Origin of the sequence: Natrialba hulunbeirensis JCM 10989, from assembly GCF_000337575.1 — an archaeon.
GTDB classification, from domain to species: domain Archaea; phylum Halobacteriota; class Halobacteria; order Halobacteriales; family Natrialbaceae; genus Natrialba; species Natrialba hulunbeirensis.
Genome location: NZ_AOIM01000038.1, coordinates 113951 through 159578 on the forward strand (window position 1 = coordinate 113951; position 45628 = coordinate 159578).

Consider the following 45628-nt stretch of genomic DNA (forward strand, 5'->3'; position numbering starts at 1 on the left):
CCGCAGGTGTCCAGTCACTTAGGCGCTTGCCTGCCAGTTTCTGATCCGATCCGCGCTGACGCCGTCGACGTCATCGGCGATCGAGTCGGGATCGGCCTCGGTCAGGTCGTCGAGGCTCTCGATACCCGCTGCAGCCAGCTTTTCAACTGTTTTCGCGCCGACGCCGTCCAGTGACTCGAGATCGGAGCCGCTCTCGCTCTCGCGGGCCTGGAACTCCTGGTAGTTACAGATCGGACAGCCAAGTTCCCACGGCTCGTCGCCGCTGTGGATCACGAGTTCGGGCAGGTCGTGCTCGCCGCAGTACTCCTCGGTGACCTCGATTTCGCCCCGTCGCGGGAGCGGCAGCGAGTACTCACAGTCGGGGTAACGCGTACAGCCGACGAGACGGGAGCCGCTCTGGAGGGTCTTGACCGCAAGCTCTCCCCCGTGCTCTTCGCCACACTCGGGACAGTCACCGAGCACTGGCCCCTCGCCAGCGTCTTCGGCCTTACACAGTGGACACCCGTGGACGAACGTCTGCCGACCGGCGAGCATCTTGACCTCGTTCAGGTCGTGTTTCTCACACTCCTCGTCGAGGATGAGCGGCTTCCCCGTCGAGGGCAGCGGCAGCGTGTTCTCACAGTCGGGATAGCCGTCACAGCCGATGAAGTACGAGCCGTGGCGGCTCCGGCGGACGAGCAGGTCTTCACCACACTCCGGACACGGCCCCAGCCGTTTGTCGTCCTTGAGCGACTTTCGAAGGTGGTCGCCGATCTCGTCGCGCGAGTCCGCGAGATTCGCGAAGATTTCCGCGAGCATCTCGCGGGACTCGTCGGTCACGTCCTCGAGTCCGGCCTCGCCCGAGGCGATGGCGTCCATGTCCTGTTCGAGCTGGGCCGTCATATCCTCCGAGACGACGCGGTCGGCGTAGTTCTCGGCGGCCTCGACGACGGCCATCGCGAGCTTGGTCGGCCGCGGCGGATCGCTCTCGATGTAGCCACGGTCGTAGAGCTTCTGAATCGTCTCGTGACGGGTCGACTTCGTCCCGATACCCATGTCCTCCATGGTCTCGATGAGCCGCGACTGACCGTACCGCCGGGGTGGCTGGGTCTGCTTGTCCTCGAGTTCGACGTCCGTGATCGTGAGCTCCTCGCCCTCCGAGACGTCGGGGACGTAGTTCTCGGTCGTGCTGAAGTACGGGTAGACGTCGTGGTAGCCGGCTTTGTCGAGGCGCTTGCCGTTTGCCTTGAGTCGGTGGTCTGCAACCTCGGCGACGACCTTGAGGTGCTCCCAGATGGCGGCCTCGGCGACCGTCGCGTAGAACCGACGGACGACGAGTTCGAAGACCTCCCACTCGTCGTCGCTCACGTCGCCGCGGGAGGGAATCTCGCCGGTCGGGTGAATTGGCGGGTGGTCCGTCGTCTCCTCGTCGCCCTCGGTCGGTTCGATTTCGTCGGCCTCGAGGAGCGATTCGGCGGACTCGCCGAGCGTCGGATGCCCGACGAAGTCGTCGAGTAGTTCCTCGGGATCGAGATCGTCCGGGTAGACGGTGTTGTCCGTTCGCGGGTACGTGATGTAGCCCGCGGTGTAGAGGTCCTCCGCGATGGACATGGCGCGCTTTGCGGAGTAGCCGAGCGCACTGGCCGCGCGGATGAACTGGGTCGTGTTGAACGGCGCGGGCGGCGAGTCAGTTCGGGTGCGGCGGTTGACGTCGACGACGGTCGCCGTGTCGCGCTGGGAGAGCGTCTCGAAGACGTCCTCGGCGACGGCTTCTTCCCAGACGCGCTCGGCCTCGTTGCCGTCCTCGTCGCGGTAGAAGTACTGGGCCTCGAATGCCTCGCTCTCTCGCGGTTCGTCACCGCTCGACGTTTCCGAGGCGCGTTGCGCCTCGCTACCTTTAGCGACGTCGGCAACCAGCTCCCAGTAGTCCTCCGGATCGAACGCCTCGATCTCGCGCTCGCGATCAACCATCAGCTTGAGCGTCGGCGACTGCACACGGCCGACCGAGATGAAGTCGTTTCCAAGCTGGCCAGCAGAAAGCGAGAGGAAGCGGGTAAGCGCGGCCCCCCAGACGAGGTCGATGATCTGGCGCGCCTCGCCCGCCGCGGCCAGATCGAAGTCGAGTTCGTCAGGCTCGGCGAACGCGTCCTGCACCTCGTTCTCCGTAATCGAGGAGAACCGAACGCGTCGGATCGGCACCTCTTCGTCGACCTCACGGACGATATCGTAGGCCTCCTTCCCGATGAGTTCGCCCTCGCGGTCGTAGTCTGTCGCGATGGTGACGCGGGTCGCCTTCCGCGAGAGGATACGAAGCGTGGCGACGATGTTCTCCTTCGTCGCCGTCTTCTCGATGCTCGCGTCGATGAGTTCGACGGGTTCGACGTCCCGCCAGTCCGAATACTCGGACGGGAAGTCGACGCCGACGACGTGGCCCGAGAGGCCCACGCAGCGCTTGCCGCCCCACTCGTAGACGTTGACGCCGTTTTCGCGGCTCGAATCGTACGTTCCGCCAGAGAGGATATCCGCAATCCGCCGCGCGGCGTTGTCCTTCTCCGTGATAATCAGCTCCACCGCCGATCACTCCCTCGATCAGGCGCGGTGTACTCGAGTCCAGCTGGCCGAGTCTCGGTCATACTCGCTGGCTACGACTGAGGATTTGATAACGCTTTCGCCAAAATCGGCAGACTGCGCGGGTGTGCGTGCGATACGCGGGCGATGCGCTCGCGTGCGCGTAGGTTGGTCGCGTGGCGTGCATTGCGTAGCGTGCGTTTCCCACACGCGTCGCCATCAACTCGAGTGGTTCGTGTCCGCGTCCCTGCCGACGGTCTCCGTGCTGCCATCCCTGTCCGCCGCACCGGCCGGCGGAGTGCCCGGGAGGGAAAACGGATCGGCGTCGTCGGGGTCGTGGGACTCGTCGTCTTTGTCCGAGATGTACAGCACGAGTCCGAGGAGTCCTGTGAGGAACACGAATCCGGCCCACTTGGCAGGTCCGTGCAGTCCCGACCGCTTGCCATCCCAGTAGACGAGGGCTGCGAGCGACCCGAAGAGGATCGTATACAAGAGCGCCAAGAGTGCCAGAATTATCCATAGCATACTATGCTGTAACCAACCAATTGTTAAATATACTACTGGTATTCGGATCCATCGATGGGCAAGCGACAGTACGCGCTCGACATGGAGGGGCAACTACGGGGAACCCAGGTGACCAGTTCGTGATCACTGGGAACAGTTTAGTTCGAGAACACTAACGGTGAGTACATGGACGAGTCGATCGGCCAGCGAGGGGCAATCGCGTTTCTCATCGAACGGGTGGCTATTCCCTTGCTAATCGTCTTCGGAGCGTTTTTGCTGGGTGCAAGAACGACCGACGTGCTGTTCGAATCGGCCGAGATGATGGGCGAGTTCCTGTTGGTCCTTCTCTTCGGGGCCGTGTACTACGTTCTGGCGCTGCCGTTGTACTGGGCCGTATTCCTTCGAGAATGAGACGAAAACGAGACGGAGAGCGAACTGGATTCGCTACTGGTGCTACTGCTACTACTGCTACCGTTACTGCTGGTGCAGATGCCAGCGATCGATAAACAGGCTCACGTCACCACCATCAGCCGCTCCCACACCGTCACCTTCGAACCGAACCGGCTGACGCTCGCCCGACACCGTCGGCACGTAGAACTCACCCGACTCCAGATCCGCCGGCACCAGCGGCGTCCACGCGCCCTCGTCGATCGGGCCGCCGACACGCAAGCGCAGCGCGCCACTCTCGACGACGACTTCGGCTTCCTTGATCCCGCGATAGGTTTCGTACTCGCCCGCGAGGGACTCGAGTACCTGCCGGCGAGCGAAGAACGGCACCTCGTTGGGGTCCTCGCCGACCAGCGCGGCGAAGACGGCCTGGCTGAGTTCGGTGAGGCCGTATCCCGGCGAGGCGTTGGCGAGCAGGGCGACCCCGAGGTCCTGCTCGGGTGCGAAGCCGACGGCGGCCGTCGAGACGGCGATCGACCCGCCGTGGCCGATGAGGTCGTGCCCGCAGACCTCGCGGGTGCGCCAGCCGTAGCCGTACGGACCGGACGGGGTGTCGGCGTACGCGCCGTAACACTGCGAGAGAGTGTCCTCGCCGAGCAGGCGCTCGCCCGTGTCGGCGACGCCGCCGTTCAGGTGCAGTCGGAGGTACGATGCGAGGTCGGTGACGGGGGCGAGCAGGCCGCCGGCGGCCGCGCTCTGTTCTCGGATCGGGAGCGCTGCGGGTTCGAGGTCGGCGTCCTCGTCCTCATCTCCTGGGAAGTACGGCGTCATCCGATCCTCGAAACTGGTGAACGTCTCCTCGGCGTAGGTCGAGCGCTCCATCGCGAGCGGCTCGAGTATCTCCCCTTCGACGTAGTCGGTGAACGACTCACCGCTGACGGCTTCGACGACTTCGCCAGCGAGCGTGTAGCCAGAGTTGCAGTATTGCCAGTGCTCGCCTGGTTCGCCCGCGACTTCGTCTCGTGCACCTTCGATGTGGGCGTAGACATCGTCCATCGAACCGAGCGGGACGTTCGACTCGCCGACCTCCATCTGGCGCGCGATCAGGGCCTCGCTGGCCGCGAGCGACGGATAGCCGGAGGTGTGGCTCAGCAGGTGGTGGAGCGTCACGTCGTCGGGAATGTCGATGTCCAGGTAATCGGTCGCGGCATCGTCGTACTCGAGTTCCCCCGCGTCGACGAGCTGTGCAACAGCGAGTGCGGCAAAGGACTTCGAGACCGAGCCGATGCCGTAGACGGTGTCGGCAGTGGCAGGATCGTTGGCGGCGAGGTCACGCGAGCCGTAGCCCTGCGCATAGAGCAACTCGTCGCCGTCCGTGACGGCGAGACTTAGTCCGGGGAGTTCGTCCTCGCGGAGACGGTCGCGGAGGAACGAGTCGATTCGGTCGATGGTCGCCGCATCCAGTGTGTCGGCAGCGGTCATGGTGGCCACCTCCCAGCCGGTGGCTATCAATATTCAGGTACCCCACAGGACGCACCGGTATCAGTACTCGACTCGATTTTCTGGCACCCGAGCCGGCAACTCCACACGGGAAGCGAGCCCTTTTCACCGCCCCGGCTGAGACACGGACAAGAGCGATACGTGTCAGCGACGGAATCGGAGGACGAGCGAAAGCGGGTGGACATGACGACGGGAGCGATCCCGCCGAAGCTGTTGCACCTGGCGTGGCCGCTCGTCCTCGGGAATCTCCTGCAGACAGTCTACAATCTCGCGGATATGTTCTGGGTCGGTCAGATCGGTGACGGTGGCGTCTCGGTCGCTGCGGTCTCGCTCATGTTCCCGCTCTCGTGGATGTTCGTTTCGACGGCGATGGGGATCACGGCGGCGACCATCGCGCTCGTCTCCCAGTACGTCGGCTCGGATGACGATCGGATGGCAGACCGTGTCGTCGGCCAGACGATCCTGTTGACGCTCACCGTCTCGACAGTCCTCGCGGCGATCGGGCTCTACTTCCGGCGACCGCTGCTCACCCTCATCGGTGCGCGCGACGAGGTGTTCGTCGCGGCGCTCGCGTACATCGAGATTATATTCCTCACACTGCCGCTGACCTTCCTGTTCTTCGCGTTTCGCTCCTCGCTGCAGGGTGCAGGAGACACGAAGACCGCAATGTGGCTCGTCTTCGTCTCGGCCGGGATCAACGTCGTGATCGACCCGTTCTTCATCCTCGGCTGGGGACCGTTCCCCGAGATGGGGACCCGCGGTGCGGCTATCGCGACGTTCATTTCGCGTGCGTTCGCCGCCGCTGTGGGTGTCATTATTCTGCTTGACGGCCGGTTCGGCGTTCGGCTCAGGCTCGGTGACCTCCGCCCGGATCTCAGCGTCCAGCGAAAACTCGTCGACATCGGCTATCCGTCGACGATCGACGGCTGGGCGCGCAGTTTCGCCTCGGTCGCGATGGCCGGCTTCGTCGCCCGCTTCGGTGCGAATCCGACGGCCGCCTACGGGATCGGCGTTCGACTCATGTCCGTCACCTGGGCCGTCGCGGGCGCAGTTGGCAACGCGACGGCGACCGGCGTCGGCCAGAACCTCGGCGCGCAGACGCCGGAGCGGGCTGCGACAGTCACACGAGTCGCAACCGCGGGCACGATGGCGTTCATCTTTGCCGTGGCAGGCGTTCTGTTCGTCTTCCCAGCACAGGCGATGGGTATCTTCGTCGACAACCCGGCCGTGATCGCAGAAGGCGTGCTCTTCTTACGAATTATGGCTCCCTTCTGGGCGCTGTTCGCCGGCGTGATGGTTATCCAGGGGGCGTTCCGCGGTGCGGGCAACACCCGCGAGGCGATGGTGCTCTCGTTCCTCTCGCGGTGGATCTTCCGGCTTCCCGTCGCACTCGTGCTCGCGTTCGCCTGGACGCTGACGATCCCTGGCCTCGGCATCACCATCGCCGCCCTCGACTGGGGCATTGCGGGAATCTGGTGGGCCTACTCGATCGGCATGGTCCTCTCGTTCGTCGTCGCCGTCGGCTGGTTCCGGCTGGGAACGTGGAAGCAAGATGTCATCGGCAAGGGACGGGAATCAGATGCAGCGTTCGACGCCGACTCACGCGGTGAGACGGACACAGATCCCGAGTACACCGACGACTGAGGTGGGCGACGCAACGAGTTCTGCGACACGACCAGCGCAATACCGAAGGCAGAACACACAACGCAAACTCGGAACGTAAACTCGGACTATAAACACAGACCGCAAACTCGGGCCACAAACTCAACCCACTGGCAACCACTTCTCGACCGTCGGGCTGAACTCGCCGATCATCTGCGCATCTTCGTCCGTAAATGCATCCGTCACGATCAGCGCCGCCAGATAGACACTCACCACGACGATCGGCAAGAGCACCACGATGAGCAGATCGGACTCGAGTAGCACCACGATCGGAACCCCTGCAATCGTCGCGGGAACGCCGGCGCCGACGATTTTAGCGAAGTCGCGGGTGAACAGGTGAATCCCGTCGAGATAGTAGATTTCGGCGATCGTGAGGCCGCCGACGAGGAAGAGAGCGGTCGCGGAGCCGATCGCGGCGCCCTCGATGCCGAAGATGGGGACGAGCGCCATCGAGACGAGGAAGTTCGCGCCGAAGAGGACGAGCGTGTTCGCGAAGACGATTCGCGAGTAACCCATGCCCTGCAGGAGCGAGCCGTCGGGGCCGCCGACGGTGACGTTGAACAGGAACGCACCACAGAGGAGGACGACGACGAGGTTCGCTTCGGCGTACTGTGGCGTGTAGAGCACTGCGAGGTAGGAACTCGCGCCGAGCGAGAGGACGATTGCGATCGGCAGCGTGATGCCGGCGATCCAGCGGGCGGCGACACGGAACCGTTGCTCGACGAGGGCGGTGTCCTCGCGCGTTTCGGCGATGAGGGGCTTGAACACGGGCGACAGCGAGTTGAAGATGATCATTAGCCCGGAGCCGAGCATGTAGCCGACGCGGTAGATGCCGACATCGTCGGAGTCGAGGAAGAAGCCGAGGACGAAGTAGTCGACGTGGCCCATCAGGACGAAGACGACGCTGGTCATTGCGAGCGGGAGTGAGTAGGTGAGCAGCGGCCACGAGGCGACGAGTTCAGTGTCGACGGTGAGCAAGTCCCAGGCCTTGTAGGTGAACAGTGCCGCGCCGACGGTGATGGCGACGAAGAGGCCGATCACGTAGCCAGCGATGAGTCCGAGCAGTCCGAAGCCGGCGAGCAACAGCGCGGCCGTGATGCCGAAGCGGACGATCGGGCGGACCAGATCGCGCATGACGACGCGGTACTGGAGCTTCTTGATGCTGTAGTAGGAGGTGAGCAAGACGTTGTAGATCGCGAGCATCGGAATGGTGACTGACAGGAACAACAGCGCGATCCGCATCGACGGCTCCTGAAAGAGGTCGCCGATGTACCCCGATCCGGCCGCGAGTGCGAACGCGACGAGCGCGGAGGTGACGAGCACCGTTGCGGTCACCTGTACGATGACACCCTTGGCCTTGCCGCGCTCGCCCTCGTCCAGATACTGCGGGACGAAGTAGTCGATCGCAAGCGGCAGTCCGAGGTTCGCAAAGACCTGCATGAAGAGGATGACGGAGGTCGCGAGGACGAACAGTCCGTAGACGGAGGGCGTCACGTACCGCGTCATCAGCATGACGATCGCGAAACCGAACGCGCCGTTCACGACGTTCCCGATGAACGTGATGCTGCCCTGTTTCGCGAGCGTCGAGACGCCTTCATCGCGTGTCGGCTCGGTCTCGGTGTCGGTGTTAGTCATGGCCACGTGAGTTACCGTGGGTCTCGCACGAGACAGTCACCAGCAGGCCGCGCCGGTAGTCTGGCGACGTATAGGTCAACCTCACAGCCCCGTCGCCGGCTCGAGTTCGTAGTCAGCTACCTCGGCTGCTTGCTCGCCAAAGTGCGGGAACTCGACTTCGAACGACCACTCCTCGCCCGAGGTGACGTCCTCATCGACGTGTTCGATGACCGTCTCGAGTTCCTCGCCCTCCGCGTCGAGGAACGTCGCCCGAATCTCGACGTAGTTCAGCGTCCGGTCGCCGACGTTCCTGACGACGGCCCAGACGAACACGCGTTCGTCCTCGGTGCCCGGATCGTCCCGCACCAGGTCGTCCCAGACGATTTCGATATCGCCGGGATCGGTGATATCCTCGCCGTTATCCTCGAAGAACTCCAGACAGCCGGCTATGCCGACTGAGGCGACCGCGCTCGCAGCCGCGAGGACCGACCGGCGATGCATCTGCAGAGTGTAGACGAGGCTGAGTCTTCAGGGTTCGGGTAGGTGTCTCTTGTGCAACACCACTTCCCAAGAAGCGACTACCCGCTCGTAAGCCATCCCAGGTCGGAAGCTACACCATACTCGAAAGCGGACGGATTTTACACGTCCGGTGCCAACCCCCACCATCGTATGGAGTGTCGCCACTGCGCCTCGCCGCTCGAGAAACCCGGCGACTTCTGTCTAATCTGCCGGGAACAAAACACCGAGGCCGTCGTTCTCGAGGTTGCACGCGACCGGGTGACGCTCACAATGCTTGGCTCGGCGGACGATCCAGCACACACCAACTCGAGTTCGGGTTCGAGCTTGGGTTCGAGTCCGACTCCTGACAGCGAGCAGGATCAGGTACTCGGCGAAACGACGATCACGACCACGCCGGAAGACGGCGAGAACGAACCCGTCGAGTTGCGGAACTTCGCCGGGCTCGTTGGCGACGAAATCCGCCGCAAGCGCCCTGAGGAGGTCTACGCCGGCGGGGAGCGAGAGGTGATCCGTGCAATCCGAGCGGACGTTCATCACGACTTCTATCGCGTCGCGGACGAAGATCCAATCGAGGCCGTCCGCAAGCGACGCGGGACGCGCGCGCTCGACGTGGTCGAAACGCCGCCCGCAGAGAAGATCGGTGGCAGCCACTCGACGCTGATCGGCGGTCGCACCGGAATGCGCGCGATCCAGACCGTTGCCGGCCATCCCCACGTCAAGAAGGTCATTCCCGGTCCGATTGATGCCGGCGGCAAGGGCTCACAGTCGGGGCTTCGCGCGAAAGTCACCCGCGCCGACAACGGCGGCAACGTTCGCATGCTTCTACGGGACGGCTCGAGTGTCCAGGAGAATCGCGTCGTGACGACCGCCCGCGACCGAGAGATGGGTGAACGGATTCGAGCGGATCTGAACGACGTGCTTGCAGAAAGCGAGTTCCAGTAGCGTTCTAGCGCCGTCCAGTCCCGTTCGGCTTTGGTCCAGCGTTGTTTTTTCCAGGTGCGGCCGGGACAGGGCGTGAATTCGTAACAAATACTGTCACCAGCTGATGGAAGTGACACGCGCTGCTGCTTGTCCGTTCTTTATCCGGCCGGCTGTAATGAGATGTAATTAGCCATGTTCGAGCGCGCCGACGCGATCCTGGCAGCGATTCCGCTGCTCGCGGTGAGTGGACTCGCGCTTCGATCGCTCCTTGCCGCTACGGGCGTGGGAACGGGACTTTTCGCGGCACCGCTGGCAGCAGCAGGACCGTTCGCAGCGCTCGCGGTCGTCTTTCGGGAGCTACTCACCGGGCCTGTAGCAACACACGCAGCAGACGAATCCGACGAGTGAGCCGCGACAGCGACTGATTCTGTCACGACGAAAGCGACGGCGACGGGTGGGATGAACTGCCGCGCAGTGAGAATACCAACTCAACAGGTTTAAGAATCTACTGCGGATAGACAGCAGTACTATGGCCGATAAAGGACGAGTCGGCAGCGCGGGCCGCTTTGGCGCACGCTACGGCCGCGTTGCACGACGACGCGTTAGCGAGATCGAAGACGATATGCAGAACGCACAGGTAGACGGCGACGACGTTACTCGCGTCGGAACCGGCATCTGGAAGAACGAGGAAACCGGCGAAGTCTTCACCGGCGGTGCCTACCGCCCAGAGACCCCGGCCGGCCGCACGGTCCGACGCTCGATCCGCGCTGCGCTCGCCGAAGACGACGAGTAATCCGTCTAGCGAGGACGGCACTGAGAATCGAACGGACACACGACTGCGACGACACCCACTAACCCCACAACTCACTATGAGCTACAAGTGCTCCCGCTGCAAACGCGACGTGCAGCTCGACGAGTACGGCGGCGTCCGCTGTCCCTACTGCGGTCACCGCGTACTCCTGAAAGAACGCAGCCGCGACGTGAAGGAAGTCGACGTCAACTGACGGTTCGACGGCCAATCGTCGAGTGGCAACCGCTGTCCACCCGACTCACGAGCGCCGCTCTCGAAACCCGCAGCCGACACTGACCCGACGAGACGCGAGGACGAGACCAGCCTGTTTCACTTCTGTGCCAGCGTCCAGCCTCCAGCGTCTCGCCGTTCGAGACCGTGTCGCGACTGTTGCACTACTAACGCAAACACAGACAGCTGTATGAACACCCACGAAACCACACTCGAGTTCGAGTACGACCAGCCGTCGCGAGCGCGGATCGTTGCCGAGAGCGTCGCCCGCGAGATCGGCGAAATCGACGACGAGCGATCGCAGACGACGATCGAGCGCGAGGGAGCGGTCGTCACACTTCGAATCGAAGCGGCCGACGTGATCGCGCTTCGTGCGGCGGTGAACACCTGGCTGTCGCTGCTTGGGGTTGCAGAGCAGACGGCGGCGATCGGTGCGGCTGCTGTCGAGGGCTATAGTAGCCACTGAAAGTCAGTACACACCTGATCGCCAGACTGATCGATGATCAGTGTGTAAACCGTTTCAGTTGTTGCTATAACGGCCGATCCGATTGGCGATGTCCAGCGGCTCGACGTTCGCTACTCGGTGTTCAGGGTCCACTATTTTACCGGAACTCGTCGAACGTCACCTGTCTGTATGAGCTCCGACACCGATCGCGGCCAGCAGGTACTGCTCTCGGGAGGAACGATCGGATTCGGTTTCGGAGCCGTCGTCGACGTCGTGATCTTCCACCTCGTGTTCCAGACACATCATCTGTTCTCCGGCTTCTACGACCCCTACAGCTACGACGGCCTGCGGACGAACGTCATGTTCGATGGGCTATTCATCGCCGCGATGCTCGGCGTGATGGGGCTCGGATTTGCCTTCTTCTGGCGAACTGTCAACGGTGTCGACCAGCGGTTCTCGGCCCGGTACTTCCTCGGATCGATCATCGTCGGCATGGGCATCTTCAACGTCCTCGATGGGATTTTCAGCCACTACGTGCTCGATCTGCACAACGTCGTCCACGGCACCGAAGCGTGGAACCTCCCCTGGCTGGTCGTCAGCGTCGTCCTGCTCGCGGTCGGACTGCTCGTTCTCCGAAGCGCGGGCGGGTACCGCGCCACGTCCGGGCAGTAACTGCGCTCACAACTCCGGCAGCGACGCCGACAACACCACGCGCTCCGACCCAAACGCCGTCTCGTACCCCTCGTGGAGCGCCACCTGCGGCGGCACGTCGAGGGAGACCGCGAGTTCGTCCGCGGACTCGAGTACCACCTCCTCGAACTCCACCCTGTAATGGTGACCGCGGTCGGGGTCGATCGTTTCCTGCGTCTCGATGTCGGCGCTGTACTGTCCGTCCCCGTCAGAAACCGACTCAACGCTTATGCCAGCGAACGGGACGGGATACCGGTTGTATCGCGTTCGCACGCCGATTGCGAGTTGGATGTCTGCGGCTGCCCCCGAATCGGCCTGCGCCCCATCCGAGTCGTCGACACGATCGAGCGTCACGACGATATCGTCACCAGTTGCTGAGTAGGCGACCGCGTCTGCGGACGTAGACGTGGGCGTGGACGTGGACGTGGACAGCGACACAGGCTCCGGTGCGTGCCCCATAGACTCGAGTGCCCCGCGCTCACCCCGCCCCTCACCCTCGTCGAGGAGGGTGCGCTCGAGTGCGTCGATGGCCGCGGGATCGTACTCGAACTCGAGTGTGGTCGTCACCGGCTGGTCGAGTCGGTCTGCGAACTCGTCGGCGAGGGCTGCTGTCGGCGGGTCGATGCGAACTGTGGCCTCGTACGTGCCCTCGCCGGGGAGCGAGACGTTGTCGCCGTAGTGAAAGCCCATTCGTTGGGAGAGCATCGGCCAGAGGGTTCGCTGGTCGACTGTGTCGGTGTCGGCGTCAGTGTCGGTGTCGGCGTCGGTATCAGTGCCAGCGTCGCTCCCAGCAGTAGCAATTCGTGTCGTCACCGTCGTCGGCACCGCCACCCCCGACTCGGCGTCTCGCACCGCTGCCATCAGGTGCAGCGTGTGGTGTGACCGCAGGTCCGCTCGGGCACGCTCCGTACCCGCCACGGTCCAGAACGAGTGCGGGCGCATCGCCGAGAGAGTGAACTCGAGTCCCGACTCAGTCTCGGAGCCGTACTCGAGCATGGCGTCGATCTTCGGTGGGACGTAGATACCCGCTGGCGGGTCGACGACCAGTTCGCGCCAGGCATCCTCGCGTCGGAGCGTCTCGAAATCGAGACAGCCGGCGGTGAGCGCGGTCGGGAGCACCGAGAGCGTCCCGACGAGCGCACCGCCTGCGGCGAGTGCGTCACGGCGTCGCATTGGTGGATTCTCACCGTGGCTCCCGGTAGTTCTGCAGGCTGCACCAGCAACCCCCACACCGCGGCCGAACGCAAAGCTTGGCTTTATCAGTGCGGAGGGCGACGGTCGAGACATGCAAGGAAATCTGCCGCCGGAAGCACAGGAGAAAATCGAGCAGCTACAGGACCTTCAGGAGACCGCACAGCAGGTCGCCGTCCAGAAACAGGAGACCGAGTCGAGCCTCACCGAGGCCCAGACGGCCCAGAAGGAACTCGAGGACATCGACGAGGAGACGACCATGTACCGACAGGTCGGCGACCTTCTCGTTGAGACGGACTACGACACGGCCGAGGACGACCTCGACGAGCAGGTCGACTCGCTCGAACTCCGCCTCGAGACCCTCGAGAAGCAAGAAGAACGCGTCCAGGACCAGTTCGAGGGTCTGCAGGAGGAACTCGAGGAACTGCTCGGTGGCGCAGGCGGCGGCATGGGCGGCCCGGCCGGCCCAGGCGGCCCAGGTGCAGGCGGCGCATAATCGGCGATGTCGACCAGCGACTCGACCGACGAGCGAGCGGATGAGCCAACTGACGAGGAGGTCGTCCAGACGGCCGCCGAGGCCGCCGAGGGACTGATCTTCTCGCGATACAAGCAGTCTGCCGTGCGCGATATGGACGTCACGGTGTCGTTCGAGGACGGCGTCCTCGAGGTCGACGTCTATCTCAACGCGCCGGAACAGGACGACGGCACGGACCCGGACGAGGTCGCCGACGAAGCCGCGCGAACGGCGCGCGAGGCGGTCGACGACCTGTTCGGCGAGTAGCCGCCCGCGCTCGTTTTCTCCGCACCCACAGATTCGCCAACCAGTGCCGACAGTGGCCAGTAGTGAGCGACCAGCGACACCGCCACCCGAGGAGGGGGTCCCAGCCCCAACCCCAGCGAATCTACCAGCCCCGATCCGGCGCGATCACTTCGACCGGATGCGGCACCGTTCGATCCAGCAGCGTCTCGAGTTGGTCGCCACACGACGTCCCCGACGCGACGACCAGGTCAGTGCTGGCCGGCTCGAGTTCCGACGCCAGCCGATCGCCGACGTCCATACTGACCTCGTAGTACTCGCGCTTGTAGCCGAAGGAGCCCGCCATGCCACAGCACTCGACCGTCGAGGTTCGCGGGGCGTAGCCACAGCGTTCGAGCACGGCGACCGTCGGAGCTTCGAGGTCGAGCGTGCGTTGCTGGCAGTGAGAGTGGTAGGCGATCGGCTGGCCGTCGTCCCCGTTCTCGGTCCCGATTCTCTCCCCGCCACCGCCAGCCGTCGACAGCGCCGCCGGATTCGCACCGTTCTCGAGTAGTCCGAAGATGAACTCACAGATCTCGTAGCTATTGTCCCGCAGTCGTTCGAACGACCGTTCGGGGAGGAACCGTTCGTACTCGCGCTGGAACGCCGCGAGGTCGGAGGGTTCGATGACCACGACATCGCGACCGGCGTCCAGGTCCTCGGCGAGGGCGGCGTAGACCTTACTCGCCTGCGCGTCCGCCGTGGTGACCATCCCCTGGGAAAGCGGTGCGCGGCCGCTCTCGGGGAGGTCGGGAACCGAGACGGGAACACCGAGAGCTTCGAGCGTCCGCACGGCCGCCTTCCCGCGGTCGGTGTCGACGTAGTTGGTGTAGACGTCGGGGTAGAGGACGACCTCGCGGTCGAGCGCGTCTGTGGGTTCGTCGTGAGCCGCCCGACGACCGGCCGCTGCCCGCCGTTTCGACTCCTGTTCACCGCCGCGGGCGTCGAACCAGTCGACGAGTGGCTGCCGTTCGAACGAGGGCAACTCCCGGCGCTGGTCGATACCCAGCGTCCGCTCGAGCAGCGAGCGCACTGGTGCCGTCTCGCCGAGCCAGTTCGAGACCGGTGCCGTCGCACTACCGAGCTTTGCGACGGTACCAATGTTGCCGAAGAAGCGTTTGCCGAGGTCGAGTCCGCCGGATTCCTCGTCCGGCGTGAGTCCGTCGACGAGGAAGTCGTAGGCCTCCGGCTCCGCATCGCGGTTGACGCGGTCCCTGACGACGGTGTTGATCCACGGGATGTCGATCTTCACCGGGCAGGCGTCGACACAGCGCGTACAGCCGGTACAGAGGTCGTTGAACTCGGCGGCGGAGTCCTGGCCGTGAACGCCGGCCTCCCAGCCCGTCGCGATGCCGCCGGAGTAGGTTTCCCCGCCGAAGCCGTGACCGCCGACGGCCTGGAAGTTCGCACACGAGTTCGAACACGCGCCACAGCGGATGCAGTACAGCGTCTCCCGAAGCTGGTCGTCCGCGCGCATCTCGGTGCGGCCGTTGTCGAGCAGCACGAGGTGGAACTCGCGGTCGGTGGAGCCGTTTGTCTCGGCGTCCGTGTTCGCGCCGATCGGCTCGTCCGGCTCGTCGAAGGTGAGCGTCGGCGACTCCGTCGGCGGCGAGAGCATCGTCACGTACTGGGAGATTTCCTGCCCCGTCGCGCTCTTCGCGATCAGGTCGACGAACGGCTCGAGGTCCCGAATCGACGGGATGAGCTTCTCGACGCCGGCGATTGCGACGTGCGTATCTGGCGTCACGGCGCACTTGCGGGCGTTGCCCTCGTTCGTGACGAGCGTGATCGTCCCGCTCTCAGCGACGACGAAGTTCGCGCCCGTAATCCCCACGTCTGCCTCGCGGATGCGCTCGCCGAGGTGGTCGCGAGCGAATCGGGTGAGTTCTTCTGCGGTCTCGAACTCCTCGTCGGGGTCAAACTGCTCCGTGAAGAGTTCGGCAATCTCCTCACGCGTCAGGTGCATCGCCGGGCCGACGATGTGCGAGGGCGTGTCGTCTGCAACCTGGAGGACCCACTCGCCGAGGTCGGTTTCGGTGACCTCGATCCCCTCGGACTCGAGTGCATCGTTGAGGTCGAGTTCCTCGGTGGTCATGGACTTGGATTTGACGACGGACGGGCGGCCGCTGGCGCTCTCGGCTGCGGTGCTGGTCGCGGCCCGGTCGTCGACCACGTCGGCCACGTAGGCGTTCGCGTCGGCCGCGTCCTCCGCGACGTAGACCGTCCCGCCGTTGGCTTCGACCGCCTCGCGAACGGTCTCGATGAGGGCTGGGAGGCGGTCGATGGCGTCCTCCTTGATTGCGCGCGCCTCCGATCGCAGCGCCTCGAGATCGTCAGTTTCGTCGAACACCTCGTGGCGCTGGAGGTTGGAAACGCTCGTGTGGGCGTGGATCGCATCGCCCTCCGTCTCGAGTAGCTGTCGAAGATGGGCGGCGGTCTCGGCGCGCGAGTTGGATGGTGTGTGGCTGGCGGTGCCCCCACCCCCACCCCCTTCCGACTGGCCGGATGCGTGGCTTCGCTCTGCCATCTTACCGGTCCTCCAGCACGACGACGGTTACTTCACCGGGACCGTGGACGCCGTGAACGAGGTCGCCCATGTCGGCGGTCGCGCTCCGGCCCGTGGCGAAGACGATGCTGTCGCCGCCCGCCGCGAACCGATCCGCGAGGCGGTCGAACCCGCCCGTGAGGTCGGGGACGATGTCGCTCGCCGCGACGACGGCGATGTGGTGTTCCGGATAGACGCTGATCGGTTCGTCGCCGGCCGCTCGGGATTCGATTGCGACGGTGCCGTACTCCGCAATCGCAAAGGTCGCCGGCGTGATCCCGGTCTGTGCGTCGGCGAGAGTAGCAGCCGTCGGCTCGGTCGTGACGGACTCCGGAATGGAGACGCCCTCGAACGGGAGTTTCACACCGATAGCCGGCTCCGTGAGCAGCGCCGCGAGTCGCTCGCTCGCGTCGGCCGCGGACACACGCTCCAGGCTGACCTCGAGTTCCTCGAGTGCGTGTTCCAACTGGCCGACAGCGTCAGTGTCGGTGTCGGTTGACATTAGCACTCACATTCGGGCGCGCGCCCAATAGCGTGGCGGTCGTGCCAATCGACGGGACAAACGTTGGATCGGGTTCAACAGTCTGGTCGCTCACACAACCGTGTCGGACGGGACAACGGGGGGACCGGTTGCAGAGTGTATGGAGAGAAAAATCAGTATAGAGAACGCTCAGTATCGAGACGAGCCGCGAGTGAGACAGTGTCGACTCGATTGTGACGGCGGAGAGCGCCGATGCAGTGCAGTGGTATTCAGTTCGCTTCGCAGATATCTCGGAAGTTCTCGAAGATCACGTCGCCTTCCTCGGTGTGGGCGACTTCGGGGTGCCACTGGACGCCGTAGAGGTCGCGGTCGGTGTCGCTCATGGCTTCGATGCCGCAGACGTCACTTGTCGCGGTTCGCTCGAATCCGTCGGGGAGTTCGACGACTTCGTCTGCATGGCTCGCCCAGACGCGCGTTTCGGGGTGGAGACTACCGGTGAGCGGATCGTCCTCGTCGGTCAGTTCGACCGTTACGTCCGCGTAGCCGCCGTACTCGCCGCTGTCGACGCGGCCGCCAAGTTCCTCGGCGATGAGTTGCATGCCGAGACAGATTCCGAGGACGGGAACGTCGGCCTCGAGGTACGCCGGGGACTGCCCGATCCGGTCCATGTCCGGGCCACCCGAGAGGACGACGCCGTCTGCGTCGACCTCCTCGGGCGGCGTGTCGTTGTCGATCAACTCGGCCTCCACGCCGAGGTCGCGAAGCGCTCGGTGTTCTAGGTGCGTGAACTGTCCGTGGTTGTCCACCACGACGATCTTCGTCATTGCCGGTATCTAGCCAACGAACCGGTAAAAACGGACCGGAAGCGATTCTCGGTGGGCCGCTCGTCGTTCACCCTGCTGCCCGACACAGGTCTCCGGTCTCGTTCGACACACGTCACCCGTATCGTCCGACACGGGGACAGGACTTCGGCCTCGCCGACACTCGTCTCCGGTACGTTTATACTCTCATCACCGAACGGTAGGAATATGGCAGTCGATCTCTCCGAGTTTAACCATCCGTCCTGGATCACCGCGGTCGGCACCGGCATCGGCTATCTGTTGATCCTCGCGGTGTTGACCGTGGCGCTGTTCATCGTGCCGTGGCTCATCTTCGCCGCGCTGTAATCGACACAACACGTTCTTTCGGTTCGATTCTGACGAGTCGGCATCCGTTTTCGCAACCCTACAACGCTATCTCACGCACAGACCCGTGTCACGATAGCGTTGGGACTCGAGTAGGAGTGGTCGATTACTGAAGTGCCGCTCTGCGGTCAGAAAGAACCGAACGCCGATCGCATCGAACCGGACAACTGCGGACGACCGATCGAACGAGGCGCGTCGATCAGGCGAACGTCTTCGAGACCTCTTCGGTCTCGTCGGATTCGGCCTGCACTTTTTCCCACGCGCCGAGGAAGTCTTCCATCTGAATCTCGGTGCGCTCGTCGCGGATAGCGAACATCCCGGCTTCGGTACAGATCGCCTTGACGTCAGCACCGGAGGCCTCCTCGGCCTCGGCGGCCAGTTCGGCAAAGTCGACGTCGTCGGCGACGTTCATGCCGCGAGTGTGAATCTCGAAGATGATCTCGCGACCCTCCTGGTTCGGCTTTGGAACCTCGATGAGACGGTCGAAGCGACCGGGGCGAAGAATCGCACGGTCTAACATGTCGAAGCGGTTGGTAGCGGCGATGATGCGGATCTCGCCGCGGTCTTCGAAGCCGTCCATTTCGCTCAGGAGTTGCATCATCGTCCGCTGGACCTCGGCGTCGCCGGAGGTCTTCGACTCCGTCCGCTTGGCCGCGATGGCGTCAATTTCGTCGATGAAGATGACGGCTGGCTCGTGCTCGCGGGCGACCTTGAACAGATCACGAACCAGCTTCGCACCCTCACCGATGAACTTGTGGACCAGTTCGGAGCCGGCCATCTTGATGAAGGTGGCGTTGGTCTGGTTGGCGACGGCCTTCGCGAGCATCGTCTTCCCCGTGCCCGGCGGACCGTACAGCAGAACCCCACTCGGCGGGTCGATGCCGACATCGTCGAACATCTCTGGCTTCTCGAGTGGCATCTCGACGGTCTCGCGAACCTCTTGCATCTGCTCTTCGAGGCCGCCGATGTCCTCGTAGCTGACCTCAGGACTCTCGGTGACTTCCATCACGCGGGCCCGGACGTCCGTCTCGCTAGAGAGCGTCTTGACGATAGAGAGAGAGTTGTTGACGGCGACCCGGGCGTCGGGTTCGATCTCCTCGCGCATCTCGTCGGTGACTTCGGTCAGCGCTTCCTGGTTGTTCCCGTGCTGTTTGATGATGACGCCCTCGTCGGTCATTTCCTGGACGGTGGCGACGAACAGCGGGGACTGCTTTAGCTTCTTGTTCTCGTGCGTGAGCCGCTCGAGCTTCTGCTGGTACTTGTTGTTCTCGGCGTTCGCATCGAGGAGCTTGTCTCGCATCTCCTCGTTTTGCGACTCGAGGATCTCCAGCTTGTCCTCGAGCGCCTGAATTTTCTCCTGTTGGGACGCCTCGTCCTCGTCATATGGGAGGTCGACGTCGTCCACAGTGTCAGTCATCACCCGACCTTTGGGTGTTGGCTCATAAGAGGCTTCGGGTCAACCACCCAGCCTGCAACCGCCGGAACCGACAGAGTCACCCGTTTGCGCCCGGCCTGAAGCAATTCGACTAACGTCTAAATCAGCCGCTCGCCACTCGATAGTCCGTTCTGGTTGACTGTCACGAAAACAGTGACTGTCCTTCATATAACCATCATGCATTATACGAAACAGAAAATATTATCACCTCGTATTTGCTAAGGGGTATACGATGAGCGCGTCAGAAACATTTCGACAGGAGTCCGAACAGGAACGAGGTAGTTGGGATGACGTCCGAGAGCTCCCACCAAGCGCGAAGCTAGTCGCGAAGGTACTCGAGTACAACGATACGATGACACAGCAACAGATTGCAGACGAGACGCTGCTGCCGGCGCGGACGGTTCGGTACGCACTGAACCGCCTCGACGAGGAGAACGTCGTCGACTCGCGGTTTTCGTTCTCGGACGCTCGCAAGCGTCTCTACAGTCTCGATATCGACGCCTAAGGTCGCGGATTCAGAGCCACTCTCGACAGCGGTCGTGCGAAGATTCGGGCACGGGAATTGGGGAAACGACTGTTCTCTCGCTGCGCTTCTCTAGAGTGGCATCTCTGCGGACCGGTCACAGCGGACCGATCAGCCAAGACTACTTTCGCTCCGGTCGCGGAACCACTTTAGGGCCACCAGTCTAACGACGGGACAATGACACGGGTGATACACACGGGCGACACCCACCTTGGGTACCAGCAGTACAACTCGCCCATCCGCCGACGAGATTTCCTCGAGGCGTTTCGCACCGTCGCCGAGGACGCGGTTTCAGCGGACGTCGACGCCGTGATCCACGCCGGCGACCTCTTTCACGACCGCCGGCCCGGACTGGTCGACCTCCAGGGAACGATCGACGTCCTCCGAACGCTCGCGGACGCTGACATCCCCTTCCTCGCCGTCGTCGGCAACCACGAGGGCAAACGCGACGCCCAGTGGCTCGACCTCTTCGCCGACATCGGCCTCGCAACGCGACTCGGCCCCGGCCCCGAAGTCGTCGACGACGTTGCCTTCTACGGCCAGGACTTCGTCCCGCGCTCGCGACGCGAGGGACTCGAGTACGAGTTCGAGCCAGTCCCGGACGCCGCGAGCCACGCGGCGCTGGTGAGCCACGGATTGTTCGAGCCGTTCGCCCACGCCGACTGGGATACGGAACGGATGCTCGAGGAGGCCACAGTCGACTTCGACGCCGTCCTCCTCGGGGACAACCACAAGCCGGACACCGCCGAGGTGTGCGACACCTGGGTGACCTACTGTGGGTCGACCGAGCGCGCGAGTGCGAGCGAACGGGAGGCGCGAGGGTACAATCTGGTCGAGTTCGAGTCCGCGGCCGACGGTAGTGCGGCCGCGAGCGAGGGGGCCAGCGGTGATGGGGTCGCTATCACCCGCCGCTCGCTCACCGACACCCGCGACTTCGTCTTCGTCGACGTGGAACTCGAAGAGGAAGAGGGAATCGATCGCGTTCAGGAGCGTGTCCGCCAGCACGACGTCGAAAACGCCGTCGTCATCGTTACCGTCGAGGGCGATGGTCGCCCGATCACCCCCGCCGCTGTCGAGGAACTCGCACTCGACCGCGGCGCACTCGTCGCCCGGATGAACGATCGGCGCGACATCCCCGACGAGGCCGAGGAGGTCTCGGTGAGCTTCGCCGACCCAGACGCGGCCGTCCAGGATCGAATCCGTGACCTCGGACTCAGCGACGCCGCACGAAGTATCGACGAGACGGTCCGGAACGACGACCTGCCGGATTCGAACGTTCGGGAGTCAGTCGAGCGCCGCGTCCGGGACCTACTCGAGGACGACCGGTCCGCGTTCGAGCCGGCACCGGAGCGCACGCCGGCAGACGAGGACGTGACGACGGTTGCGGATCAGCTCTCGGCGGCCGACGCTGGCTCCGGTACCGACGGCACCGAAACGCTAGCAGCTGCCGAAGCCGACGATGAGCCCGCGACAGATCCCGAGCGTGACACAGCGGGCGAGGCGGAGTCAGAAACGGAGCCGGACCAGGACGCCGACCACGCCTCACTGGGTGATTTCGCATGAGAGTCGACCGCGTCCGCATGCTGAACTTCAAGTGCTACGGCGACGCCGACCTCACCTTAGAGCGCGGCGTCACCGTCGTCCACGGCGTCAACGGCAGCGGGAAGTCGACGCTGCTCGAGGCCGTTTTCTTCGCGCTCTACGGCTCGAAGGCGCTCGACGACCGCACACTCGACGACGTGATCACGACCGGCGAGGACGAGGCGGAGGTCGAACTCTGGTTCACCCACGACAACCGCGACTACCACGTCGAACGCCACCTCAAACTGCGCGGCGACCGCGCGACGACGACCAAGTGCGTCCTCGAGACACCCGCGGACACCATCGAAGGCGCTCGCGACGTGCGCAAGACGGTCACCGAACTCCTGCGAATGGACGCCGAGGCGTTCGTCAACTGCGCGTACGTCCGCCAGGGCGAGGTCAACAAACTCATCCACGCCTCGCCGAGCGAGCGTCAGGACATGATCGACGACCTGCTCCAGCTGGGGGCACTCGAGGAGTATCGCGAGCGCGCGAGCGAGGCACGGCTCGGCGTCAAGTCCGTCCTCGACGGCCAGCGGGAAGTCCTCGATGACGTTCGCTCACAGGTCGAGCAAAAAGAGGAGCAAGACCTCCACGAGACGCTGAATGCACTCGAGGAAGAGCGCGACGAGCTCACCGAACAGATCGACCACTACGAGGCCCAGCGCGACCAGGCCGTCGAGACCCTCGAGACGGCCCAGGAGGTGCTCGAGCGCCACGAGGAGACCCGCGAGGAGATCGAGACGCTCGGCGAGGAGATCGAGGAGTTGCAGTCGAAGATCAACGAAACCGAGCGCGACCGCGAGGACGCCAAAGACGAGATTCGTGAGCGGAAAGCAGAGCGCGAAGAACTCGCCGATGAACGCGACGAGTTGCTCGCCGATCTCGACCGTGAGGTTGACCCCGCCGCAGCGGACGGAGCCGAGACGAGCGTTGACTATCACATCGACGACCTCGAAGAGCGAGACGAGGAACTCCAGGACGACCTCGCGGACGTTCGCGTCTCGATCCAGACGAAAACGGAGACCGCCGACCGGCTCCGCGAGGAGGCCGACGATCTCGAGACGCGGGCCGACGAAGCGCGCACGGCCGCCGACGAAATCGAGGCCGAACTCGAGACGACCGAGTCAGAAATCGACGAGCGTGCGGAGAAGCTCGCGGAACTCGAAGACAAGATCGAGGGGCTTCGAGGGCAGTTCGCTGGCGGAGATACAGACGAAGACGAAGACACAGCGGACGACCTGACCGTCGCGTTCGGCGAGGCCGAAACACGGCTCGCGGAACTCGAGTCCGACCGCGAGGACATCGTCGCCGAGCGCAACGATCTCACTGCCGATCTCAGAACCGTCGAAAACGCCATCGAGGAGGGTGAAGCACTGCTCGAGGAGGGCAAGTGTCCGGAGTGTGGCCAGTCCGTCGAGGACTCGCCACACGTCGACGTCCTCGCCGAGAAGCGCGAGGAAGCCGAGGAACTCGAGTCCGAGCGAGAGACACTCGCAGCCGAGATCGAGGCGATCGACGACCGAATCGAGCAAGTCGAGGACCTGCGGGAGGCCGAACGCCGCGTCGAACGGCTCGCAGACAACCGCGACAACGTCGAACAACTGCTGAGTCAGAAGCGCGAGACCATCGCCGACCGGCGTGAGCAGTGTAGTGACCTGCGCGAGGAAGCCGAGGAACTCGAGTCCGAAGCCGAATCGAAACGGGAGAAGGCGACGGAACTCGAGTCCGAAGTTGAGGAGGTTCGCGTCGAACTCGGCGAGATCAACGGCGAGCGCAGCGCGATCAAGGAGACGTTGCAGTCACTACGACGAGTCCGCGAAATCGCCGACGAGCGTGCTGAACTTGACCGGCAGATCGAGACCCGCCGCGAGCGCCGTGCCGACTGGCAGGAGATGAACGAGGAGCGCCGCGAGACGCTGTCGGCAAAGCGCGAGCGCAAGCGCGAACTCGAGGGTGAGTTCGACGACTCCCGCGTCGAGGCTGCCCGCGAGGACCGCCAGAACGCCGAGACATACATCGAACAGGTCGAGGAGAAACTCGACGAACTCGAGACACAGCGCGACGACGTGCAGGGGAAAATCGGCGGCGTCGAGGAGAAACTCGGCGAACTCGAGCGCCTGCGCGATCGACTCGACGCAGTCGAGGAGAAGTGCGAGACACTCGAGTCGCTGTACGACGAGGCCGAGACGCTGCAGACGACCTACGGCGAGTTGCGCTCGGATCTGCGCCAGCAGAACGTCGAGACCTTAGAGCGGCTGTTGAACGAGACGTTCGAACTGGTCTACCAGAACGACTCCTACGCGGCGATCGATCTGGACGGTGACTACCAGCTGACGGTGTACCAGAAGGACGGCGAGAGCCTCGATCCCGAGCAGCTCTCGGGAGGTGAGCGGGCGCTGTTCAACCTCAGCCTGCGGTGTGCGATCTACCGGCTGCTCGCGGAGGGCGTTGAGGGTGCCGCGCCGATGCCGCCGCTGATCCTCGACGAGCCGACGGTGTTTCTCGACTCCGGCCACGTGACCCAACTCGTCTCGCTAGTCGAGTCGATGCGCGATCTGGGCGTCGAACAGATCGTCGTCGTCAGCCACGATCAGGAACTCGTCGGCGCGGCGGACTCGCTGGTTCGCGTCGAGAAGGATGCGACCTCGAACCGCTCGCGACTCGAACGCGGCGAGCCGCCGGAGGCGGCGCTGCTGGCGTCCGAGTAGGTGTCGAATCGGTTCAAAATCACTCGCGAACTCGTTGTAGTCGGCTTTCAGTTCGAAGGCAACGGTGCTGGTGGGTTGCTCCCCCAGCGATCACACTCAGTTCGACTCGAGTGTCCCCGTCGGTCCGGAGGGTGATGTCGAGGCTGAAGCGGAGGTGGAACCCGTCGGGGACGAGGAACTCGAGTCCGAGCGCTCGTCCGTATTCGTATTTGTATTTGTATCAGTATCAGTATCTGTATCAGGATCAGAAGCCGCAGCCGACTCGTCCAGATCGAACCGGATCGTCTCGAGTGCGGCTTCGCAGGTGTCGGTGAGTCGGTAGCCGCGCTCGCCGCCGACGTCGGTTTCGGCGAGCAGGTTGGCCCCAGTGAGGATGGTCAGCCGGCCGTGGAGATCGCTCTCACAGAGGGTGGTGCTGTCGAGGATTGTGCGGATGTCGAGTGGGCCCTCGTCTGCGAGGCTGATAAGCAGACTGAGGGTGGCTTCGTCGTGGACGGTCGTAAGCAGTGTCCGAACGGGACTGCTGACCGCCTGTGCGACCGGATCGAGTTCGTCGGCGGCGTCGACGGCGTCGAGTCGGTCGTTCTGGACGTAGCATTCGTCGCCGGTCTGTGGGTCACGAACGAGGCTCGCGTGCTCGGAGCGCTTGAGAAGCAGGTATCGTTTCCCAGTGTCGTCTTGGACGGTTGTCATAGTCGGTCAGAGTCGTCCGGTATCGGTCCTTCGGCGTCAGCCCCTGAAGTACTTTTGCCGGCGTCAGTATTGCCGGTCGATGTCGGTGTCGTCGTCTGATCCGCTGTGTTCGGCCTCGGTACTGGGCTTTTCGTCGGTTCGGGCCGAAATGTCGTCGTCGCGTTCGGCGGTATCGGCGGTATCGATACTCTTGTCTCCATCGGCATCCGCTCCGTTATCCTTCGTTCTGTCATCTTCCGCTCGGTCATCCGCCACTCCATCATCCGAACCGTCCATCTCACCCGAGTCCGGAACGGAAAACCCGTCCGTTCGGTTCTGAAACGACCAGTATCGGTAGTACGCAAATCCAAACAGAACAATGCCACCGACGACCAGCGCACCAGCCGTCTGTGAGACGCCCTCGAAGAACATGAACATGAGTCCGAGTGCGACGGCGAGTATGGCGGCGTTGAGAACGATCACGATCCCCCAAAACGCCTTCAGGAGTTCGGTCGGAACGTCCGACTCTTCCGTGGAGACCTCCGGGACGGACACCGAGCCAGCGCCACTCTCAGACTCGTGTTCGGATCTGAAATCCTCCATGAACGTCGACCCCGCATCCTCAGTCTCCACTCGCGGGATCGTCAGCGAGTCGGTACTCGAGTCCCGGTACGATTTTTCGGGGTTCCACTCGCCGGGTGCTGTCTCGTCGTCAGTGGTAGTAGTAGTAGTAGACTCGGACTGTGTCGTTGAATCTGAATCGGACGGAGAGACGGACCCGTGACTGGGACCGTGGTCAGTATCAGTGGCCGACGCGCCGACGGACTCGCGGTCGTCGTCTGCGTCGTCGGTACTGGTCCGATCAGTCGTCACAGGTGAGCAGAGCGCAACCAGACGCAAAAGGATTCGCGTTTCGGGTGCGGATTTCGGGTGCAGGTTTCAGGTGCGGGTTTTGGGTGTGAGTTTCGGGCGCAGGTTTCGAGTGCGAACGCTGCAGGACAACGTGCCGAGAGAGTGAAAGGTAGCAGTGTAGTCCGGACAAACAGTAAACAGTGGTGTCGCGAGAGTACGCCGGTCGTCGCTCAGACAACGTCTTCGAGAACCAGTGTCTGAGTGGTTTCGACCCACGCGAGCGGGTTCTGGGCGTCATAGAAGACGACGCCATCGTCCGTCTCGTAGGATTCGATCGTGGGGGCATCTACAGACTCACTACGATCCGTCGCGTCGTCAGGAGTGGTGGACATATCGTTCACCTGTCCACATGGTATGTGTTACCACATTAAATGTCTTTTTGCTCCTGCAATATCAGATCGGGAGACGGAATCGAGAGAGACCGACTCACAGCGATGCCGTGTCCGATTCCCGGAGCGGATTGCAGGGGTTTTTATTCACCGGCTACAAAGCCCGATACCATGACTGAGGCGGGCCAAACCGGACTCACGGAGTTTTCAGACGAGTCCGCACAGCGGCCGGACGAAGAGGCTGTCGCCGTCGCGGGCAACGGCGGGACCACCACGGCCGAGGTGATCGACGTCGTCGAGGAAACGCTGCCGGAACCCGAGGGTACGGCGGTCGACATCGCGGTAATGCAGGTCGACTACACCGTCGCTGGCTACGGCGACGAGGAGCGACCGATCATGCACGTCTTCGGGCGCACGCCAGAGAACGAACTCGAGCACGTGCAGGTCGTCGGCTTTCGACCGTACTTCTACGCACCGACGGAGACACTCGATCGCCCGCCAGAGGAGCAGTACGACCGGCTCACCGGCAGCGAGACGGAAGACGAGAACGGCGAGCCATACGAGAGTATCCGTGGCGAGAAGCTGACGAAAATCTTCGGCCAGACACCGCGCGACGTAGGTCAGATCCGTGACGACTTCGAGCACTACGAGGCCGACATCCTGTTCCCGAACCGGTTTCTCATCGACAAGGACGTTCAGAGCGGGATCAGCGTCCCCCAGCGCCGCGCTGAAGACGGCTCGCTCGTCGTCCCTCACACCGAGGTGGAAGCCGTCGACGTCGATGCCGACCCGCGGGTCCTGACGTTCGACATCGAGGTCGAGGACCGCCACGGCTTCCCAGAGGACGGCGAGGAGCCGATCGTCTGTCTGACGAGCCACGACTCCTACCGCGACGAGTACCTCATGTGGGTCTGTGCGGCCGACGAGGGCGATGGCGAGATTCCCGACGAAATAACCGATTACGAGCCGATCGAGGGCGATATCGACCACGAGATTCGCGCCTTCGACGAGGAGGAAGCGATGCTCGAGGCGTTCACCGACTACATTGCTGATCGAAATAAGGCCGACCCGGACATCATCACTGGTTGGAACTGCCTTCCAGCGGATAGCGATGTCCTCATGGCGGACGGAACCGAGAAAGAGATACAAGATATCGAGATCGGGGATTCGGTAGTCGGTTCCGACTCACAGCAAACAAGCGTTGCAGAAGTAACGAACAAGTGGGAAAGCGAGAAGGAGATTCGTGAATTTTCGTTAGCTGATGGAACATCTCTCCGATCGTCAGCTGATCATCGGATAATGGTCGGGGATGACGATGCTGTGGACTGGAAAGAAGGGAGCGAAATCGAATCTGGTGATTACGTACTCAAACCGCGGAGGCTCTCCGTCGACGAGACGGCCGCACCCACCCTTTCGGACCTCATTCCGGTAGAGAACCAACGATACGCCGACAAACAGACGGTCTCAAAATTTAAGACGGATCTCCCATACGGTGCCGTCAGTGAGTTGGCCGACCAGTTTGATGTCACAACCGGAACCTTACATCACCCTCACACGAGTGTCTGGACACCGAAACGCTGTCGAGATGCAGCGAGCCAGTACGACGTTCCCGTTCCAGATGGTGGCGTTGAATATCGGGGAACGGGTGTTGCTCTCGAACGAAAAATAACGCCTGAAGAGCTCTATTATGCTGGGCTGATCCTCACGGACGGATCGATGTCGACAGATGATGGCGTTCGGTTCTACAACACCCGAGAGGAACTCCATCGACAATTCCCCGGCGAGAACCATTTAGAACCGGACGGAAAGGGATGTTACAAACAGAACGTGCTGGACTATGCGACGATGTATGCCTTTCACGGACTCGGTATTCCGTTTGGGAATAAGAACGACGGTCCAGTCGATCTCTCGACGATTTACGAAATGCCGTCCGAATACATCGGTCGCTTCTTAGCGGGTGCTATCGATGGCGACGGAAATATTGCGCAAAGCGGGATCACAGTTGCTGCCGAGAACCGGTCGATCGGTAAGTGGTACGTGAAGCTATTCAAGCGCCTTGGGATCTACGCGCAGCAACGAGAGAACGTCGTTAGAATTCCCGATGCGAAACGCGACATCGATCGACTGAAGGACTGCGTTCTCCCGTATATGGGCCATTCCGAAAAGAAAGACGCCCTCACGGAATTCGAGGGCGGCAAAAGTGGTCAAACCGAGAACATCCCATACGCGTTGTTCGAAGCAGATGTCGGAACTGACGCAAAACGGATCGGTAACGACAAACATCGGCGCGGTATTAACCTCAAACGTCACGAAACACACTCTGAGGAGTGGGAAGAGTACGTCTTCGTTGAGGTAACGGACGTTTCGGTAACTGGCACTGAGACGACCTACGACATCGAAACGACGACGCACAACTTCATCGCTGAAGGGTGTCTGGTCCACAACTGCGATGATTTCGACGCACCATATCTCTTAGATCGGCTCGAGGAGCTCCAGGGCCCACACCACGACTACGATCTCGAGATCGACCAGCTCTCCCGGGTCGACGAAGTCTGGCGCAGCGGCTGGGGCGGTCCGGACATCAAGGGACGGGTCGTCTTCGACCTGCTCTATGGCTACCAGCGGATGGTCTTCTCGGAACTCGACTCCTACCGACTGGACGCCGTCGGCGAGTCCGAACTCGGCGTCGGCAAGGAGCGCTACGCCGGCGACATCGGCGACCTCTGGGAGGACGACCCCTACCAGCTACTCGCGTACAACCTCCGGGACGTGGAACTCTGTGTGGAACTCGATCGCCAGCAGTCGATCATCCCGTTCTGGGACGAGGTACGCTCGTTCGTCGGCTGCAAGCTAGAGGATGCACCCACGCCTGGCGACGCGGTGGACATGTACGTCCTCCACCAGGCCTACGGCGAGTTCGCGCTCCCCTCGAAGGGCCAGCAGGAGGCCGGCGAGGAGTACGAGGGCGGAGCCGTCTTCGAGCCGATTACGGGCGTCAAGGAGAACGTCACCGTGCTCGACCTGAAGTCGCTGTACCCGATGTGCATGACGACGATCAACGCGTCGCCGGAGACGAGGGTCGACCCCGACTCCTACGACGGGGAGACCTACGAGGCCCCCACGGGGACGCACTTCCGGAAGGAACCCGACGGCGTCAACCGGACGATGATCACCGAACTCCTCGCCGAACGCGAGGAGAAGAAGGCACTGCGAAACGAGCACGAACCCGGTACGCCCGAGTACGAGCAGTACGACCGCCAACAGGGCGCTGTGAAGGTGATTATGAACTGCTTCACGCCGGATACGGAGGTGCTGACTCCAGACGGCGTGCGCGATATTACTGATCTTGAGGTCGGCGACGAGGTGTATTCGCTTGATCCGGAGACTGAAGCGTTAGAGGTAAAGCCCGTCGTCGAAACCCACGCCTATCCAGAATACGACGGAGATCTGGTCGACATCGAGACTAGCAAAATCGATTTCCGTGTCACGCCGAACCATCGAATGCTCGTCCGCAAGAACGAAACGAACGGAATTACTGAAGACGAATACAGTTTCATCGAGGCCGGTGACCTTGATCGGGCAACGAACTACGAACTACCCCATGACTGGGACGGGCCAGACGGAAACGAACTCGATACAGTCGATCTGACGGAGCTGATCGACGGTGAGTACGAGGTGTGGGTTCGGCCGTCTGTTCACGGCCATACGTTCACCACAGAACTGGGCTGGAGACCACGTCGAGTGCCAAAAGCAGACGTTGGGAAAACTGGCTACGTCTTCACCGCGGAAGAATTCGAGGCACACCGAGAGTACATCGAAGAGGTGTGCGAGACGAGCTTCATTCATCGCGGCTCTGGACGGAAGTGGATTCCACGGACATACGATGGAGACGAGTTCCTTGACCTGCTCGCGTGGTTCGTGACGGAAGGGAACGTGTACACCTCTGAAGACAAGCAGTTCGGCGAGAATTTCCGCGGCTCTGCGACGACAGTGAAACTGGCGCAGGACAAACTGCCGATTGCCGACGGCGGTCTCGATCATCACGCGACGATCGGTGAACTGCTCGATGAGATGGGATTCGACTACTACGTCGACGATCGTTCCTACACGGTCACGTCGAAACTCCTCGGGAATATCCTAACATCGTGCTGCGGTGATGGAAGCTTCGAGAAACGAGTCCCTGAACTCGTCTTCGAGTGTAGTCACCGACAGAAACGCCGGTTCCTTGAGGTGCTTATCGACGGCGACGGTGACCGACAGACGAACTCCTGGCGGTACACGACATCGAGTAACCGTCTTCGGGACGATGTTCTTCGGCTTTGTGCACATCTCGGCCTAACAGCGAACTACAGCCGTGACAGCGGAACGTGGCGAATCTACGTGACTGAAGGATCAAAGAACACGCTTCGAATGCATCGAAGTTCGACCCAGAGTACTGCCGACAACGGAGTCTACTGCGTCACCGTCGAAGACAACCATACACTACTTGCGGGCCGAAACGGGAAGTTCCAATTCGTTGGCCAATCTCTCTACGGCGTATCGGGTTGGGAGCAGTTCCGCCTCTACGACAAGGAAGCGGCGTCCGCAATCACGGCTACCGGGCGCGAAGTGATCGAGTTCACCGAGACCGCTGCGAACGAACTCGACTACACGGTCGCCTACGGTGATACCGACTCCGTCATGCTCGAACTCGGACCTGATATCTCAAAAGACGAGGCCTTAGAGCAGTCGTTCGAAATTGAGGAGTACATCAACGATCGCTACGAAGACTTCGCGCGCGACGAGCTCAATGCTGAGTTCCATCGGTTCCAGATCGAGTTCGAGAAACTCTACCGGCGCTTCTTCCAGGCTGGCAAGAAGAAACGCTACGCCGGCCACATCACCTGGAAGGAGGGCAAGGACGTCGACACCATCGACATCGTCGGCTTCGAGTACCAGCGCTCGGACATCGCACCGATCACCAAAGAGGTCCAGCACAAGGTCATCGAGATGATCGTCAAAGAGGGTGACGTCGAGGGCGCAAAGGAGTACGTCAACGGCGTCATCGAGGACGTCCGAGAGGGCGACATCTCACTCGAGAACCTCGCCATTCCGGGCGGCATCGGCAAGCGCCTCGACAACTACGACACCGATACGGCACAGGTTCGCGGTGCGAAGTACGCGAACCGGCTGCTCGGCACCAACTTCCAGCGCGGCAGCAAGCCAAAACGGCTCTATCTCGACCGCGTCGGCCCCTCGTTCTTCGAGCGACTCGAGGAGGAAGAAGGACTCGATGCACGAACTGATCCGATCTATGGCGCGTTCAAGCGCGATCCGGACGTGATCTGTTTCGAGTACGACGACCAGATCCCGGCGGAGTTCGAAGTCGACTACGACACGATGTTAGAGAAGACGCTGAAGGGGCCGATCGAGCGGATTCTCGAGGCGCTTGGCGTCTCCTGGGAAGAGGTCAAGAGCGGCCAGGAGCAGACCGGACTGAGCAATTTCATGTGACCAGCGGTTCTGCCAGTACCCAACATACCTTTCTGCCTCGGTCTCTCTTCTAGAGACAGAGCTACCACACGTTCTACCTGTGTTTTGGAGGGCGTGAGAACGGGACTGCATGCGGTCACGGACAGAATAATTCTGAACGCGGAGCTTCCGGTTCCGGAAAATTATCTTTCGTGTTCGAAACCGAATGGGGCCAGAATACGAAACCGTTATCAGTCAGACGACCCACGATTCAGACGACAGAATACTATGGCACGCCTCGAACTATCCAACCTGCACGCAGAAGTAGCAGATGGCGACGAGAAGATCCTCGAGGGCGTCAACCTCGAGGTCAAGTCGGGCGAAATTCACGCCCTGATGGGACCGAACGGCTCCGGGAAGTCGACGACCGCGAAGGTCATCGCCGGCCACCCAGCCTACGAGGTTACCGAGGGCGAGGTCCTGCTCCACTTAGAGGAGGGCGAATTCGGTGACGAGATCGAGATCGACGACGACCAGCGCAGCTGGAACATCCTCGACCTCGAACCGAACGAGCGCGCCGCGCTCGGTATTTTCCTCGGCTTCCAGTATCCAGCCGAGATCGAGGGCGTCACAATGACGAACTTCCTCCGCACGGCGCTCAACGCCAAGATCGACGAGCGCGAAGAGCTCTTCGAGGACGAGGACGCCGACGAGGACGACGAGGAGGACGAAGGCTTCGAGACCTCGCCGATGGAAGGCCCAGCGGACGAGGGCGAAGTCGGCGTCGCCGAGTTCCAGCAGATCCTTCAGGAAAAGATGGAGGAACTCGACATGGACGAGCGCTTCGCACAGCGCTACCTCAACGCCGGTTTCTCCGGCGGTGAGAAGAAGCAGAACGAGGTCCTTCAGGCCGCAATCCTCGAGCCGTCGATCGCCGTCCTCGACGAGATCGACTCCGGGCTCGACATCGACCGCCTACAGGACGTCTCGAACGGGATCAACTCGCTTCGCGACGAACAGGGCACCGGTATTCTCCAGATCACCCACTACCAGCGCATCCTCGACTACGTCGAGCCGGACCACGTCCACGTCATGCTCGACGGCCAGATCGCAAAGAGCGGTGACGCCTCGCTCGCAGAGGAACTCGAGGACAAGGGCTACGACTGGGTTCGCGAAGAGGTCTACGGCACCGCGTAACCGGATTCGACTAGAACAACCGTAATAACGCCAGAGCCGTAAACACGACTACATACAAATCATGAGTTCCGAACAAGATCACCTCAAAGAAACCGACACCGAGGCGCGCTTCGAGTTCAAGAAGGAGCAAAACGCCGCCGTCAAGTCCGACAAGGGCCTGACCGAGGAGGTCATCCGCATGATCTCCGAGGACAAGGACGAGCCCGACTGGATGCTCGAGCGGCGTCTGCGCGCGCTCAAGCAGTACCAGAACATGCCGATGCCGACGGACTGGCCCGGGCAGCCGGATCTGACCGAGCTAGACGTCGAGGAAATCGTCCCCTACATCCGCCCGGACGTCGACAAGCGCGAAGGCGTCGACGACTGGACGGAGCTGCCAGACGAGATCAAGGACACCTTCGACAAGCTGGGCATTCCAGAAGCCGAGAAGAACGCCCTCTCGGGCGTCGGCGCCCAGTACGAGTCCGAAGTTGTCTACCAGAACATGCAGGACCAGTGGGAAGAGAAGGGTGTCATCTTCATGAACATGGACCGCGCGGTCCAGGAGCACCCTGAGCTCGTCAAGGAGCACTTCATGACGACCTGCGTCCCGGCAAGCGACAACAAGTTCGCTGCACTCCACGGTGCCGTCTGGTCCGGCGGCTCGTTCGTCTACGTCCCAGAGGGCGTCACCGTCGAGATGCCGGTCCAGGCGTACTTCCGCATGAACTCCGAGGGGATGGGCCAGTTCGAGCACACGCTCATCATCGCCGAGGAGGGCTCGGAAGTGCACTACATCGAGGGCTGTTCCGCACCGAAGTACGGTGCTCACAACCTCCACAGCGGCGGCGTGGAAGTCTTCGTCGAAGAAGACGCCCACGTTCAGTATTCGACCGTCCAGAACTGGTCGAAGAACACGTTCAACCTGAACACCAAGCGCGCCATCGTCGAGGAGAACGGGACGATGGAGTGGATTTCGGGCAGCATGGGCTCGAAGGCTACCATGCTCTACCCGTGTTCGATCCTCAAGGGTCGCGGCGCGACCGACACCCACATTACCATCGCATTCGCGGGCGAGGGCCAGGACATCGACACCGGCGCGAAGGTCTACCACAACGCGCCCGAGACGAGTTCGACCATCGAATCCAAGTCGATCTCGAAGGACGGCGGCCGCACCAACTACCGCGGTCTCGTCCACATCGCCGACGGTGCCGAGAATTCGAGCACAGCCGTCGAGTGTGACGCGCTGATGTTCGACAACGAGTCCACCTCGGACACCATGCCGTACATGGAAATCGAGGAGTCGAAAGTCGACGTCGCTCACGAGGCGACCGTCGGCAAGATCGGCGACGAGGACATCTTCTACCTCCAGAGCCGCGGTCTGGACGACGACGACGCCAAGAAGATGATCGTCGCCGGCTTCATCGAGCCGATCACGGAAGAACTGCCGATCGAGTACGCGGTCGAACTCAACCGCCTCATCGAACTCGAGATGGAGGGAAGCCTCGGATAATATGAGCGCAGCAACGCACACAGAGGTACACGCCAATCTGACGGACGAACAGGTACGCCAGATCTCCGACGAACTGGACGAACCCGAGTGGCTCCTCGAGACCCGTCTCGAGGCGCTCGACGCGCTCTCCGAACTCGACATGCCGGACGTCATCCGGACGCCGGGTCGCGACTGGACGAACCTCCACGAACTCGACTACGAGTCGCTCGTGGATCCGCTGAACGCGGCGGAGAACAAGGACCAGGTCGGTCCGGAAGAGGCCGAAGTCCTCGCCTGGAGCGAGGCCGTCGACGAGCACGAGGAGCTCTTGAAGGAGCACTTCGGCAGCGTCGTCGACCCCCAGGAGAACTACCTGACGGCGCTCTCGACGGCGCTGTTTAGCACCGGAACGGTCATCTACGTCCCAGAGGGCGTCGACGCCGAGGGCGTGACGATCCGAACCGAGCAGAACTCCCGCTCGCTGTTCAACTACACGCTTGTCGTCACCGAGGAATCGAGTTCGGTGACGATCCTCGAACGCCAGTCGACGGGCGAGGACAGCGAGGCGCTACGCGCCTCGGACAGTGCGAGCGGCGATGAGCCGCGAGCGGACGAACAGTACTACAGCGGCATCGTCGAGATCGTCGCCGGCGAAAACAGCAACGTCCAGTACGGCAGCCTCCAGAATCTCTCGGAGGAGGCCTACAACTTCACGCTCAAGCGTGGCGACGCCGATACGTACGCGACGATCGACTGGATCGAGGCCAACCTCGGTACGCAGCTGACGAAGTCCGGCGTCGAGACCGAACTCAACGGCGACGGCTCCGAGAGCCAGATCGTCGGCGCGTTCTACGGTCACAACGACCAGCACTTCGACATCGACGCGCGAGTCTGGCACCGCGCCGAGCACACGACGGCAGACCTCGTCACTCGCGGCGTCACCGACGACGTCGCCCGCTCGGTCTACGAGGGCGTTCAGGACGTCGGCCGCGACGCGTGGGACACCAGCTCCTACCAGCGTGAGAACACGCTGATGCTCAGCGACGAGAGCGAGGCCGACGCCTCGCCGAAGCTGATCATCAACAACCACGACACCGAGGCCTCCCACAGCGCCACGGTTGGCCAGATCGACCAGGAGGACCTCCTGTACATGACCTCGCGCGGCGTCCAGCCGCGTGACGCGCGCAACATGCTCGTCGAGGGGTTCTTCGTACCGGTACTCGAGGAGATTGCCGTCGACGAACTGCGCGACGACTTAGAAGAGCTGATCGCAGCGCGTCTTCGACAGCGCGACTAACGTTTAACGTCTCACGGCTGCTTGCGCGTTCGCGTTCGCGCTCGCGCTCGCGTTCTGCACCGGTCGCTTTTCATTTCTCATCTTGTGCGCCGCCCGAACAGTGGCAGCGACAGCCACGTCGAACTGATCGCGAGTATGAGCAGGAGCGAAAGCAACGAAAGCAAACGCAAGCAGAAGAGCCAGAGTAGGGACGATTAAGTAGCCGCGGCTCTGACGGCGTAGCATGAGCCTGGGACAGCGTGTCTCGACTGACCGTCAGCTCACGCGACTCCTCCAGATCGGGGTCGTGCTTGAGGAGGTCGTCGAGTCGCGTGCCGCCCACCACCTCGAGACGCTCCCCCCGGAAGAGCGGGATGCCGTCGACGAGGAGGTACGTGCGTTACTCGTCGATGCCGCCGAGGAGTCCGCCGACCACCGTGACCGCCTCGAGGACCTGATCGCAGATCTCGATGCGGAGACGGTCCCCTACGAGGAGATCAACGCGCTGGTCGACGCTCAGTACGGACCGCCGGAGGACACGGACGGCGTGCTCTACGACCAGCTCGCGAACGAGGAGACAGCCTACAAGTTCTACGACGATCTGATCGAGGCGATCGAGGCCTCGGACAGCGAGTTCGCCGTCGACCGGGAACGGCTCCTCGAGACGCTCAGAACGCTTCGCGAGGAGGAAAAGGAAGGTGCCGAGGAGGTAACCGAAATCATGGAGCGCAGAGCATGAGCAGAGCACGGACGGTCGTCGCCGACCGCTTCGGTGGACGGACCGAGACCAGCAGTGACGGAGGGACGCAATGAACACGGCAGACCAATATCTCAAGGCGATCTATCTCGCACAGCGGATCGAAGAGGGCCCCGCCTCGACCGGCACACTCGCGGACCTGCTCGAAGTTAGTCCGGCGAGCGTCAATGAAATGATCGGCAAACTCGAGGATCAGGGACTCGTCGAACACGAGAAGTACAAGGGCGCGACGCTGACTGATGAGGGACTCGAACGCGCCCACGACGCGCTCCAGACCTACTGCATCATCGAGCGGTTTCTCACCAACGTCCTCGAGGTCGAGGAGTTCCGCGACGAGGCACGCGCGTTGGAGAGCGTCATCGACGACACGGTCGCCGACCGTCTCGATACGATCATCGACCGGCCGGGCGAGTGTCCGGACTGCTTCGATCCCGAACTGGATCACTGCGAGCGACTCGAGAGTCCCGGCACTGGGACGCAGTGTGATTGAGCGCCAAGAGTTCGACCGTCTCACGGCCAGCGCGCCATCGGTCGCCGTCCCGGTCTCGTTACCGTGACTTCTCCTCCGGTTTCACTATCTTTGTCTCATCACCGAACTGAATGTATCGCCGGCCGACGAGCGCTGCGAACGCGAGCGCGAGCAGTACGACGACGACCGTTCCCAGCGAGAGCGACCAGGAGTCGCCCTCCCAGTCGGCGTCGAAGACGGCCGCGTAGTACGCTGCTGCCTCCGAGCCGTGCAGGGCGAGCATGACCTCTCGATTATTTTCGAAAGCGTTCTCGTTCCAGTTTGCGCTGCCGACGACGGCAACCTCGCGGTCGATAATCACGCCCTTGGCGTGAATCTTCTCGAATCGGTCGCTGTCGTCGACCAGTTGGATGTCGATCGAAAGGCCTTCCGACGCTGCGATGTGTTCGAGATCCGCTGCGAGCGCCTCGTTGTCGTCCTCGTGGTACCACGTCGAGTCGAGCAAGATCCGAACGTCGACGCCACGACGCGCCGCGTCGACCGTCTCCTCGAGTAGGGATAGACTTGGATCGATGCTGGCCTGTTTGACGAGAATCTCGTCGTCGGCGTCGGCGATGAGCGTCCGGAGTCGGGGCTCGGCGTTGTCCGGCGCGACCAGTAACTCAGCACTCGTCGTCGAGACACCTTCCGCATCGTGTTCCGTCGGATACGATGGCGAGACATCCGCAGCGATGCCGTCGTCGTCTTCGACGAACGAGGTGTCAGCCAGATACGCCTCGCCAGAAACGGTGTCCCAGCCATCGAAATCCGCCTCGAAAACGGCTGCCAGTTCGGTTGCAAGCGTTGGGTCCTCGAGTACCACGCCCCAGCCGCGACTCGACTCGCCACCGACGCCCGACGGTCCCCAGTTCTCGGTCGTCACGAGCACTGTGTCGTCTGCAACGGCGTACTTCGGATGGTGGAACCGGTACCGTGCGCCCTCGCCACCCGTCGCGCCGACGTCGACGTCGCTTTCGAGGAGGGACTCGAGTACCGGCTCGCTCGCGGCCGGCGTGCCGCCGACGGGGCTGGCTTCGATCAGGACGGTTACCTCGACGCCGCGGTCGGCTGCGGCGGCGAGTTCGTCCGCGATGTCGCTGGAGGTGATCGTGTAGCCGGCGAGTAGGAGTCGGTTCTCGGCTGAGCGGATCGTCTCGAGTGGGACGGCGGGCTCGTCGGGGAGGACGAACGCGGTGGCGGTCGAGACGTCGCTCTGTGTTGGTGGGACGCAGGTTGCGTCGTGGGGCCACCACTGGCCGTCGGCGGTGATTTCGGGATTGCTATCCGCCGCCGACCCCCGATACCACCGTTGTGCGAGCGGCGCGCGGTCGTACTCGACCGTGTCGACCGTGGTCGAGCCGTTCCGTAACTCGAGTACGTCGCCGTCAGCAGCGAACCGAATCGAACCGTCGAGTTCGAGGACGGGGTCGTCGGTCAGGTCTGTCGTTGCGTTCGGGGCCGTACTCAGTGCAGTCCGTCCCGAAACCGTCTCGTTGGGCAGCGTTGCAGTCGTGTGGCCGTCGGTGAGCGTCCAGGTACCGACGTGGGTTTCGGGCGGTGTCTCGAGGACGACGAACTCGCCGACGTTCTGGTCGGTAGTCGGGTTGGGTGCGACTTCGACGAGGCGAGGCTGTGTCGCGTCCTGTGTGGTCGGCGAGAGGCGGTCAACGGGGCAGGTGACGCTGTCAGTCGGAGACGCCGACGGAGGTGCGACTCCGGAGGGGGCCGGACCGGCTGCCAGCGGTGTCGCCGCAGAGGCCCCCCAGATCCCGACAGTGAGCCCACCGAGGAGGCTACACGCGAGGAGTGCACAGAGCGCGACCGCCCGTCCCGAACTACCGGACATCAGGGAGTCTGGATACGTATTCGTACTTAAACTACGGGACGAAGCGAAGCGGGCAGTGGCAAGTGTCCAGCGAGGTGCATGCGACACTCGAGTTCAGACGTATGCAAAATCAGGCGCAGCGGCGCAACGAAGTGGTGGTGGTGGTCGGGAGAACGCAGCCGGCTCAGGCGACGGGCTCGAGGTTCGCGTTCTCGGCTTCGGCCTGCACGAGATACGCTCGGTCGTCGTCGTACTCCGCGACGATCTCGAGTGCATCTGCCGTGCCGATCTGGTTGAGCGCCCAGGCGGCGCTCGCGCGAACGCGGTCTTCCTCGTCGTCTGCGAGCACATCCGCGAGCGGATCGATTGTGCGCGTGTCGCCGATCATCCCGAGCGCGCGGGCAGCCCAGCTACGGACGTCCGCGTCGTCGTCGGCGAGTTGTTGGGCGAGGGGCTCGACTGCGTCCTCAGCACCAAGTTCGCCAAGCGCGCGGAACGACGGCTTCTGGAGCGCCGGATTGGAGTCGACGTAGTCGACTAGCGCGTCGACGACTTCGTCGCTCGCGACGCCGATCTTGCCGAGGATGCTGATCGCGTGTTCGTCACGCCGGCCGGCCTTCTGGACCATCGTGTCGATCGCTTCCTCGGGACCCATGCGTTCGAGCGCCTCGAGACAGTGTTTCTCCATGAAGTCGGAGTCGAGGCTGTCGTAGGCGAGCAGGATCTGCTCGACGTTGCCGCGCTTCTCGTGGACCTTGAGGGCGTGCCACTCCGGCGGGAAGTCCTTGATGTGGTCGAGCACGTCATAGAAGCCCTCGCGGCGGAGCTGCTCGCGGACCTCGAGGTCGGTCCACTCGGTGGCGTCGTCGACCTCGCTCTCGAAGTCGTCGGTCGCCTCGAGGAGGCCGGCGATCGTCTCCGCATCGTCGTCCGCGTCGAGGCCGGCGTCCTCGACGGCTGCAGTCGCCTCGTCGAGCGCTTCGTCCAACGTTTCGGGGACGTTGCCCTCTTCGTCGCCTTTTTCTCCCAGTTCGGCGCCGCTTGCGGGTTCGAGGCCGGACGGGAGTTCGAGACTGGTGCCGAGCAGGTCGTTCACGTCCGCGAGGAAGGCGTCGGTCGCCTCGATCAGCTCTTCATCGCCCTCGAACGTCCAGCGGGTGCCCGTAATCGTCCCGCTGACGCCGTCGATCTCGCTGACGACGTCCTCGCCGTAGGGACCACGCTGGTCTTCCAGGTCGGACTCGAGATCCGAGAGGTCGCTCTCGATGTCGTCGTAGGTGTCCTGCAGTTCTTCCTCGCGCGCGGGTTCGTCGTCCTCGTCGTCTTCGTCCTCATCCGTCTCAGGCGGGTCCGGAATCTCGACGGACTCGAGTTCGGTCCGGAACTCGTCGAGGTCGGCTTCGACGACGTCGAGGTCGTCCTCGGTGTCCGCTGCCTCGAGGTCGCTCTCGAGTGCCTCGATGTCTGCAGCGAACGCTTCGAGGTCGGATTCGATGGCGTCGAGGTCGGCGGTTTGCTCTGGTTCCTGTTCGGCCTCCTCGTCCTGCGGTTCGTCGTCGCTCATACTCCCACCGTCCCTGTGGCGGGACGACGCCGAGACGTACCACTGTTCATACGCTACGGTCGTGTCAGGATCGTCCTAAGCGTTTCCATGCGTGGTCGTCGTCTGGGAGCCGCTGTCCTCGCGGTCGCGCCAGTAGAGCCACGGACTGAGCGTCATGTAGGCGATCCCGAGCGTCAAGAGCGCGTACGGGAACGTTCGGCCGGCGAAGTTCGGGATCAGGATCGCCAGGACGTGGACGACGCCCATAATGCCAGCGTCGCGCGCGAGCAGGTCGGGGTACGGAATGCGCGAGACCATCAGGTAACAGAACGCGCCCGTAATCGCGAGGACGAGCACGGGATCGGCGACCCCCGCGAGGATGGCTGCACCGAGGACGGTCGCGGCGAGCGTCGTCTGGACACCCTCCGTGTAGTCGTCGGCGGTGTCGTAGGCCGTGTACATGCCGAGACGGGCGACGGCCATCGCGACGAACAGCGCACAGATCGTCGACACGAGAAGCAACTCAGCGGAGACGGACTCGAGTGAGATGCCGAGGCCGTCGGTGACGACGACGAACGCGAGGGCTGCGGGGGCGACGGCGAAGGAGGCGACATCTGCGAGCGAGTCGAGGTAGGGACCAGTGTCGGTGCCGCCGTACCGCCGGGCTAAGAGTCCGTCGAGTCCGTCCGCGACGGCGGCGAGCAGGATGAGTCGGGCGGCGAGGTCGATGTCGACGAAGGCGACGACGACGGCGACGAACCCCAGGGCGGCATTAGCGATCGTCACCGCGTCGGCGATGCCGAGTCGCCCGACGAACCGGGGAAGCATATCGGCGAGTCGGCGGGCGTGTACCTTACGTGTTTTCGTTTCTCGACGCCAACTGTATGAGACCCGGGCGATGATGTTCGGCCCTGTGGGTGCCGTTTTCGGTGGTTCAGGCGTCGAACCGGACCGCCGAACCGGGGCGGTTATACCGCGACTCTCCCAAGGGGACGGTATGAACCGGCGCGTCTACCTCGCCGCCGTCGGCACCTCCCTCTCGGCCAGCCTCGCCGGCTGTAGTTCGGTTATGAGTGTCTTCGATGACCCGCCGTGCAGCGGCGACGAGTGCGACATCGGGATGACCCGCAACGCGTTCGTTCCGGTCGAGTACGAGACAACCGTCGGCGAGACGGTCGTCTGGAAGAACACGAGCGGTGCGGACCACACCGTGACGGCCCTCGAGAACAGCATTCCGGACGAGGCGGAATACTTCGCCACCGGCGGCTACGAGGACGAACGAACCGCTCGTGACGCCTGGCACGAGTACCGCGGCGGGCGGCTCGGTACGCGGGAAACGTACGAGCACACGTTCGAGGTCCCCGGTGAGTACACCTACATCTGTGAACCGCACGTCGAGGGCAACATGATTGGGACAGTTATCGTCCGCGAGTAGACTGCGGATTCAATCGGTTTCAACGGGTTTCGTGCGACGACCCGCCTGATTTTTCGCCCTGTTGTTTTCACATCGGGTAGTCTGTCTGTTGCCGTGTGAGACTGCTCTGTTCTGTCACCGATTACGGTCTGTGCACACAATATATTCTATGCTGATATACAAAATCCGATGCTCAATTGTCCGCCACCGCAGCCCCACAGCCAGCAGTCAACGCTGCTGATCGCAGTTTTCGGGCCTCAACAACGACCGACGGCGTGTGACTGCTTGCGAATCATCGCGACAGACTTTTCACTACCAGATGATACCACCTAGTTGTATGAGCGAGTTCGAACAGTTCAGCGACGTCGGCGAAGCGGACGTAACACGCGCAATCGGGCAGGAATGGACCGAGGAGTTCATGGACTTCTCGGATTCAGATGTCATCATCGTCGGGGGCGGTCCTTCAGGACTAACCGCCGCGAAGGAACTCTCCGAGCGCGGCGTCAAGACGATGGTCGTCGAGAAGAACAACTACCTCGGCGGCGGCTTCTGGCTCGGTGGCTTCCTGATGAACAAGATCACCGTGCGCGACCCCGCACAGCAGGTTCTCGACGAACTCGAGGTCTCCTACAAGCAGTCTCAGGACAGCGAGGGACTCTACGTCGCGAACGGGCCCGAAGCGTGTTCCGGGCTCATCAAGGCCGCCTGCGACGCCGGCGCGAAGATGCAGAACATGACCGAGTTCACGGACATCGTTATCCGCGAGGACCACAAGGTCTCCGGAATCGTGATGAACTGGACGCCAGTCCACGCGCTGCCCCGCGAAATTACGTGCGTCGACCCCATCGCCGTCGAGGCCGACCTCGTCATCGACGCGACGGGTCACGACGCGATGGCGATCACCAAACTCGACGAGCGCGGCGTCCTCGATGCACCTGGCGTTCAGGACGCCAGAGAGCGCGGAAAGGTCATGGACCAGACCGACGACGACACGTACGGCGCTCCCGGCCACGACTCGCCAGGCCACGACTCGATGTGGGTCGGCAAGTCCGAAGACGCCATCGTCGAACACACCGGTCTCGTCCACGAGGGCCTGATCGCGACCGGCATGGCGACCGCGACGACCTACGGCCTCCCGCGCATGGGCCCGACGTTCGGTGCTATGCTCGTCTCCGGCAAGCGCGCCGCCCAGGTCGCACTCGACGAACTCGAGGTCGACGCCGAGCCTGTCGAACTGACCTCCCGCGCTGCACCAGCAGACGACTAATCACCAGCGACTCCCCACAGTCACTCTCAGTCATGTTTTCGGTGGGTTCGCCCACCGGTTTTCGAATTCCGGAGCGACGGCTCCTGATCGCTCGACTGGCAGTGCAATCTGCGACGTGAGCCCGGGTGAGTGAGTTCGGGAGGACTCGAGTACAATCGCGTACAATCACGTCCGATCGCACCGACCAACAGAGCCATCCATCTTCACGGGGCAGTCACCACCAAGAACAGCCACAGGGACGACGAATCCACACTGTTTTCGACAGTGGGCCACAGGGTGGCGATATGAAGATTGTCGTCACCGGCGCGACCGGCGGTGTCGGAAGCTGGCTCGTGGACCATTTCGCGGCTGCGGGCCACGAGGTACTTGGCCTCGATCTCGATCGACCACCCAGAGAGCGCGAAAACGCCACGTTCCTGGCTGCCGACCTCACCGACCAGGGACAGGCGTGGGATGCAATTCTATCGTTCGATCCGGACGCCGTGGTCCACTTCGCGGCGATTCCGCGCGTGGGCATCGAACCGGATGCTGTAACGTTCCTGACGAACGTCACGAGCACGTACCACGTCATCGAGGCGGCCGGCCAGGCGGGTGCGGACGTGGTCTGGGCCTCGAGCGAGAGCATCTACGGCTCGGTGTTCGCGGCGGAGCCGTGGCTGCCCGAGTATCTCCCGATCGACGAGGATCACCCTCGCCGACCCGAGGACCCCTACGCAACCTCGAAACTCGTCGGCGAGGATATCGCAGCCATGACCGCTCGCAAGCACGACGTGGCGGTGACGTCGATCCGGCCGTCCTGGGTCACCTTCCCGGGAGAGCAGCAAACGGCAGCGGCCCGCGATCGGTTCGATCCCGAAACCGCCGAGCCGAACGGCAACTTCTGGACCTACGTCGACGTGCGCGACGTGGTCTCGATCGTGGACGCCGCACTCGAGAACGAAAGCAGTGGCCACGAAACCTACCTCGCAGTCGCCGCGGAGAACTTCCTGGACCGACCGACTGCCGAGACGATCGAGACCGTCTTTGGGGACCTGCCCGAGGAGTGTGCACTCGAGGGCGACGAGTCTGCGTTCTCGACGGCGAAGGCGCGAGCAGAGTTGGGATGGGAGCCTGCTCACTCCTGGCGAGATGCTGAAGACGAACCGGCGGATGGGCCGTCGTTCGTCGACGGGTAGTGGTGGTTAAAACGGGTAACGTGGGGAACGGCGTTAGAAGCCGTACTCGTCGGTCCTGTCGGCGTCGTTGCCAGTGTCACTGCCTCCTTGATCAGTTCGCTCATCCGAGCGAGTCGCGGGATCGGGCTCGTCGTCGTAGATATCGATGTGATGGACCGCACTCGGCGAGAGCAACCGGTTGCCCTCGAGTTCGAGCCAGCCGTTCGCGTGGACGACGATCGGGCCCTCGTAGAGCACATCGTCCGGATCGGCACTCTCGTAGACGATAACGTCCTGATACGCGTGGGTGAAGGGATTCGCGTCGTCGGGGACCACCGACTGACGCGAGACGGGCGGCGGGAACATGTCATCGGCACTGAGGCTGCGAGCCGGAATAAGCATGTGGGGTTCGGCCAGCACTGTAACCGTAACTGATTCACAGTGTGGTACAACTAGTGAATATATGGTCGATCAGATCGTTCTCTACCGCGCGCCGACGACCGTCGCCGACGTCGACGCCATCGGCGACTGGCTCGCTCCTCGCGTCGACGCAGCGGTCACAGTCCGGGACCGATTCCTCGATGTACACCACAGCGACGACGACGATGACCTCGCCGAACAGTTCGCCGCGGCGCGCGTGAAATCCCCCTACGACCGAGACACGGGCAATACGATGCTCGGTACGATCCGCTACGAGGAGCGGGCACTCGAGTCCCCCGAGCGCGCAGGCGGGGTACTTTACGACGGGGTGGGCGTCCAGCGGGCGCTGAACGGGGCGCTCCCGCCGGCAGAGCGCAATCTCGAGACGCTTCACGTGCCCGTGCTCGACCGCGTCCTCGGGACCTGGGGCGAGCACGACGGTCGCTGGCACAAGCGCGTGAACGTTCTCGGCCAGCCCGCGCTCGTGTCGGTGCCGGGGCTGTACGAAGCGCCGGCGAAGCCGGAGGCGTACTACAAGGAGAAACAGCGCCACGCGCTCCTGTCGGGGGACTCGCCGCCGCGGGAGGTACTCGAGAACCAGGTCGAGGGTGAGTTTCTGATCGAGGACGACCCGCGGACGACGGACGCGCTGAAGGGGTACGTGTTGCAGGCGGTGCACTACTTGCAGACGGGCGAGGCCTTCTGCGAGCGGGAGGGCTGTCGGCTGTTCAACGCACACTACCACGAGGATCTGATCGAAGCCCAGCTCAGAGAGCCAGCGTTCTGTGGTGACCACGCGCCATTGTACGAAACGACAGCCTCACACTGACCGTCTGCCGCTGGTTTCGGCATGCGAACAGGCGACAGGCGTCGCCGGAATCGACGTGTACTTTTGTCGGGCACCCCTTCAAACACACAATGAGTGAGAAGTTTACGACCGAGGTTCCCGTGCGATTTCGCGATCTCGATCCGCTGGATCACGTAAACAACGCGGTGCACGCGACCTATATCGAGACAGCGCGAACGGAGTACCTGGAGACGGTGCTCGACATCCCACAGGACGAGGTTTCCTTCGTTATTGCGAATCTCGAACTCACCTACGAGCGGCCGATCACGATCGACGACGAGCCGGTCGTCGCACTCGAGGTGACCGACCTCGGTGAGACCAGTTGTAC

At 62.8% G+C, this 45628-nt stretch carries 42 protein-coding genes; 25 read left to right on the top strand and 17 right to left on the bottom strand.

The window, feature by feature from the left end:
* Positions 1–18 precede the first annotated feature (18 nt).
* A complete protein-coding gene (locus tag C483_RS15100; protein ID WP_006654231.1) occupies positions 19–2550 on the bottom strand; it encodes a DNA topoisomerase I in 2532 nt (843 codons plus the stop codon).
* Between the two features lie 216 nt (positions 2551–2766).
* Positions 2767–3072, bottom strand: coding sequence for a hypothetical protein (locus tag C483_RS15105; protein WP_006654232.1), 306 nt, complete (start codon positions 3070–3072; stop codon positions 2767–2769).
* A 165-nt stretch (positions 3073–3237) separates the two neighbouring features.
* On the opposite strand from C483_RS15105, the gene C483_RS15110 reads away from it, so the two are divergent.
* Positions 3238–3462: a hypothetical protein gene (locus C483_RS15110; RefSeq protein WP_006654233.1), complete on the top strand. Its 225-nt coding sequence runs from the start codon at positions 3238–3240 to the stop codon at positions 3460–3462.
* A gap of 63 nt (positions 3463–3525) precedes the next feature.
* On the opposite strand, the gene C483_RS15115 is transcribed toward C483_RS15110, so the two are convergent.
* The gene (locus C483_RS15115) at positions 3526–4920 is read right to left on the bottom strand and encodes a serine hydrolase (RefSeq protein ID WP_006654234.1); all 1395 of its coding nucleotides are present in this window, start codon (positions 4918–4920) and stop codon (positions 3526–3528) included.
* Positions 4921–5079: 159 nt separating this feature from the next.
* Here C483_RS15115 and C483_RS15120 point away from each other — a divergent pair, with 159 nt between their 5' ends.
* Positions 5080–6582 (top strand): MATE family efflux transporter, encoded by a 1503-nt coding sequence (locus C483_RS15120; protein ID WP_006654235.1) that lies wholly within the window; start codon positions 5080–5082, stop codon positions 6580–6582.
* A gap of 120 nt (positions 6583–6702) precedes the next feature.
* Here C483_RS15120 and C483_RS15125 read toward each other — a convergent pair whose 3' ends face one another.
* Both C483_RS15125 and C483_RS15130 read right to left on the bottom strand, forming a co-directional pair.
* Positions 6703–8235: a flippase gene (locus tag C483_RS15125; protein WP_006654236.1), complete on the bottom strand. Its 1533-nt coding sequence runs from the start codon at positions 8233–8235 to the stop codon at positions 6703–6705.
* A gap of 81 nt (positions 8236–8316) precedes the next feature.
* Positions 8317–8715 (bottom strand): FxLYD domain-containing protein, encoded by a 399-nt coding sequence (locus tag C483_RS15130; RefSeq protein ID WP_006654237.1) that lies wholly within the window; start codon positions 8713–8715, stop codon positions 8317–8319.
* A gap of 168 nt (positions 8716–8883) precedes the next feature.
* On the opposite strand from C483_RS15130, the gene C483_RS15135 reads away from it, so the two are divergent.
* The 6 genes from C483_RS15135 to C483_RS15160 all read left to right on the top strand — a co-directional run bounded on the left by C483_RS15135 (position 8884) and on the right by C483_RS15160 (position 11792).
* On the top strand, positions 8884–9675 hold the full coding sequence (locus tag C483_RS15135; protein WP_006654238.1) for a DUF2103 domain-containing protein: 792 nt from the start codon (positions 8884–8886) through the stop codon (positions 9673–9675).
* A 171-nt stretch (positions 9676–9846) separates the two neighbouring features.
* On the top strand, positions 9847–10062 hold the full coding sequence (locus C483_RS15140) for a hypothetical protein (protein ID WP_006654239.1): 216 nt from the start codon (positions 9847–9849) through the stop codon (positions 10060–10062).
* Positions 10063–10183: 121 nt separating this feature from the next.
* Positions 10184–10447: a hypothetical protein gene (locus C483_RS15145; RefSeq protein ID WP_006169064.1), complete on the top strand. Its 264-nt coding sequence runs from the start codon at positions 10184–10186 to the stop codon at positions 10445–10447.
* Between the two features lie 76 nt (positions 10448–10523).
* Complete coding sequence (locus C483_RS15150) at positions 10524–10658, top strand: DNA-directed RNA polymerase subunit P (RefSeq protein WP_004215399.1); 135 nt, start codon at positions 10524–10526, stop codon at positions 10656–10658.
* A 207-nt stretch (positions 10659–10865) separates the two neighbouring features.
* A complete protein-coding gene (locus tag C483_RS15155) occupies positions 10866–11141 on the top strand; it encodes a KEOPS complex subunit Pcc1 (RefSeq protein ID WP_006654240.1) in 276 nt (91 codons plus the stop codon).
* A 168-nt stretch (positions 11142–11309) separates the two neighbouring features.
* Positions 11310–11792, top strand: a complete 483-nt coding sequence (locus C483_RS15160) for a DUF2243 domain-containing protein (RefSeq protein ID WP_006654241.1) — start codon at positions 11310–11312, stop codon at positions 11790–11792.
* Between the two features lie 6 nt (positions 11793–11798).
* Here the strand turns inward: C483_RS15160 and C483_RS15165 are convergent, their stop codons facing one another.
* The gene (locus tag C483_RS15165) at positions 11799–12983 is read right to left on the bottom strand and encodes an iron transporter (protein WP_006654242.1); all 1185 of its coding nucleotides are present in this window, start codon (positions 12981–12983) and stop codon (positions 11799–11801) included.
* A gap of 112 nt (positions 12984–13095) precedes the next feature.
* On the opposite strand from C483_RS15165, the gene C483_RS15170 reads away from it, so the two are divergent.
* Positions 13096–13497, top strand: a complete 402-nt coding sequence (locus C483_RS15170) for a prefoldin subunit beta (RefSeq protein ID WP_006169060.1) — start codon at positions 13096–13098, stop codon at positions 13495–13497.
* Between the two features lie 6 nt (positions 13498–13503).
* Positions 13504–13782: a DUF3194 domain-containing protein gene (locus tag C483_RS15175; protein ID WP_006654243.1), complete on the top strand. Its 279-nt coding sequence runs from the start codon at positions 13504–13506 to the stop codon at positions 13780–13782.
* A gap of 121 nt (positions 13783–13903) precedes the next feature.
* On the opposite strand, the gene C483_RS15180 is transcribed toward C483_RS15175, so the two are convergent.
* The 3 genes from C483_RS15180 to C483_RS15190 all read right to left on the bottom strand — a co-directional run bounded on the left by C483_RS15180 (position 13904) and on the right by C483_RS15190 (position 17647).
* Entirely contained in the window at positions 13904–16324 is a 2421-nt protein-coding gene (locus C483_RS15180) for an LUD domain-containing protein (RefSeq protein WP_006654244.1), read from the bottom strand.
* Between the two features lies 1 nt (position 16325).
* Positions 16326–16844, bottom strand: a complete 519-nt coding sequence (locus C483_RS15185) for an LUD domain-containing protein (protein WP_006654245.1) — start codon at positions 16842–16844, stop codon at positions 16326–16328.
* A 248-nt stretch (positions 16845–17092) separates the two neighbouring features.
* Positions 17093–17647 (bottom strand): GMP synthase subunit A, encoded by a 555-nt coding sequence (locus tag C483_RS15190; protein WP_006654246.1) that lies wholly within the window; start codon positions 17645–17647, stop codon positions 17093–17095.
* Positions 17648–17851: 204 nt separating this feature from the next.
* Between C483_RS15190 and C483_RS20530 the strand changes: the two genes are divergently transcribed.
* Positions 17852–17989, top strand: a complete 138-nt coding sequence (locus tag C483_RS20530; RefSeq protein WP_006654247.1) for a hypothetical protein — start codon at positions 17852–17854, stop codon at positions 17987–17989.
* Positions 17990–18206: 217 nt separating this feature from the next.
* Here C483_RS20530 and pan1 read toward each other — a convergent pair whose 3' ends face one another.
* Positions 18207–19424 carry a proteasome-activating nucleotidase Pan1 gene (pan1, locus tag C483_RS15195; protein ID WP_006654248.1) on the bottom strand — a complete coding sequence of 406 codons (1218 nt, stop codon included), beginning with the start codon at positions 19422–19424 and terminating at the stop codon, positions 18207–18209.
* A gap of 250 nt (positions 19425–19674) precedes the next feature.
* Between pan1 and C483_RS15200 the strand changes: the two genes are divergently transcribed.
* The 3 genes from C483_RS15200 to rad50 all read left to right on the top strand — a co-directional run bounded on the left by C483_RS15200 (position 19675) and on the right by rad50 (position 24257).
* On the top strand, positions 19675–19947 hold the full coding sequence (locus C483_RS15200) for a MarR family transcriptional regulator (protein ID WP_006654249.1): 273 nt from the start codon (positions 19675–19677) through the stop codon (positions 19945–19947).
* Between the two features lie 195 nt (positions 19948–20142).
* A complete protein-coding gene (gene mre11 / locus C483_RS15205; RefSeq protein WP_006654250.1) occupies positions 20143–21528 on the top strand; it encodes a DNA double-strand break repair protein Mre11 in 1386 nt (461 codons plus the stop codon).
* Positions 21525–24257, top strand: coding sequence for a DNA double-strand break repair ATPase Rad50 (gene rad50, locus C483_RS15210; RefSeq protein WP_049912785.1), 2733 nt, complete (start codon positions 21525–21527; stop codon positions 24255–24257). Before mre11 ends, rad50 begins: the two co-directional genes overlap by 4 nt.
* Before the next feature lie 96 nt (positions 24258–24353).
* On the opposite strand, the gene C483_RS15215 is transcribed toward rad50, so the two are convergent.
* From C483_RS15215 to C483_RS20535, 3 genes are all read right to left on the bottom strand, one after another.
* Positions 24354–24950, bottom strand: a complete 597-nt coding sequence (locus tag C483_RS15215) for a DUF7346 family protein (protein WP_006654252.1) — start codon at positions 24948–24950, stop codon at positions 24354–24356.
* A 63-nt stretch (positions 24951–25013) separates the two neighbouring features.
* A complete protein-coding gene (locus C483_RS15220) occupies positions 25014–25802 on the bottom strand; it encodes a DUF7322 domain-containing protein (protein ID WP_006654253.1) in 789 nt (262 codons plus the stop codon).
* 209 nt (positions 25803–26011) lie between these two features.
* Positions 26012–26173 carry a DUF7331 family protein gene (locus C483_RS20535; RefSeq protein ID WP_006654254.1) on the bottom strand — a complete coding sequence of 54 codons (162 nt, stop codon included), beginning with the start codon at positions 26171–26173 and terminating at the stop codon, positions 26012–26014.
* Positions 26174–26341: 168 nt separating this feature from the next.
* On the opposite strand from C483_RS20535, the gene C483_RS15225 reads away from it, so the two are divergent.
* The 6 genes from C483_RS15225 (at position 26342) to C483_RS15255 (ending at position 36812) form a co-directional block, all read left to right on the top strand.
* Positions 26342–31663: a DNA polymerase domain-containing protein gene (locus C483_RS15225; RefSeq protein WP_006654255.1), complete on the top strand. Its 5322-nt coding sequence runs from the start codon at positions 26342–26344 to the stop codon at positions 31661–31663.
* Positions 31664–31909: 246 nt separating this feature from the next.
* Positions 31910–32818: an ABC transporter ATP-binding protein gene (locus tag C483_RS15230; protein ID WP_006654256.1), complete on the top strand. Its 909-nt coding sequence runs from the start codon at positions 31910–31912 to the stop codon at positions 32816–32818.
* A 61-nt stretch (positions 32819–32879) separates the two neighbouring features.
* Entirely contained in the window at positions 32880–34310 is a 1431-nt protein-coding gene (gene sufB / locus C483_RS15235) for a Fe-S cluster assembly protein SufB (RefSeq protein ID WP_006654257.1), read from the top strand.
* 1 nt (position 34311) lies between these two features.
* Positions 34312–35586, top strand: coding sequence for a Fe-S cluster assembly protein SufD (gene sufD / locus C483_RS15240; protein WP_006654258.1), 1275 nt, complete (start codon positions 34312–34314; stop codon positions 35584–35586).
* Between the two features lie 223 nt (positions 35587–35809).
* Positions 35810–36304, top strand: coding sequence for a hypothetical protein (locus tag C483_RS15250; RefSeq protein ID WP_004215426.1), 495 nt, complete (start codon positions 35810–35812; stop codon positions 36302–36304).
* Positions 36305–36374: 70 nt separating this feature from the next.
* Positions 36375–36812 carry a metal-dependent transcriptional regulator gene (locus tag C483_RS15255; RefSeq protein ID WP_006654260.1) on the top strand — a complete coding sequence of 146 codons (438 nt, stop codon included), beginning with the start codon at positions 36375–36377 and terminating at the stop codon, positions 36810–36812.
* Positions 36813–36870: 58 nt separating this feature from the next.
* On the opposite strand, the gene C483_RS15260 is transcribed toward C483_RS15255, so the two are convergent.
* The 3 genes from C483_RS15260 to C483_RS15270 all read right to left on the bottom strand — a co-directional run bounded on the left by C483_RS15260 (position 36871) and on the right by C483_RS15270 (position 41026).
* Positions 36871–38676: a phospholipase D-like domain-containing protein gene (locus C483_RS15260; RefSeq protein WP_006654261.1), complete on the bottom strand. Its 1806-nt coding sequence runs from the start codon at positions 38674–38676 to the stop codon at positions 36871–36873.
* A gap of 163 nt (positions 38677–38839) precedes the next feature.
* Entirely contained in the window at positions 38840–40219 is a 1380-nt protein-coding gene (locus tag C483_RS15265; RefSeq protein WP_006654262.1) for a HEAT repeat domain-containing protein, read from the bottom strand.
* A gap of 75 nt (positions 40220–40294) precedes the next feature.
* Positions 40295–41026: a protein sorting system archaetidylserine synthase gene (locus C483_RS15270; RefSeq protein WP_006654263.1), complete on the bottom strand. Its 732-nt coding sequence runs from the start codon at positions 41024–41026 to the stop codon at positions 40295–40297.
* Positions 41027–41195: 169 nt separating this feature from the next.
* Between C483_RS15270 and C483_RS15275 the strand changes: the two genes are divergently transcribed.
* The 3 genes from C483_RS15275 (at position 41196) to C483_RS15285 (ending at position 44054) form a co-directional block, all read left to right on the top strand.
* Positions 41196–41633, top strand: coding sequence for a cupredoxin domain-containing protein (locus tag C483_RS15275; RefSeq protein WP_049912801.1), 438 nt, complete (start codon positions 41196–41198; stop codon positions 41631–41633).
* A gap of 316 nt (positions 41634–41949) precedes the next feature.
* The gene (locus tag C483_RS15280) at positions 41950–42879 is read left to right on the top strand and encodes a sulfide-dependent adenosine diphosphate thiazole synthase (protein ID WP_006654265.1); all 930 of its coding nucleotides are present in this window, start codon (positions 41950–41952) and stop codon (positions 42877–42879) included.
* Between the two features lie 284 nt (positions 42880–43163).
* Positions 43164–44054 (top strand): NAD-dependent epimerase/dehydratase family protein, encoded by an 891-nt coding sequence (locus tag C483_RS15285; protein ID WP_006654266.1) that lies wholly within the window; start codon positions 43164–43166, stop codon positions 44052–44054.
* Between the two features lie 33 nt (positions 44055–44087).
* Here the strand turns inward: C483_RS15285 and C483_RS15290 are convergent, their stop codons facing one another.
* Positions 44088–44399 (bottom strand): hypothetical protein, encoded by a 312-nt coding sequence (locus C483_RS15290; RefSeq protein ID WP_049912803.1) that lies wholly within the window; start codon positions 44397–44399, stop codon positions 44088–44090.
* A gap of 97 nt (positions 44400–44496) precedes the next feature.
* Between C483_RS15290 and C483_RS15295 the strand changes: the two genes are divergently transcribed.
* Positions 44497–45282, top strand: a complete 786-nt coding sequence (locus tag C483_RS15295) for a DUF7001 family protein (RefSeq protein ID WP_006654268.1) — start codon at positions 44497–44499, stop codon at positions 45280–45282.
* Positions 45283–45371: 89 nt separating this feature from the next.
* The coding region (locus C483_RS15300; RefSeq protein ID WP_006654269.1) for an acyl-CoA thioesterase at positions 45372–45628 on the top strand (257 nt) is incomplete at its 3' end.

Coding starts and splice junctions, on each gene's coding strand:
- C483_RS15285 (WP_006654266.1), top strand. CDS start 43,164: ATGAAGATTGTCGTCACCGGCGCGACCGGCGGTGTCGGAAGCTGGCTC.
- C483_RS15295 (WP_006654268.1), top strand. CDS start 44,497: ATGGTCGATCAGATCGTTCTCTACCGCGCGCCGACGACCGTCGCCGAC.
- C483_RS15180 (WP_006654244.1), bottom strand. CDS start 16,324: ATGGCAGAGCGAAGCCACGCATCCGGCCAGTCGGAAGGGGGTGGGGGT.
- C483_RS15250 (WP_004215426.1), top strand. CDS start 35,810: ATGAGCCTGGGACAGCGTGTCTCGACTGACCGTCAGCTCACGCGACTC.
- C483_RS15115 (WP_006654234.1), bottom strand. CDS start 4,920: ATGACCGCTGCCGACACACTGGATGCGGCGACCATCGACCGAATCGAC.
- C483_RS15200 (WP_006654249.1), top strand. CDS start 19,675: ATGAGCGCGTCAGAAACATTTCGACAGGAGTCCGAACAGGAACGAGGT.
- C483_RS15155 (WP_006654240.1), top strand. CDS start 10,866: ATGAACACCCACGAAACCACACTCGAGTTCGAGTACGACCAGCCGTCG.
- sufB (WP_006654257.1), top strand. CDS start 32,880: ATGAGTTCCGAACAAGATCACCTCAAAGAAACCGACACCGAGGCGCGC.
- C483_RS15255 (WP_006654260.1), top strand. CDS start 36,375: ATGAACACGGCAGACCAATATCTCAAGGCGATCTATCTCGCACAGCGG.
- C483_RS20530 (WP_006654247.1), top strand. CDS start 17,852: ATGGCAGTCGATCTCTCCGAGTTTAACCATCCGTCCTGGATCACCGCG.
- C483_RS15230 (WP_006654256.1), top strand. CDS start 31,910: ATGGCACGCCTCGAACTATCCAACCTGCACGCAGAAGTAGCAGATGGC.
- C483_RS15280 (WP_006654265.1), top strand. CDS start 41,950: ATGAGCGAGTTCGAACAGTTCAGCGACGTCGGCGAAGCGGACGTAACA.
- C483_RS15270 (WP_006654263.1), bottom strand. CDS start 41,026: ATGCTTCCCCGGTTCGTCGGGCGACTCGGCATCGCCGACGCGGTGACG.
- C483_RS15150 (WP_004215399.1), top strand. CDS start 10,524: ATGAGCTACAAGTGCTCCCGCTGCAAACGCGACGTGCAGCTCGACGAG.
- C483_RS15275 (WP_049912801.1), top strand. CDS start 41,196: ATGAACCGGCGCGTCTACCTCGCCGCCGTCGGCACCTCCCTCTCGGCC.
- C483_RS15175 (WP_006654243.1), top strand. CDS start 13,504: ATGTCGACCAGCGACTCGACCGACGAGCGAGCGGATGAGCCAACTGAC.
- C483_RS15125 (WP_006654236.1), bottom strand. CDS start 8,235: ATGACTAACACCGACACCGAGACCGAGCCGACACGCGATGAAGGCGTC.
- C483_RS15265 (WP_006654262.1), bottom strand. CDS start 40,219: ATGAGCGACGACGAACCGCAGGACGAGGAGGCCGAACAGGAACCAGAG.
- pan1 (WP_006654248.1), bottom strand. CDS start 19,424: ATGACTGACACTGTGGACGACGTCGACCTCCCATATGACGAGGACGAG.
- C483_RS15190 (WP_006654246.1), bottom strand. CDS start 17,647: ATGACGAAGATCGTCGTGGTGGACAACCACGGACAGTTCACGCACCTA.
- C483_RS15185 (WP_006654245.1), bottom strand. CDS start 16,844: ATGTCAACCGACACCGACACTGACGCTGTCGGCCAGTTGGAACACGCA.
- sufD (WP_006654258.1), top strand. CDS start 34,312: ATGAGCGCAGCAACGCACACAGAGGTACACGCCAATCTGACGGACGAA.
- C483_RS15165 (WP_006654242.1), bottom strand. CDS start 12,983: ATGCGACGCCGTGACGCACTCGCCGCAGGCGGTGCGCTCGTCGGGACG.
- C483_RS15160 (WP_006654241.1), top strand. CDS start 11,310: ATGAGCTCCGACACCGATCGCGGCCAGCAGGTACTGCTCTCGGGAGGA.
- C483_RS15145 (WP_006169064.1), top strand. CDS start 10,184: ATGGCCGATAAAGGACGAGTCGGCAGCGCGGGCCGCTTTGGCGCACGC.
- mre11 (WP_006654250.1), top strand. CDS start 20,143: ATGACACGGGTGATACACACGGGCGACACCCACCTTGGGTACCAGCAG.
- C483_RS15135 (WP_006654238.1), top strand. CDS start 8,884: ATGGAGTGTCGCCACTGCGCCTCGCCGCTCGAGAAACCCGGCGACTTC.
- C483_RS15225 (WP_006654255.1), top strand. CDS start 26,342: ATGACTGAGGCGGGCCAAACCGGACTCACGGAGTTTTCAGACGAGTCC.
- C483_RS15260 (WP_006654261.1), bottom strand. CDS start 38,676: ATGTCCGGTAGTTCGGGACGGGCGGTCGCGCTCTGTGCACTCCTCGCG.
- rad50 (WP_049912785.1), top strand. CDS start 21,525: ATGAGAGTCGACCGCGTCCGCATGCTGAACTTCAAGTGCTACGGCGAC.
- C483_RS15110 (WP_006654233.1), top strand. CDS start 3,238: ATGGACGAGTCGATCGGCCAGCGAGGGGCAATCGCGTTTCTCATCGAA.
- C483_RS15170 (WP_006169060.1), top strand. CDS start 13,096: ATGCAAGGAAATCTGCCGCCGGAAGCACAGGAGAAAATCGAGCAGCTA.
- C483_RS15130 (WP_006654237.1), bottom strand. CDS start 8,715: ATGCATCGCCGGTCGGTCCTCGCGGCTGCGAGCGCGGTCGCCTCAGTC.
- C483_RS15290 (WP_049912803.1), bottom strand. CDS start 44,399: ATGTTCCCGCCGCCCGTCTCGCGTCAGTCGGTGGTCCCCGACGACGCG.
- C483_RS15140 (WP_006654239.1), top strand. CDS start 9,847: ATGTTCGAGCGCGCCGACGCGATCCTGGCAGCGATTCCGCTGCTCGCG.
- C483_RS20535 (WP_006654254.1), bottom strand. CDS start 26,173: ATGTCCACCACTCCTGACGACGCGACGGATCGTAGTGAGTCTGTAGAT.
- C483_RS15215 (WP_006654252.1), bottom strand. CDS start 24,950: ATGACAACCGTCCAAGACGACACTGGGAAACGATACCTGCTTCTCAAG.
- C483_RS15105 (WP_006654232.1), bottom strand. CDS start 3,072: ATGCTATGGATAATTCTGGCACTCTTGGCGCTCTTGTATACGATCCTC.